This is a genomic window from Bacillus sp. BD59S (assembly GCF_007363175.1).
Lineage (GTDB): Bacteria > Bacillota > Bacilli > Bacillales > Bacillaceae_G > Bacillus_A > Bacillus_A pacificus.
Genome location: NZ_CP034686.1, coordinates 4,283,455 through 4,341,125 on the forward strand (window position 1 = coordinate 4,283,455; position 57,671 = coordinate 4,341,125).

The window sequence follows — 57,671 nt, forward strand, 5'->3', positions numbered from 1 at the left end:
TTACAGAAAGATTTAATTCTTGTGCGATGAATGTACGGAAACGAGCTGTATCTAATACACCCGATTGGCCGATTACACGCTCTTTCGGGAATCCTGCTTCTTTAAATACAGAATATGTCATTGCATCAACTGGATTTGTTAAAACAACAATAATTGCATTTGGTGAATGTTTTGCAATGTCGCGCGTAATACTTTTCATAATTTTAGAGTTTGTTGCTACTAAGTCATCACGGCTCATACCAGGCTTACGTGCAATACCTGCTGTAATAACGACAACGTCAGAATCAGCAGTATCTGCGTAATTAGATGTTCCAATAATGTTAGCATCAAAACCTTGTACTGGGCTCGCTTCTAACATATCTAACGCTTTCCCTTTTGTTGGATTTTCCAGTTGTGGAATGTCCACTAATACAACATCTGCAAGTTCTTTTTGTGCTAATAAGAATGCCGTTGTTGCTCCTGTAAATCCTGCACCGATGACTGAAACCTTCTTGCGTTTGATTGTCATAATTTACCCCCCGCTTTAATTATGCGTTTTTGATTATCGCTACATCCATGTTTTTAATAAGTTCATTAGCGAACTCAGAACATTTCACTTCTGTTGCACCTTCCATTAAGCGTGCAAAATCATAAGTTACTACTTTTGAAGCAATTGTTTTCTCAACAGAAGCAGTTACTAATTTCGCAGCTTCGTTCCATCCTAAGTGTTCTAATAATAATACACCTGAAAGAAGAACAGAAGATGGGTTTACTTTATCTAAACCTGCATATTTTGGAGCTGTACCGTGTGTAGCTTCAAAGATAGCATGTCCAGTCACATAGTTAATGTTTGCACCAGGTGCAATACCAATTCCACCTACTTGTGCAGCAAGTGCATCAGAGATATAGTCACCATTTAAGTTCATTGTTGCAACAACATCGAACTCACGTGGGCGAGTTAAAATTTGTTGTAAGAAGATGTCTGCAATAGAATCTTTTACGATGATTTTTCCAGCCACTTCAGCGTCTGCCATCGCTTTATTCGCTGCATCTTTACCATCTTTTTCAACGATACGATCGTATTCAGCCCAAGTAAATACTTTGTCGCCGAATTCTTGTTCCGCTACTTCGTAACCCCAGTTTTTGAAAGCACCTTCTGTAAATTTCATAATGTTTCCTTTATGAACTAATGTAACAGAAGAACGTTTTTCATTAATTGCATATTGAATTGCAGCACGAACAAGACGCTTTGTCCCTTCTTCTGAAATTGGCTTAATACCAATACCAGATGTTTCTGGGAAGCGGATTTTATTAACACCCATTGCTTCTTTTAAGAAAGCAAGAACTTTTTCTGCTTCTGGAGATCCTTGTGCATATTCAATTCCAGCATAAATGTCTTCTGTATTTTCACGGAAAATAACCATATCAGTATCTTCCGGACGTTTTACAGGTGAAGGAACACCTTCAAAATAACGAACTGGACGTAGACATACATATAAATCTAATTCTTGACGAAGTGCTACGTTTAGAGAACGAATACCACCGCCAACTGGAGTTGTAAGTGGACCTTTAATCGCGATTAAATATTCACGAATTAAGTTTAAAGTTTCTTCTGGTAACCACTCGCCTGTTTGGTTGAATGCTTTTTCCCCTGCAAGCACTTCTTTCCAAACGATTTTCTTCTCACCATCATAAGCTTTTTCAACTGCTGCTTCTAGTACACGAGATGCAGCTGCCCAAATATCAGGACCAATTCCATCTCCTTCAATAAATGGAATAATCGGATTGTTTGGTACATTCATAACACCATTAGTTACAGTAATTTTTTCACCTGTCGTCAATGTGATAACCCCCATGTTTGAAATTTCATATGTATGAAACTGAGGGAATAACCCCTCAGTTCAAACCGTTAGTCAAATTAAAATATTCTAATCATTACATCTTTCCGAAAAAATCAGACTTTTGAAAGCGTATTTTCACTATCAAAATAGTGTTATTCGCTTATCGTTGTGCAATTGGAACATACACTTGATGTGTTGGTCCATTATAATCAGCACGCGGACGGATTAAACGGTTATTTTCATATTGTTCTAGAATATGAGCTAACCAGCCTGACATACGGCTAATTGCAAAAATAGGTGTAAATAAGTCATGATCAATTCCTAAACAATGGTATACAGAAGCTGAATAGAAATCAACATTTGGTGGAAGACCTTTTTCTTTTGTTACAATGTCTTCAATTTTGATAGACATATTATACCATTTCTCTTCTCCTAAAAGCACGCATAATCTCTTAGACATTTCGCGTAAATGTTTTGCACGTGGATCACCATGCTCATATACACGGTGGCCAAAGCCCATAATTTTCACTTTATTTTGAAGAGCATTATGAATATATGATTCTACATTTTCTTCTTCGCCAATTTCAGTTAACATCTTCATTACATTTTCATTTGCCCCGCCGTGAAGAGGACCTTTTAACGCACCGATTGCTGCTGTAATACCAGAATATACATCTGAAAGTGTAGCTACACAAACGCGTGCAGTAAATGTAGAAGCGTTTAACTCATGATCTGCGTGAAGTACAAGCGCCTTATCAAAAGCTTCAATTTCAACTTCATTTGGCTCGCGATCATTTAACATGTACAAGAAGTTTGCAGCTAATGATAAATCATTTCTAGGCTCAACAACATCTAAGCCTTTACGGATTCTTGCGTAAGCAGCAACTAAAGTTCCAACTTGAGCCTGTAATTTAACCGCTTTCAAATAATTGGACTTTTCATCCATAATTTCAGCACTCTCATCGTATAATGATAGCATGGAAATTGCAGTTCGTAAAACAGACATCGGATGTGCGATTTTTAAATCTACTTGTTTCAAATATGCTAAAATCTCACCTGGAACTTTATAGTATTCCGATACAATCTCCTTAAATTCCGCTAGTTCTTGCTCGTTAGGAAGCTTGCGATGCCATAATAAGTACACTACTTCTTCAAATGTAGCATTCTCAGCTAAATCATCAATATTATACCCAACATAAGTTAATGTATCATCAATAATAGAGCTCACAGATGATGTTGTTGCTACTACCCCTTCTAAACCTCGAATAACAGTCATGACATTCTCTCCTTTTCCTGAAAATTCTCCCAACCTTGCTCCTTATATCTATTTGCTCCCCTTTTGAATTATGAACGCCCGTTCACTCTTTAGGCAAGCAAAATGCACGATCATGCAAATTTGTTGCGATGTTCCCCTCTTATTGTCCATTGTTTACATGGAAAGCATGAGCGTGAATGTCTCCCCGAATCCTCACGCTCAAAACAACAAGTTAGTGAGGAAAATGAATTCCGAAGAGTTTTATGATAAAAACAACATAAAGCAATATCATTATAAAATTGTTTTATGTTGTTTTTATTTTATCTGGTGTAAAGTCTCTGCTGTTATGTAACTTTTCAAAGTTTCTAATCCTATTATAAACAATTATCTGACTTTTGTGAACAGAAAGAATTCAAAAATTTTATATTACTATAAAATTCTTCATTTAAACATCTGTATAATACTCATAACTGCATAGGCAATTCCAGCCCCAATTAATGGACCTACAGCGACCCCATTAAATAAAGCAACTGCTATAATTGTCCCGAAAACGAGTGCAGTTGTAATATGAGGATCTGTCGTTAATAATTGTACGCCACCTTTTGCTAACAGAGCAACTGCTACCCCTGAAGCTAAAGCAATCCATGCATAATACGATTTCGCTGCTTCCCCAAGTTGTTTAAAACCTATTTCCCCCGTTGCAATCGGTACGAGTACTGCTATTGTAATAACCGTAACACCGAGGTTAATCCCTTTCGTTTGTAGATAAGGGAAGACTTTATCTCCTAGAAACGTAAATTTCAATAAAAATAACACACCAATAGCTACAGTAAGCGATTGGTTTTTCGCAATAAGTCCTATAATAAGTAGTATGAATAAAAATAACGTTGACTGACTAATCATGTTTGCACTTCCTTTCTGAAAATAATGAACTCATTTCCAAACAAAAATACCTTTAAACCTATCGTTATACATGCTATATCGATGCCTATCCAACATGAATCACTTCATTTTTTATGCATTTTAAAATGAAAAACTGAGACTTTCACCATCCAAATGTAAGCATGTATACATTTAAAAAAACGGGCGTCTCTCCTTTCTTTTCTAATTAGAAACAGGTAAAATAAAAAGAAGAGAAAATGAAGTTTTTACCATATAGTAGAAGCATCAACACCAAGCTTTCACAGTCACTCACATACTGAAAAAGCAGGAAAAATCCATCATTCCACTATAACATAAAGTGAAACTTTAATCAGTGGGGCACACTCGTTATAAGTTGAACGAATTAGGATAATCCAAATTGGAATGGGAGGTATACATCTTTGAATCGAAACTTACTATATATGATATTGCGATTCATATTTGTCATTGTAGCTACGGTAGCCGGGTTCTATGCATTACTATATATGTCAGGACTTATCTATCCTTTTATTATCGCTTTCGCATTTGCTTATTTGATTAATCCTGTCGTCAATTTCCTTAATCAAAAACTACAATTTCCTCGGGCACTCGCAGTACTCGTTAGCTTAATTCTCGTATTTGGAGCTATCGTCGGACTCGTTACATACCTTGTAACAGAAGCAATATCTGCTACAACATACTTACTACAACTTGTTACAGTAAAATTTCCGGATATCGTTGCATTCGCTCAGCAGTTTGCACTTAATCATATTATGCCTCTCTATGATGATTTAATTTCTAAATTTAATCATCTTGGGGAACCACAGCGCTATACGATTACACAAAACATTCAAAACTTAGGAACTGAAGCAACGACGCAAATGAAAGAACTTTTAACCGCTATTATAAGCGGGTTAACAAATTTTATTAGTGCACTACCAACTACTTTAACTGTACTTGTTTTCGTTTTATTAGCCACTTTCTTCATTAGTTACGATTGGCATCGTCTTGCTCAGAAAGTAAGAAAGTTTTTGCCCAACCGTGTTCATGGCTATGGAAAAACTATTTTTGTGGATTTAAGAAAAGCTTTATTCGGTTTTGTTAAAGCACAACTTACACTCGTATCTATGACAACTGTTATTGTATTAATCGGACTTTTAATATTACGCGTACCATACGCCATTACTATCGCGATTATTACAGGAGTTGTAGATTTACTCCCGTATTTAGGAACAGGAGCTGTCTTCGTTCCTTGGGTTATATACGTATTTTTCACTGGCGACACCGCTTTCGCCATCGGTCTTCTCATTTTATACATCGTCGTGATTGTCCAAAGACAAATTATGGAGCCAAAGGTACTTTCATCTAATATCGGCCTTGATCCATTAGCAACACTGATTGCTCTATTTGTCGGCTTTAAGCTCTTTGGCTTCTTAGGATTAATCATCGGTCCAGTCACCTTAGTACTACTTAATACATTGCACAAAGCTCGTGTATTCCATGATTTGTGGAAATATATTAAAGGCTCACCTTCAAAATAATAGTTTCTAATTCATACACAACAAAAACTTACATGTAATCAGTGGGAATTTCCCACTGATTATTCCTTGTACTTATTTTTCATACTCATTACACACAACAAGAGAATTACCCTAAAAACAGGATAATTCTCTTGTTTTTTGCATAAAAACCGCATATTTCGTGGTGTTTTTACATATTTATTCTATTTGTTTCATAATTATTACTTACATTTATTACTTTTTATGTAAATGAATAAATATACAAAATGGCCCAGAATGAGACTTAAACTGACCATTTTCCTACCCTTATTTAACTTTTTCATTCTTTTTATATACAAAAAAACAATCTTAAGTTCAGATTCCCACTTTAAACACACTCATTAAGAGCTAATAACTCCCCGAATCACATATCCAATCGAAAAAGTACACAACAAATACAATAAAGTGAAACTTTAATCTATAAGGATCCTATCCCCATCAATTATTAACCGTCACATTCGCCGCATGTCAAAACACATCTTTCATTAACTGAACTTTACTCCCCCTCTCATCCTGTTGCAGATAAAGTGAAACTTTAATCAGTGGGGTTTTCTTCATCCCCACTGATTATCAGCCCTCACCCATCGGACTTTAATGGGCAGCCCGACCCCAACCTAACTTCTTTGCTTTCACTGAATTTTGAGGCGGGGGTCTTACTACCCATTAAAGCGGGATAAAAAAATAGTGCTTAGATCGCTAAATCTAAGCACTATTTCTGCACAATAATAGTTGAGTTTTTTCTAAACTTCCATTCCATCCACTTCATAATAAACGGCTTCAATAAAGCCCTCGTCATAGGGACAACAAAGATGAAACCTATTATATCCGTTACATATCCAGGAAGCACTAAAAGAATACCCCCTACAAAGATAAAAATACCATCCAGTACTGCTGCCCCTGGCATTTCTCCTCTATTCAACTTAGATTGAATCTCTCCAAGCACTTTAAACCCTTGTCTTTTCGCCAAATATACACCTACAACACCTGTAAATACGATCATAGCGAACGTAGACCATAAACCTATTACATGACTCGACCCAATTAAGACTGTAATCTCAATAGCCGGTATTAAAATAAACAAGAACAGTAACCACTTCATAGTTCTACACCCCTCTCATATACCATCACTTTTAACGTCCTCAAAACGCTCATATACACTACATGAAATCCGAATATGCTTTCCTATCAAATTTCATAATAAACAGCTTTCAAAAGCAATTTCAGACACCTCAAGCTAGTTCTATCTCATTTTTTGTGTAAAAAAAAGAGAAGGACTCCGATCCTTCTCTCCGTATTACTTATAGCACTTCCGCATGTCCATTATAAACAATTCCGCGTGCTGCATCAACTGTTACTTCTTGGCCATTTTTTAAAGTTGTTGTTACGCCGTTTACACCAACGATAACAGGAATACCGATTGATACACCTACAACAGCCGCATGGCTTGTTAGACCGCCTTCTTCTACAACTAGAGCAGCAGCTTTTTCGATTGCAGGAATCATATCTTTATCAGTGCTTGTTGTAACAAGGATATCACCTTCGTTTACGTTCGCTACAGCTTCAGCAGCTGTTTTCGCTACAACTACTTTACCTTTTGCAGCTTTACGACCGATTCCTTGCCCTTTAGCAACTTCTTCACCAACAACGTGGATTTTCATTAAGTTTGTTGTACCAGTTTCAGCAACCGGAACACCAGCAGTGATTACTACAGTGTCTCCAAGTCCGATTAGACCTGCATCCATACCTGTTTGAATCGCTGTATCTAACATTTCGTCAGTAGAAGCTGCGCGCTTCTCAGCCATAAATGCTTGTACACCCCAAACAAGTGCAAGACGACGTCCTACTTGCTCGTCAGATGTTACAGCTACGATTGGAGATTTTGGACGGTATTTAGAGATCATTTTCGCAGTATATCCACTTTCTGTTGGAGCTACGATTGCAGCTACATCAAGAGCAAGTGCTGTATGCGCAACAGATTGGCTAATTGCATCTGTAATTGTTGGAGTGAACTCTTTAATACGTTTTTTGAACATATCTTCATATTGTAATGATTTTTCAACACGTACTGCAATGTTAGCCATCATTGTTACTGCTTCTACTGGGTATTGTCCAGCAGCTGTTTCACCTGAAAGCATGATTGCATCTGTACCATCGAAGATTGCGTTAGCTACGTCACTTGCTTCCGCACGAGTTGGACGTGGGTTACGTTGCATAGAATCTAACATTTGTGTTGCAGTAATAACTGGTTTACCTAACACGTTACATTTTTTAATTAGACGTTTTTGTACTAACGGTACTTCTTCTGGTGGAATTTCTACACCCATGTCACCACGAGCTACCATTAAACCGTCAGAAACTTCTAAGATTGAATCGATGTTGTCGATACCCTCTTGGTTTTCGATTTTTGGTACGATTTGGATGTACTGAGCGTTATGCTCTTCTAATAATTCACGGATTTCTAATACGTCAGCTGCTTTACGTACGAATGAAGCTGCGATGAAATCAACTTTTTGCTCGATACCGAAGATGATATCTTTTACGTCTTTTTCAGTGATACCAGGAAGCTTAATACTTACGTTTGGTACGTTAACACCTTTTTTATTTTTTACAGTTCCGCTGTTAAGAACTTTTGTACGGATGTTTCCGTCAGCTTTGTCGATTACTTCTAGCTCGATAAGACCGTCATCGATTAGAATGCGAGAACCTGGGTCTACATCGTCATAAAGACCAGCGTAAGATACAGAGAACTTCTCTGCAGTACCTAATACTTGCTCAGTAGAAAGAACTACTTCTGCACCTGTTACAAGCTCAGCTTGTCCGTCTACGAAGTCGTGAGTACGAATTTCTGGACCTTTTGTATCAAGTAAGATACCAACTGTTTTACCAGTTTTCTTTGAAGCTTCACGAATGTTTTTAATACGAGCGCCGTGCTCTTCATGGCTACCATGAGAGAAGTTTAAACGAGCAACGTTCATACCTGCTTCGATTAATTGCTCTAATTTTTCAATACTTTCACTAGCAGGACCTATAGTACATACAATTTTAGTTTTACGCATATTGCACCTCCGAAAATTATGAAACCGTTCCCAAATATCCGACATTAAGTCGATTAGATGGATAATTCTTTAGATAATTGATACATATCTTTATCGATTGTATGCTTTTGAGCTAACGCTTCGATAATATCATGATCAACAAGTTTGTTATCTTGAATACCTACACAACGTCCACCTTTACCAGCAATTAATAATTCAACTGCTCTTGCGCCAAGACGGCTTGCTAATACACGGTCTTGTGCACTTGGTGATCCACCACGTTGTACGTGACCTAATACAGTTACGCGAGTATCAAAGTTTGTTGCTTCTTCAATGTGCTTACCGATGTCAATTGCACTTCCAACACCTTCAGCTACAACGATAATACTGTGTTTTTTACCACGTTCACTACCGCGCTTCAGACGAGCGATAACATCTTCCATGTCATACTCTTCTTCTGGAATTAAGATTGTTTCCGCACCATCAGCTAAACCAGCCCATAATGCGATATCACCAGCGTGACGTCCCATTACTTCGATAACATATGTACGTTCATGAGATGTAGCTGTGTCACGAATTTTATCAATTGCATCAATAACAGTGTTTAAAGCTGTATCGAAACCAATTGTGAAGTCTGTTCCAGGGATATCATTGTCAATTGTACCTGGTACACCAACACATGGGAATCCTTGTTCAGTTAATTTTTTAGCGCCTTGGTAAGAACCATCTCCACCAATAACAACAAGTCCTTCGATACCGTGTTTCTTTAATTGCTCGATACCTTTTAGTCGTACTTCTGGGTCTTTAAACTCAGGACATCTTGCTGTATATAATTTCGTACCACCGCGGTGGATAATATCGCCAACAGAACCTAGTTCTAATTTTTCAATGTGACCAGAAATTAATCCAGCGTATCCATGGTAAATACCATATACTTCAATATCATGGAAAATCGCTTTACGAACAACTGCACGAATGGCAGCATTCATACCAGGTGAATCTCCACCACTTGTTAATACACCAATACGTTTCATTTGTACTCACCTCATAAAGATTATTTGCCTTATAATAAAATAACACGAAAAAATATAAAAATACAATGGAGAAGATGTGTCTTTTCATAATAAAAACGTGCATTCGCGAAGTGGAACGCACGCTTTTCTTATTTTATCCAAATGGAAGCGTTTGAAAACGAAACTTGCCCAATTTTCATATATTTTTCATAACGTTTTTCGATTAATTCATCTTTCGAAATTCCGTTTAATTGTTCAAAAGTTTTTCTGATTATTAAGTCTATATTTTCTGACTGTTTCAAAATATTACGGTGTGCTCCACCTTTTGTCTCTGGAATAATTTCGTCAATTACACCTAATTCTTTCAAATCTGCTGCTGTAATTCTCATCGCCTCTGCAGCTTCCTTTGCTTTTCCTGCATCTTTCCAAAGAATTGCGGCTGCACCCTCTGGCGTAATAACAGAATAAGTGGAATTTTCTAGCATATGAATGTAATCTCCTACTCCAAGACCTAGCGCACCACCACTACCACCTTCGCCGATAACGATACAAATAACAGGTACCGTTAAGCCTGCCATTTCAAATAAATTGCGGGCGATAGCTTCACTTTGACCCCGTTCTTCAGCAGCTTTACCAGGATAGGCTCCTTTCGTATCAATAAAACAAATAATTGGACGATTGAACTTTTCCGCCTGCTTCATTAAACGTAATGCTTTTCGATATCCTTCTGGGTGAGGCATCCCAAAATTACGGCGAATATTTTCTTTCGTATCTTTTCCGCGTTGATGCCCGATTACAGTTACAGGCATCCCTTTATACTTCGCAATGCCGCCGACAATCGCTGCATCATCGCCAAATAGACGATCTCCATGACATTCAAAAAAATCAGTAAATAAGTGCTCAATATAATCGAGCGTTGTCGGTCGTTCTGCATGACGAGCAATTTGAACACGGTCCCATACTTTCATATTTCCGTATATATCTTCCTCTAAATTTTCTAGCTTGTCTTCCAAAATACGAATCTCCTCACTGAAGTCCATCTGGCTGTTTTTCGTATAGTCTTTCAGTTCACGAATCTTATTTCTTAGCTCAACAACTGGTTTCTCAAATTCTAGCTCTGCCATACAGCCATTTCCCCTCCTTGATGAACTTCTAAAATCTTACGAAGCGATTCTCTCATATCATCACGATGTACCACCGCATCTAATTGACCATGTTCTAGTAAGAATTCTGCTGTTTGGAAATCTTCCGGTAGTTTCTCACGCACGGTTTGTTCAATTACACGTCTACCAGCAAATCCGATTAGCGCCCCTGGTTCTGCAAGATTATAATCACCAAGTGAAGCGAAACTCGCTGAAACCCCGCCCGTCGTTGGGTGAGTCATAACAGAAATAAATAATCCTCCTGCATTACTATGCTTTTTCAAAGCTACGCTTGTTTTTGCCATTTGCATTAAACTTAATATCCCTTCTTGCATACGGGCACCACCCGAAGCAGTAAAGATAATAAATGGAACTTGTAAGTCGTACGCCTTTTCAACCGCACGGGCAATTTTTTCTCCTACAACAGAGCCCATGCTCCCCATTCGAAAACGAGAATCCATTACTGCAACAACAACAAGCATGTCATCAATTGTTCCTTCACCAGTTACAACCGCTTCGTTCAATTCAGTCTTCTTACGATCGCTCTCTAGTTTCTCTTCATAATCTGGAAACTCGAGTGGATTTAATGAAACCATTTCTTTGTCATACTCACGGAATGACCCTTCGTCCAATATACTATCAAGACGTTCCCATGCATTCATAGGATGATGATACCCACAATTCACACATACTTTTAAATTTTTTAGAAGCTCTTTCGTATACATGATTTTTTTACATTTCGGACATTTTGTCATAACGCCGTCTGGTACATCTTTTCGTACTTGTTCTGAAGGTATTGCAGCGTACTTTTTCTTTTTCACGAATAAATCTCTTAGCACAATTTGACCCCCTTCGTTGAGAGCTAAGGTTAGCGTAAGAAGAAAATTGGGCTAACACCAAAGTTTGATGTTAGCCTTATCTTCTCAATCTGTCTAATAACCTCACTCTTTACGTTTAACTTTAACCGCTACGCGATAGAATGTTTGTCATAACGTGTCATGGTCATTTCGACAAATTTTATACATTACGAGTGAAACTGTATATTCTCTACTAATTCATCGTAAATTTTTAGTGCATCATTTTCTTGTTTTCCTTCCAAAATAGCGTAAAGCTTTCTATACATATCGATAGAATCTCCTGAAACTTTACAAGAAAGAGTTGATACGTAATCATTTACGATCATCCAAATGCGATATAGTAAATAATTATCGACTTGTTCAATAAGTGTTTTAAAGAACGTTTGGTGAAGCATTGGAATTGAGTTTTCATTTCCTTCAAGCACTTGATGTAATTTACTTAGCACTTTAGAAAACGTTTCTTTCGGTAAATTACATACAATTCGAATCATATCTTTCTCAAGCAATCGTTTTGTTTGTAATAAATCACGAATTGTTTTCTCATCTTGCAGCAAGAACGGAGCAATCAATTGTACAAGACCGTTATCGTAAAAGTTTCGAATAAACGTCCCTTCACCACGTCTCGTTTCAATTAATCCTACAAGTTCTAAAGCTCGCAACGCTTCTCTTACAGAGGAACGTCCTACGTTTAAACGTGAACTTAACTCACGCTCAGACGGCAAACGATCCCCTGCTACCAATCCATCCTCTTCCATAATGGAACGGATTTTTTTTACAATTTCGAGATATACTTTTGTATTTGATGATGTCAATGGAAATTCCTCGCTTATTCTTTACCAATCAGCGCTAATTGTTTTGTTTTCTCAGCAACTTCATTTGGATCTACTTGACGGCGAGCTACTCCTGTCTCCATTGCAGCTTTCGCAACGTAAGCTGCTACTTGAGGCGCTACACGCGCGTCAAACGGTGCTGGAATGATATAGTCTGCATTTAACTCATCTTCTGCTACAAGCTCAGCAATAGCCTGTACAGCTGCCATCTTCATTTCTTCATTAATTTGTGTCGCATGTACGTCAAGTGCACCGCGGAAAATACCAGGGAACGCTAGTACATTATTTACTTGGTTTGCGAAGTCAGAACGACCCGTTCCAACAACAGCTGCGCCCGCTGCTTTTGCCAATTCTGGCATAATTTCTGGAACTGGATTCGCCATTGCAAAAATAATCGCATCGTCATTCATTGTACGAACCATCTCTTCTGTTAATGCACCTTCTGCAGATACACCAATGAATACGTCCGCACCTTGTACAACATCAGCTAAAGAACCTTCGATACGATTCTTATTTGTATATTTTGCCACTTCATCCTTCACCGGATTCATACCTGTAGGACGACCTTCATAGATCGCGCCTTTACGGTCACACATAATAATGTCGCGTACGCCATAGCGATATAAAAGTTTAATAATTGCAATACCTGCTGCACCTGCGCCATTTGCGACAACTTTAATGTCAGACATTTTCTTTCCAACTAATTTTAGCGCGTTCACAAGACCTGCTACTGTTACGATAGCTGTTCCGTGTTGATCATCATGGAAGATAGGAATATTTGTTTCTTTTTTCAAACGTTCTTCAATAATGAAGCAGTTTGGTGCTGCGATATCCTCTAAGTTAACGCCGCCAAAAGTTGGCTCCATTAATTTTACAGTTTCAACAATTTTATCTACATCGTTTGTATTTAAGGCAATTGGGAATGCATCTACACCAGCAAAACTCTTGAATAATACAGCTTTACCTTCCATTACTGGAAGAGATGCTTCAGGTCCGATGTTACCAAGACCAAGTACAGCCGTTCCATCAGTCACAACTGCTACCATATTTCCCTTCATCGTATATTCATATACCTTACTTTTATCGTCATAAATTTCTTTACAAGGTTCTGCAACCCCTGGAGAATATGCAAGACTTAAATCTTTTGCATTTTCTACTTTTACTTTTGATACAGTTTCTAATTTTCCTTGATGCACTTTATGCATGTGAAGTGCTTCTTCACGAAGTGTTGACAAACTATCCACTCTCCTCAAATTATTCTTGCTGATATCAACTTCTCCAAGTGGTCTGACCACGAACACTACTACTATAATAATCGAAGTGTAGGGAAATTGTCCATTATATTTTCACAACCACATTTTCTTCCCCGACAATTTCACGAAGTGCTCCTAAACATTCTTCACTTGGATGAATCGATAAACTTCGAGATAATTGTACCATTTTATGTTCCTTTTCATAATAAATTAGTACTTTCGCAAAACCCGAATAGTCAAACAATATTTTAGTAACCTGATTTAAAAGCTTTTTCTCATATTGAGACGGCAATTTCACGTAAACAGACGCATCTTTTTTTCCCTCATACACATCCATTTCTTCTAACGGATATAGTCCATTTACAATCCATTGCAGCTTATGATTTCTAAGCTCAATCGTGCCGTCAACTAACACAATTGCTCCTTCTTGTAACTTATCTGAGAAATGTATATACGTTTCGGGGAAAAGAACTGCTTCCATTTCATCATTTTGATCACAAAATGTAATAAATGCCATCTTTTGCAACTTTTTCGTACGAATCACTCTCACGCTTGTTATGTACACGATAGCTCTTTGTACTTTTTTCTTATGTCGCATCGCCTGAGCAAGAGATGGAATTTCTAATTCTTTCGCTAACTTCACATACTGCGCTGTCGGATAGCTTGATAAATAAAAACCTAGTACTTCCTTCTCTTTATTTAACTGTTCAATAAAAGAGAGCTCTTCTCCTTGTACGTATTTTGATTTTGGAACAGCATCTCCTAAATCACGTGCAAGATTGGCATACTCTAAAGCTCCTTTAAGACTTTTCCATAAATTCGTTCTCGAAACACCAAAATCGTCAAAACATCCAGACCAGACGAACGCCTCTAAATTTCGCTCTGTTACAAACTTTGATGGCATGCGCAGACAAAATTCAAATAAATCTTCAAACATTTTTTTCTCTCGTTCTTCGATTAATGCTGTCACTGTAGCCATTCCGATGTTTCGAATGGAAAGTAAGCTGTAACGTATCGCATTTCCTTCTATTTGGAAATTATAACCACTTCTCTGAAGAGACGGCGGCAAAACATGAAAACCTTTTCGCTTCGTTTCTCGTATATACTGCACAATCTTATCTTCATTTCCAATTGCACTCGATAATAGTGCCGTCATAAATTCCAACGTATAATTCGCTTTTAAATAGGCAAGTTGATATCCAATCATACTGTAGGCTACAGCGTGACTTCGGTTAAAACCGTAATTTGCGAATCTTACAATTAAATCGTAAATTTTCTCTGCAGATGTCTCATCATAACCATTTTGTAAACACCCTTGCACAAAATGCCTACGTTCCTGATCTAAAATATCACGATTTTTTTTACTCACTGCACGGCGTAATAAATCTGCTTCTCCGAGCGAAAAGCCCGCCAACTTCGACGCAATTTGCATAATTTGTTCTTGGTATACAATTACACCATATGTTCTTTCTAAAATCGGTTTTAAGTCCGGATGTAAATATTCAATTTTTCTTTTTCCATGCTTTGATTCAATAAAGGTTGGAATTTGTTCCATCGGTCCTGGTCTATATAACGAGTTAACAGCGACAATATCTTCAAATTCATTCGGCTTTAACCCGCGAAGTACATTTCGCATACCACCTGATTCAAGCTGGAATACACCTGTTGTATCCCCTCTACCTAACAATTGGAATGTCTTTTCATCTTGAAGTGGTAAATTTCTTATATCGATTTCTTTCCCTGTTTTTTGCACAATAAACTTTATAATATTTTCAAGTAACGTTAAATTACGTAATCCTAAAAAGTCCATCTTGAGCAACCCAAGTTCTTCTAATGCATCAGCTGGGTATTGCGTAACATACACATCGTTATGCCCTTCTTGAATTGCAACACTTCCGGTTAATGGCTCTTGGCTCATAATAACGCCAGCTGCATGAATAGACGTATGACGCGGTAAGCCTTCTACACGTTTTGCAATTTCAAACACACGCTCATGCAAAAGGTTTCCTTGTATAAACTCACGGAGTGACTGAGATTCCTCATATGCATCTTTTAACGTTATACCAAGCTTTGATGGGATAAGTTTTGAGAATATGTCGATATCTCGCGGCGGAAGCCCCATTACACGCGCAATATCTCTAATTGCCGCTTTCGCTGCCAGCGTCCCGAACGTTACAATTTGAGCAACACGAAGCTGACCATATTTATCTTTCACATATCGAATCATCTCATCACGTCTTATATCGGGAAAATCGATATCAATATCTGGAAGTGTGACACGTTCGGGGTTTAAAAACCTTTCAAATAATAGATCGTATTCAATTGGATCAATATCTGTAATTTCTAATACGTAAGAAACGAGTGAGCCAGCCGCTGATCCACGACCTGGTCCTGTTAAAATATGATTTTCATGCGCGTACTTCATAAAATCCCAGACAATGAGGAAATAATCACTAAACCCCATGCTAGAAATCACGTTTAATTCATGATTCAAACGCTTTATATGTACTTCTTTCGGCGTACCATAACGTTTCTGCAATCCTTCTTCACAAACGCGGCGTAAATACATATCATTCGTTTCGTTAGATGGAACAGGGAATTTCGGTAATTGATTTACATGAAACGGTATTTCTACTCTGCAACGTTCTGCAATTTCTACTGTGTTATAAATCGCTTCTTCTACGTGAGAAAATAGTGCTTCCATTTCATCTGATGATTTTAAATAATATTGATCTGTTTTCAGCTTCGGCCTATCTGGATCCGTCATTTTCGTTCCACTTTCAACAGATAATAAGCATTCATGAACGAGTGCGTCACTTTGATTGATGTAGCGTACATCGTTTGTTGCAACGACCGGGACATTTATCCTACTCATAAATGCAGGTAATTTCTCTTGCAGAAGCAGTTCATCTTGAATCGCATGATGCTGTAAACTCATATAAAAATTGCCGAACATATTTTGATACATACGAGCTACTTCTTCAGCTTGACTCTCTTTGTCTTCTAATAATAATTGTTCAATTTCCCCATCTTTACCTGGTGAAATAGCAATTAATCCTTTCGCATAATGTGCAAGCCATTTCTTAGGAATACCTTCTTTTGACTTCGTCATAATGCTACTAGAAATTTTCAATAAATTTTGATAACCTATTTCATTTTCAGCAAGTAAGACAAGCGGATAAGACTTTTCTTCTTCTTCACTAAAAATAGAAGCTGTTAAACCGATAATAGGATGTATACCATGTTTCTTACATGCTTTATAAAACGGAATAACGCCATACATAACATTTTCATCCGTAATAGCTAGCGATGAATAACCGAGCTCTTTCGCCCTAACTACAAGCTCATCAATTTTACAAGCACTTTTTAATAAACTAAAAACGGTTTGACATTGTAAATGCACAAACTTCACTGTTGTACCCTCTCTTTACCTATTTGACTACTTTTATTATAGGTGAAGAGGAAAGAGGAAATCAAAACATACTTCTTATACTTTGTCCATATATATGAAGAAGAAAGGGGAATGACGATGGATGTAAGAGAACACACTTTTTTCTCTCTGCTTATTATTAGTTATTTTATTGCCTTTGGGGTTATACTTGGTGGTTCATTAATTGGTGGATTTGGTGCATTTCTTATCGGAAAACCAACTCTAACTTACATTAATCAATTCGCCCAAAATTTAAGAATTTGGGCACTCGTTGCAGCGATTGGCGGAACATTTGATACTTTTTATAGTTTTGAAAGAAGTTTCTTTGGCGGGGATATGAAAGATATCGTAAAACAAATTCTCCTTATTTTTTTCGCAACAGGTGGTATGCAAACCGGTCTTATTATTATTAAATGGCTAACGCAGGAACATGTATGAGAGTACCAAGTGCCAATACAGCAAAAAGATGGTATTTAGTTTTAGCTGGCGCTGCTGTTGGAGGCGTGTTGAGCTGGTTTATTTTTTTGTACATATACGGTGTTTTTCAAGAAGAACAAGCTAGTAAAATAGCAGAACAAAGAGAAATTATAGAAAAACAAGAAGCAAAGCTCCACGTCCTTCTCGAAGACCAAGAAAAATTGAATACTGAAAATAAACGGCTCTTAACCATTCAAGAGATTAAAATAAAACTTATAAATCGAGAAAAATACGATTTAGACAATCTTACACTCGAAAATATGACTACATCTATCCATAATGACCTCCAGCATCTTTTAACGAAAAACATACAAAGTATCGCAAAAAATAAAGACCTACTCAAAAAAGTAATCGAAAACAAGACGTACAAACATTACGATCGGCTATACCGTTTTAAAGTCGATACAATATCTTTTGATACCGTGCTTGAAATTAGCATTACGATAGAGAAAGAAAAATAAAGAAGGAGGGCTTAGCGCCACTCCTTCTTTTCGTTCTAACATATAATTTCTTATTTACAAATCTCACGTAAATCAGCAAATAGACGATCCGCTTCTTCCCAAGAAGATGCTTTTGCACCAGAAGCCATCGGATGTCCTCCACCGTTATATTGCATTGCTAATTTATTTATAACTGGTCCTTTTGAACGAAGGCGAACACGAATCACATCGTCTTCCTCTAAAAATAGAACCCATGCCTTTAATCCATCAATATTACCAAGTGCTCCAACAACGCCGGATGCCTCAGAAGGAAGTACATCAAACTTTTCTAATACTTCTTTTGTTAATTTAATGTAAGCTGCTCCTTCTTCTACCATCGTAAAGTTTTGTAAAATATAACCGTTTAAACGAGCGATTTTTTCTTTTGTTTTATACATTTCATTGTATAAATCTGTGAATTTCACATCCATATCAACAAGCTCACTTACGTAACGAAGTGTTTTCGCTGTTGTATTCGGGAATAAGAAACGACCTGTATCCCCAACAATACCTGCTAAAATAAGACGAGCTGCTTCTTTTGTTATTTGTAATCCTTTATCTTTTCCATAATTATAAAACTCATAAATCATTTCGCTTGTAGAACTCGCTGTCGTATCTACCCACGTAATGTCTCCGTATGGATCTTCATTTGGATGATGATCAATTTTGATTAACATCTGCCCTTTTGTATAGCGTTGATCGTCAACACGTTCTTGGTTTGCTGTATCACAAACGATAACAAGCGCATTTTCGTATACACTATCTTCAATATCATCCATTACTCGTAAATATGCTAATGACGGTTCATTGTACCCAACCGTATAAATATTTTTCTCTGGAAACGATTCTTGTAGAATTGTACTAAGACCGCCCTGTGAACCTAACGCATCTGGATCCGGACGCACATGACGATGAATAATAATTGTATCAAACTCTTTAATTGCTCCTAAAATTTGCTCATGCATATGTATAATCTCCTTTTTATTCAACTTCTTCACTTTAACGTGCAGTAAAAGCCCAATGGCTGGGGCTAATTATTAGCGCGTGGAAACATCCCCACACTAATGAAAGTCTCACTTTATCCTCCATTATAACGGAAAGTATTTCATACATGCGAACAATTGCTTTATAATAAAAGTTAGAAAGTTTAGATATTTCTTTTTTCTCCACTATTATTTTTCATAAAGCGATGGGAGTGTGCATGATGCCAGTATTAGTCTTCTGTATTATTGTCTCATTTATGTTGTACCTCTTCTACAAAACAAAATACTTTCGTACAAACCGCCCAATGGAGAAAGGTTGGCTCTCAGGAAAATCAGCAATGGCACTCGGTTCATTCGTCTTATTCTTCGGGATAAACCAATTCTTTTTGGAACTTTCAACTGCTCGTATTATCGTTGGTGTTTTATTTGTTCTATTTGGTAGTGCAAGTGTATGTAATGGATTTCGCCAATATAAACATTTCTTACCATTAGCAGTTGAAGAAGCCGAAGTCTATGAAACAACGTAAAAAAGCATCAACATTGTGATGCTTTTTTACGTCCTCTAACTTTTAAAATCATATATGCAACAAACGCAGAAGGAATATTGAATGGATTGCCTTGTACATGGAGATGTAATTGTTCTTCCCCAAAAGACATTTTTTCATATAGCTCTCGCTGAGATAATCCTGTTTTTTTCTTTTTTTCATGTAAACCTTGTAAATATAAATATTGAATCGGTATCATCACAAGGAAGTAAAATAGTGCAATACTACCAAAAAAGAGTACTGTTGATGACATAATGCATACCACCTTCCAGAAATCCATTTTCTTACAATTAAATTATAACATAGTCTAGAATCTAAATGAATTAATATTCTGTTTTTTTATCATACAATTGTCTTACCGCCTAATTCCTCTTCCGCATATTGAATATATCGGCGAATAAAAGCGCCAGGATTTTTTCTAATAGGTTCAATATCAAGTCTTAATGGAATTTTTCCAGCCATATAAAACAATCTTGAAGCAGTCCCAAGGCGAATGGTTGCTTCTGAAATATTTTCTCCATAGCCCATCATGAAATTACCCCATATCTTTTCTAACTGTCCCGAAGCAATTAAATGCAATCTAGGAACACCAATATCAAACTCTTTATACCCCAATCCGCATTCATCAAAATCGAGTAAATACCAATCCTCTTTATCTACAAGAACATTACCAAAATGCATATCACCATGAACGAATTGTTTTTCTCCTAGTTGAGTTGAATTTGTGAGTTCTAGCATTCTTTCTGCAATTCTCATGCACTTATTTTTATCCTCATAAGATAAAAACGAAGTATTTAATAAACATTGTAAAGGCTCGTGAATAATCTTTTGCTCGCTATATATAGGTCTTTCATAACCTTTCCAACCTTGTGGTACTTCCTTAAGTAAGTTATTTGCATTTTCATGAAACTTTCGCATTAATGATCCAAGTTTTTCATAATCTTTATCCTTCGGTTCTAAAATCTCGCTTCCGTTTATAAAACTAAAGACAACAAAATACTGGATACTCCTCTCATCTTTCCTAACAGATGTAATCCAATCCCCACTTTTATTTACAACTACTTCTGGTATTAACATTTGTTTTTGCAACGCTATTAACCAATGTATTTCAGCCTCTATTTGCTCAGCTGTATAACGTCCTTCTCTATACTGCCTAACTACAAGTTTATTTTTGTCCGATTCAAATATATATGTTTGATTTTCTCCCCCATGCAATAATGAAACTTCCGTAAAACTATTTAAATTATATTGCTTACATAACTGCTCTTTAATGTGAAAATCCATTCTTCTCCCCCTAGTTCGTATAGTGAAGTATAATAATAATTAATAGCTTATCTTATCGACTAATCACCAATTTTCTATCCGTACCGATACATATCCTGCTATTTTTTTACTTCTCTCCCAAAACTCTCACCGAACTTAAGTAATAGCTTCAAAATCCAATAAAACAAAATAAAGTTAAAGAAAAAGCCTAATGGATTAAACCAACATTCCCATCCACCATAATAAACAAACGTTTCAGCTGGTACACCAAAATAAAGAAAATCCGGCTTATTTTCTCCTGATATGGGAATAAAAGCACCTATACTAGTAAGAGTCAAACTTACAAAATACAACCTCTTTTTAAGACCATTCATTCTTCTATGCGTTAACACATGAATAATGATGAAACATACGACCACTAAAAAGAAAAGTATTCCACCCATTCGCTTCCTCCTTATCGCTATTCCACTTCCACATCTTCAAATTTTTTAGTATTTTTATTATAACTATGAAATGATACGCTATTTATTTTTTGTTTCTATCCTTTTAACAAAAAAAGATGGAACAAACCAAAACGATTTGTTCCATCTTTTTATTTATCGATCAATTGCACCATAAGTAATGCTTTCCCAACAACATTACCTTCATGATGTACTTCTACATCAACCTTACCAAATTTACGTCCTATTTCTAATACTTTCGGATGAACGGATACAACATTGTCAATTTGAACTGGTTTTACGAAATAAATTGTTAAGTTCTCAACAATTAAATCACTCTTCTTTTGCGCACGAATAACGCGATTCGTTGCTTCCGTCACAATCGTTGCGAATACACCGTAAGATAGCGTTCCGATTGAATTCGTCATTTGCGGTGTCACTGAAAATTGATATAGATGCTCATTTTTCGCTTCTTTCGGCGTCATGAATTGATTCGTTACAATATCATCGATTGTTTCGCCGACTTGCGGTTGACGCTGAATCATTTGCAATGCCTGCAGTACATCTTGACGGCTAATAATACCTTGCAACTTATTTCCTTCATCAACAACTGGAAGTAACTCAATACCTTCCCACACCATCATACGCGCCGCAGCTGCAACAGATATTTTTCCATTTACCGTAATTGGATGCTTTGTCATCACTTTATCAATTGGTGTTTCTTTCGCTACACCGATCATATCTTTTGAAGTTACAATACCTAATACCTTTTTATTTTCATCAACAATCGGATATCTTCCGTGCATCGTCTCTTCGTTATACGCATGCCATTGCTGCACTGTATCATCTGGCTTTAAATATAACGTTTCTTCAATTGGCGTTAAAATATCTTCAACGAGTACAATTTCTTTCTTAATCAGCTGATCGTAAATCGCACGGTTAATTAACGTTGCAACTGTAAATGTATCGTAACTACTTGAAATAATCGGCAGTTTTAATTCATCTGCTAATTTCTTCACATGATCTTCCGTATCAAATCCGCCCGTAATTAACACCGCAGCTCCGGTTTCTAACGCTAATTGATGTGCGTTCGTACGATTACCGACAATAAGTAAGTTTCCAGCTTCTGTATAGCGCATCATCGCTTCTAATTTCATTGCTCCGATTACGAATTTATTTAACGTTTTATGTAGTCCTTCTCTGCCTCCAAGTACTTGACCATCGACAATGTTAACGACTTCTGCATATGTCAGCTTTTCAATATTTTCTTTCTTCTTTTGTTCAATTCGAATTGTTCCGACACGTTCAATCGTACTAACATATCCTTTATTTTCTGCATCTTTAATTGCACGATAAGCTGTACCTTCACTTACACTCAAATCTTTTGCAATTTGCCTTACAGAAATTTTATGCCCTACTGGCAGGCTATTAATATGTTCTAAAATTTGGTTATGCTTGGTAGCCAAATGGTTTCACCATACTTTCTTTTCCCTAAATTCTTCATGTGTTGTATTTTCAGTATACTATATTTTCAAAACTGTTACACTCTCTCTTTGTATATCTGTACTATTTTTTTTATAACAAAATACGCCTTACATTACATCACTGCTTCCATTACAACAATGTAATGGTATTGTCATCTCGTTCAATAGTTTGTCCAGCCACTTCCATATACAATGAAGACAAGAAATGAAACAAAGGAGCGGATACATGATGAAAAAATTATTAGAAGTTGTAGGTGCTGTATTTTTAACTTTCGTAGACGGGAAAAAAGTTGCAATGAAATTGAATGAAACACCTGAACAGCCACTTCCAAAAAGAGAAGAATCATCAAAACAAATACAACCTTTAAAAGCTGTTCTACACACGTAAAAAACCCTTCACTTGTCTTTTCAAATGAAGGGTTTCTTTTTCTATAGTGTAATACTTTCTCCAGCTTCTAATACTTTCCCTGTACAATTTTGTAGCTTTTCTACAAATTGATATGGATCTTGTTCAATAACTGGGAACGTATTGTAATGCATCGGTACAACAGTTTTCGCCTGAACCCATTTTGCTGCTAAAACAGCATCTTCTGGTCCCATTGTGAAATTATCACCAATTGGTAAAAATGCTACATCAATGTTATTTAGTTCCCCAATTAATTTCATATCAGAGAATAGAGCAGTATCCCCTGCATGATACACAGTTTTTTCTTCTGCTGTAAATAAAATGCCCGCTGGCATACCTGTATATGTAATCGTCTTATTATCTTCATCAATATAACTAGAGCCGTGGAATGCTTGTGTAAACTTCACTTTTCCGAAGTCAAATTCATGTGAACCACCAATATGCATCGGATGTGTTTTTACACCTTGCCAACTTAAAAATGTCGCTAGTTCAAATGGCGCCACTACAACTGCATTATTTTTCTTCGCGAGCTCTACTGTATCTCCAACATGATCACCATGTCCGTGCGATAAAAGAATCGCATCTACTTTTACATCTTCAGCCTTTAAATCTGTTTTCGGATTTCCCGTTAAAAATGGATCAATTACAATCACTTTTCCATTCGTTTCAATCTTTACAACTGAATGCCCATGATAAGATACTTTCATTATTACATTCCTCCCCTATTCACATTCTCACATTTTATTCTACATGATTTTTCAATTCCCTGTCTTTTCTAACATCTATTTACTTGTCATAACGCTTTCTTCCGAGTTAAAGTTATATTTGTAATTAAATATCTCGGGGGTGCCAATCGATGAATGCTAGATTAGAAAATTTAATGCAATGGCTAAAAGAAAAAAACGTAGAAGCTGCGTTCTTAACTTCTACACCAAACGTCTTCTACATGACAAACTTCCACTGTGAACCACACGAAAGACTTCTTGGTATGTTTGTATTCCAAGAAAAAGAACCTATTTTAATTTGCCCTAAAATGGAAGAAGGCCAAGCACGTAACGCTGGCTGGGCACATGAAATTATCGGATTTACTGATACTGACAGACCATGGGATATGATTGCAAAAGCAATTAAAGACCGCGGCATCAATGCAAACGCAGTTGCAATTGAAAAAGAACATTTAAACGTAGAGCGCTACGAAGAATTAACAAAACTATTCCCAAATGCAGCTTTCAAATCAGCTGAGGAAAAAGTTCGTGAACTTCGTTTAATTAAAGACGAAAAAGAACTTTCTATTTTACGCGAAGCAGCTAAAATGGCAGACTATGCTGTTGAAGTTGGTGTAAATGCAATTAAAGAAGATCGTAGCGAACTAGAAGTATTAGCAATTATTGAACACGAATTAAAAACAAAAGGCATACATAAAATGTCATTTGATACGATGGTATTAGCTGGTGCAAACTCTGCTCTTCCACACGGTATTCCAGGTGCAAACAAAATGAAACGCGGCAATTTCGTACTATTTGATTTAGGCGTTATCATTGATGGCTATTGCTCTGACATTACACGTACAGTAGCATTCGGCGAGATTTCTGAAGAACAAACTCGTATTTACAACACTGTACTTGCTGGACAACTACAAGCAGTTGAAGCATGTAAACCAGGTGTTACACTTGGCGCAATTGACAACGCTGCTCGTTCTGTTATCGCAGATGCAGGTTACGGCGACTTCTTCCCGCACCGCCTTGGTCACGGACTTGGAATTAGCGTACATGAATATCCAGATGTAAAAGCTGGCAACGAATCTCCATTAAAAGAAGGTATGGTCTTCACAATCGAGCCAGGTATTTACGTACCAAACGTAGGTGGCGTTCGTATTGAAGATGATATTTACATCACAAAAGACGGATCAGAAATTTTAACGAAATTCCCGAAAGAATTACAATTTGTGAAATAATAAAAAGGCAGCTTAATTGCTGCCTTTTTATTTCTCTACTATTTCGAATTTCTCTACTATCATTTTCGCTGGATAACTCTCAAGCGTTTGAGAAGACCATACTTTTATTTTACACCCTGTTTTTAATTGATTATATGCGCTTTTATCCTTAAAACTTAAAACCGTATGTGATAGATGTTCTTCATTCATTTGTTGTTCTATATAATTTTGTAACTCTACTTTTGTTTCAAACGTTTTATCATCGGCCAAAAACACTGTGTCATTTCTTAATATGATATACCCCTCTTTAGGTACATCTTTTACCGCTACTTGCTCTACTGATTTTGTAGTACACGCTACTAATATGATTAGAACTACACCTAAAAACATGAACATAGAAAATTTCATATGCCTATCCATTCGCAACTCCTCACTCTACGCTATTTCGGCTTTAAAACCATCTTCTCCTCATACTTATCATCCCATTTAATCACAATCTCTATCGGTTCATCTTTAGATAAAGTGAAACTTTAATCAGTGGGGGTTTTGTTCATCCCCCACTGATTATTAGTTGAACCAATCGGACTTTTACGGACAGTTGATCCCCCACCTAACTTCTTTGCTTCCGCTGAATTTTGAGGTGGGGGTCTTACTGCCCGTTAAAGCGGGATAAAGGCGCGCAACTTACACAAGAAGACTTCATTTCAACCTTTGCTCCTTTATGATTTTCTGACGTTTGTGTCATTGTGCTAAAGGCTCCATTAATAGCAATCTCTAAATTCTTAAATTCTGTATTCCCATCTCCACCCTTATATTGAAACGTAAACACTCCATCTTCACTGTCATCCTTAATATGGCCTTTATATTGTCCCTTCCAACTTTTGCTCTCGCTAGAAAAAGTAACATACGAAATCGAGCAGCTTCCTAAAAAGAAAATACTAATAAAAAAGAATAATGCTCTCTTCATCATGCCCCTCCATTCAAATGCACTTATTTATTGTCTATTTCGTCCTCTTATTATACTATTAAAATACAGAATTTTCTAAAATAGGAGGTTTATATGTTACAACAACAGTTAGAAGAAATTCGTAATAATAATTACATACTGGATAACACAATTAACATTGATTCTTTAAGTTCCAATATGCTTGAACACATCGGTGTTACCGATAGCTATTTAAGGGACAAACTTATTTACTCTACTTTTTATCATCTCATCAAAAAGGAATACCTTTCACACACGCAATTACAGAAACTACTATTAGAAAGCACCGGTGAAAAATATTTATTGTATAAGATTTATTCAAATGACGAAGATGCAGTATTTACCCGAGCATTTACAACATTATTAATTGCGCTCATTATTGACGCTGATACAAATCATAATTTCTTATCACAGAATGATATTTTAAATGTAAAAGATCAATTAATTCTATATATGAACAACGAGCATGATTTCCGCGGATATGTGCAAGACCACGGCTGGGCACATAGTATCGCTCATGCTTCCGATACATTTGAGGCGCTTGTGAATAGTCCTAAACTGGAAACTTTACATTACGAAGAAATATTACAAACTTTATTAAACAAAGTTTGTGTTCATTCCATCTATTACAAATATGAAGAAGATGAACGTATCGTTTATCCGATTGTAGCAATGCTGCAAAATGACCTAAAGGAAGAAGTACTCATATTAGCCCTTCATGATTTAGTCGCTCAATTACAAGTAAAAAAATCCACGCTACATATTGAATCATACGAATTTCTATACGGAAATATAAAATCTTTCTTACGTAGCTTATTTTTCAGATTACGTACACTGTCTATATGTAAAGAAACTGAATATGAAATTGAAAAATTGCTACAAGAGCTTCCAAAATATTATTAAAAAAAGAAGGCCACTTAAAAAGTGCCTTCTTCTATTTCACTAATATTTAATTGAAATTTCACGATCCAAACTGAGAAAAGGTGGACAAGAAGCGCAAACGCCATACATGCTCCGCTTAAAAAAGTTAGTATAGGATGCGAATACACGTGCCCTAATCCATAAGATATCGCCACGAAAAACATTGTTATGTAAATATAAATTGCTCCATGTATTTGCCTCATATGAACCTCCTTTTCATATATTATAACATAAATTTTCTGATTATTCACATTAATAGGATGTAATTAATATTTCTCAACTGTTACACCTCTAACAGCAGCCTTAATATATGGTGCTCCTTGTAAACTTTGTAAATCCTCTGTTTTGCCTGTTACGACTACACCGTATATTGGTAGGTCCTTTGGTTTGGTGTTTTTTATCTCTTTATAATATTGTTCAAAATAATCACTTGGTATACCTTCACTATTTTTTGCTAAATACTTCATTTGGTATAGAAACTCTTTTGAGTTTATTGTTAAATCGTTTTTCACATCTTCTTTTACTTTTGCATAACTTCCTTCAAATCCAAAAACATTTTTAGCCATTTCCGCATTTAATATCGCGCCATTTTTAGGATCTTTTAACCCTACATAAGAATCACTTTTCTTTTCATTATATGTATCTACCCAAAACCAAACTGGCTGTACACTTTTCGGAAGCATTTCAGTAATTTGTTCAGCTGTATACGATTTATCAAAAGATAAGGCTACTTCTGCAACTTTATTTTGCAAATCGCCAATATTTTTCAGGTCATTCACATAATTTTTATAAGTAACGAAAGGTAAATAAAACCTCATTTCCCTTTGCATTGTCTGCACATTATAATCTGGTATCATAACAGCCTCTTCACCTCTTTTTTCCTCATCCAAACTAACAAGCTCACCATTGTAGTGCTTCATACTATAATCCCATATACCAGATTCGTATATATCATTTACCCATTTCACTGGTTGACCAGCTATATTTTTATAAGAGTTATATATTACTGTACTTCCTGTCATACCAAGACTTAAATACATGCTTCCGCTGAAACGTATATTAGGCCCTTGAACCATATGTAGTGCATTCATTTCTCTTTCCATTTTTCTAAACGTTTGCTGTGAGAAGTAAGATGCACCCAAAAACAAAGTTACTATAACAATAATGCACGCACAAATAGAAATAAGCCAATTTCTCCAAAACTGCTTCCTCTTCGCTCTCTTCATCAAAGCTTTCATCTGTTTATCATCCATATTCAAATCAAAGTCCTTCCGACTCATCATTTCTCCTCCTATACAATTTTTTAAATTGATTTCTTGCACGGTACAAACTTGTTTTCACTGTTTCTTCTTTCATACTTAATAAAATAGCAATTTCCTTATAAGATAGTTCATACTCATATTTCAACAGTAAAATATGACGATAATCCTCCGTCATCGTCTCCAATATTTCTTGTACCTCGCCTTGTAGTTCACTTGTTAAAAGCACTTCATCTAATGACTTTTGACCAATAAGAACGACAGATTCAATCGCAATGGGATTTAGTCTTTTTTCTTTCCGGTATAAATCTCGGTGTTGATTGATTGCGACTCTAAATAGCCACGGTGTTAAATGCTCTAACGGTATTTCCTCCATAAGCAATAAAGCTTTATACAACGTATCTTGTACAATATCTTCTGCTTCTTTTCTATTTGCTCCAATCTTAATTAAGTATCCAAACACAGCTTTTGACTTCTCTATTAATAACGATTCAAATGTATCATGGCTCATCTAGCTCTCCTTTCTATATACTCAACGTTTGAGAGCGTAAAATGTATACAGCTTTTCTTAAAAAAATTTTAATAATAAAAAGCACATCCATTTTGATGTGCTTCTCTCAAAAATACTATTCTATTATTTCATCGCATCCTTCACAACATCTTGAATCATAACGACTTCTGTTTTCATATCAACAGAAGGTGCTTCTTCATCAATACACTCATACCAAAACGCTAAGTGCTTTTTATCAATTTCATGATGAGAATTTTCGACAAGGGCCCCGCCTTCTCCTTGCACAGAATACCAATATAAGTACTCTTCTCCATCTCTTATTTCCCGGAAAATTGTCTCAACGTACATCTTTTCGTCATTTAATGTCAAAAGTACTTCTTTCATATTGTCATTAAGAAGCTGCATCCATTCATCTACACGATGACTTTTACCAGGCTTTACTTTAAATCTCGTTAATTCTACATTCATTTTTATTCCCCCGTTTTCTTACGTACAAATAAACTATATTCTACTGGATTATGAAAACTTAATTTGTTAGCTAATTTTCGCGAAGAAATATTGTCTACATAACAATCCCAGCACGGTGTAATATCATTTTGCATGCAATGTTCAATGAACCGTGTTGCAACAGATTGTGCTAATCCTTTCCCTTGATATGCTTCTTGCGTCACAATATCAATTTCAGCAAATCCATTCCCGTTAAATATTGAAACACATTCCGCTACAATCATTCCCTCTTGTACTATACAAAATCCAAAACCACCGTTTAAAAACGTTTCTTTTGATCCCCAGTATTCTTTGTAGTACTCCTCTGTAAACTCACTGCTTCGTTCTATATCTCTTCTATCAATACGCTTCACTTCATATGTATTTTTGTTACAATCTCGTTTTCTCTCTTCAAAGGTTACGCTTTGAAATTTCATTCGCGGAATGTTCCGAAGTACATGACTAAAACGCTCTTCTATCATCATTTCCCACTCGTCACTCGAAGTGAACAATGTAAATCTCTTCTCTGTTTTTTCAATAGACGTTTTTATATACGAAAATAAATCTTCGTTATAATTTTGATCATCAGTATCACCAAATAAATAATAAATACCATTAGCTGTACGAATTAGTCCTGCTGTTAACTTCTCGTTTACAAAAATCTCACCATCTATCACTTGATCACATACCGCATAAGCAAAAGTCGTTGTTCTTGTATTGCCTTCTAAAATCGGAAGAATTTTTCTATACTCGGCTACAGCTAATCGTTTCATAATTGCTCCACTTTAATCGTATCCGCCTCTATATTTTCAAAACAAAGATTTACCGTTCTCTTTAATGCTCTCGTTCTATGAATCGTGCATGCTGGAATTAAAATAGAATCATTTGGCTTTAATACCGCTGTTTCTCCATCTTCAAAATCGATAAGTAATTCTCCCTCTAGTACAATAAATAATTCATCCGAATTAGAATGATAGTGCCAATCATATTCACCAGTAAATACAGCGATTCGTAAGCAATGATTATTCACGTTTGAAACAACGAAGTTTCTATGTTGATCTTGAATGTCCTTTGTTAATTCTATTAAGTTCACAGTTTCCATCTTTCGTCTCATCCTTTCATTAGTCGTTCTTCTGAAAAACTAGCTTAGTCTCCACCACCTCCGCAATCTCCTCCACCATCACTTGAGCTGCTACAATCGTTGCTACTGTAGTCACCGAATCCACTTGATGAGCTTGCATAATAAGACGAATTTCTTTTCTTTTTTTGTACTTTTTTTCCACCATTCTTATTAGTTGATAGTAATGTTCCAAACACTAAAACATGTACTAAAATAGCTAACATTAAAAAAATAATAAGTACAAATACATGTAAAGATAAATTTGAAACTGGTAACTTAATTAAGTTAATAAAAATAATACCCATGACAATAAAATACATAACATTCGCCGCATCTATTAAACCACTTGCAATTTTAGACCTAGGCTTCTTTTTCGTAACTACTAACTCATGTTTACTCCTTATCACTCCTCTTTGTTTTTTATGCTTCCTTCGCTTACTTTTTCTGCCCAATCTAATCCCTCCCTTCAAAAGTTTATATAATTCTAAATTATCACAATCACTAAATATTTATAGTAATATACAACAATTTTTTACAATTTTTTTATAAAAAAAGACCCTCCTCATAAAGGAAGGTCTCAAATGTATTTCTATTATGATAAAGCAGGAGCTTTCTCAAGAAGCTCTTTCGCATCAGCGTATTGTAAGCCGTGCGCTTCTGCAACCGCTTCGAATGTTACATATCCATCTAATGTATTAATACCTTTTAATAATGCAGTGTTGCCTAAGCAAGCATCTTTATAGCCTTTGTTCGCAATTTGTACTGCATATGGTACTGTTACGTTTGTTAATGCAAGAGTTGATGTACGTGGAACCGCACCTGGCATATTAGCAACTGCATAATGAACAACGCCATGTTTTTCGTAAGTTGGGTTGTCGTGAGTTGTAATACGGTCAGTTGTTTCGAAAATACCACCTTGGTCAATCGCGATATCTACAACGACAGAACCTGGTTCCATTGATTGAATCATTTCTTCTGTTACAAGTTTTGGCGCTTTTGCCCCTGGAATTAATACTGCACCAATAACAAGATCAGATTCTTTTACAGCTTCTGCAATGTTGTATGGATTAGACATTAATGTTTTTACTTGGTTACCGAAAATATCATCTAATTGACGAAGACGTTCTGCACTTAAGTCAATGATTGTTACATCTGCACCTAAACCTACTGCAATCTTAGCTGCGTTTGTACCAGCTTGACCACCGCCGATAATTGTTACTTTGCCGCGTTTTACCCCTGGAACGCCTGCAAGTAAAATACCTTTACCACCTTTGTTTTTCTCAAGGAATTGTGCACCGATTTGTGCAGACATACGACCTGCTACTTCACTCATAGGTGCAAGTAATGGTAGTGAACGATTGTCTAATTGTACTGTTTCGTATGCAATTGATACAACTTTGTTATCAATTAATGCTTTCGTTAATTCTGGTTCTGGAGCTAAGTGTAAGTATGTGAATAAAATTAAACCTTCACGGAAATAGCCGTATTCACTTGCTACTGGCTCTTTTACCTTCATAACCATATCTTGATTCCATGCTTCTTCAGCAGTTTCTACAAGTTTCGCACCAGCTTGTACGTATTCTTCATCTGTAAAGCCAGATCCTAAACCTGCTCCTTTTTGAACAAAAACTTCGTGACCATTTTGTACTAAATGTACTGCTCCCGCTGGCGTCATTGCCACGCGGTTTTCATTGTTTTTAATTTCTGTTGGAATACCGATACGCATGATTAGTTCCCCCTTGAGTTATGAAATGACCCCTGAATCATTTTTTAAAGCGCTTTCTACGCTCTTATATTTTAACATAATATCTCAATATTTGACAAAAAATAATACAAGTTTTCCGATAGATTTAATCTTACATGAAAGGACAGTATTATCCGCACCTCTTTGCATAAAGGATAAACTGTCCAATTATTCGAAACTTCTCTTTATTTTTCTCTATCGATGTCTATGAATAACATCAACTGCACCAGTCACTTCAATAATTGTACCGGTAATCATATCGGAATCGTCCTCACATAAAAACGCAATCGTTCTTGCAATATCTTCACCTGTTCCAGATCTACCAACTGGTGTGTTATGTTCTTTCAACTGACGTGCTTCTTGAATCGTCGCTTCTTTCATTTCACCAATAATATCACCAGGACATACCATGTTTGCAGTAATACCATATTCAGCTTCTTCGTAAGCAACTGTTTTCGTTAATGAAACAAGTCCTACTTTCGCTGCGGCAAAAGCTGAACGATAAATCCATCCCGGTGCGCTATCCGCCCCTTGAAATCCGTAATTAATAATACGGCCAAAGTTCTGTTTTCTCATAACCGGAACGACAAGTTTCAACAAATGAAATACCGCTGTTAAATTACCCTGAATCATTTCATTCCATTCATCTTCTTCATAATCGACTAACTTTTTTCGTTCAAATACATATGGACCAGCATTATTAATTAAGAAATCAATTTTGCCAAAACGGCTTATCGCTTCTTCTACTATTTTATGTAAATCTTCCTTTTTCGTGACATCCGCTTGCACGAATTGTAGACGCTCTTCCATATTTTTATATGTTTCTTTCATCTTTTCCATAGCCGTGATATCGCTATGATACGTTACTGTTACTGAATATCCTTTAGCCAATAACTTTTCTGTTACTTGCTTTCCTAAACCTTTCGTACCGGCTGTAATGAGCGCATGTCTCACAAAACTGCCTCCTTTTAAATTGCTATAGTTCATATGTAACAAGTTCTCGCACCAATTACAACTAAAATGAATCAAAACAGAGTTTTCGAAATTCTGTAACGTTTCCGATAAGCACATTACCAAAATTTGTTTTATAATAAAGTTGTAAACGGTAATAAAAATGATTGGGAGGAATTTACTATGAATAATACATATACAAATATTTTAATCGCGGTGGATGGTTCTAAAGAAGCAGAAAAAGCCTTTAAAAAAGCAATTCAAGTCGCAAAACGCAACAATGCAACATTAACTATTGCTCATATCGTTGATGTAAAAGCATACTCAGCAGTAGAAGCTTATAGCCGTGCAATTGCTGAACGTGCAAATCTATTTGCAGAAGACTTATTAGAAGACTACAAAAAAACTGCGCTTGAAGCTGGCCTTGAAAAAATTGAAACTGTATTAGAATTTGGTAATCCTAAATCAAAAATTTCAAAAGAAATCGCTCCAAATCATAAAGTAGATTTAATTATGTGTGGTGCAACTGGTTTAAATGCTGTTGAACGTTTCCTAATTGGTAGCGTCTCTGAACATATTATTCGCTATGCGAAATGCGATGTCCTTGTTGTTCGTGGTGATGAGGAGCAAGGTGAGCTTTAATTTATAAATAAACCACCAAGTCCAGATGGGCTTGGTGGTTTTCATTTCACATATTTTACTAGAAATACTAGACAAGCTATAACAACAACGGTAATTGCCAACACATAAGGCGGAAGAAATTTTAAGGACCACAATGCCATCATAATCGTAGCTACTGTTAAATAAGATTGTCTTGCATCTTCTGTCATTTTTTTACGGAGAAAGAAAACATACAAATAGCCAATTGGCGGCGTAATAAAGCAAAGAACATATATGATTTTAGATTTCAAATACCATTTTTGTTCCCCGAGTTTCTTTATATCTTCTTCTATTCTCTTATGCTCTTGTTCTCTCGCTTCTTCTACAAGCGGATATTCCTCTTCTCCTCGCTTTTCTTTCATATAAGGAAGAAAGTGCATGAAAAAATAGTATGCAAATACGAACGCTCCAAAGCCAATATTTAATCTTTCTAATGGAACATGCTCACTAAAAAAAGCGGCAGCAATCACTAAAGAAAAACAATACGTCGTTATCCAAAATGAACGTTTTCTCTTTTTCCGTTCCATTTCTTTTTTATCTTGTTGTACATGTTTTCTTTTCGAAAGCCATATCGAAATACAGCAATCTACTACAAATAGAATACAGATAAATATCCCAACGTGTACTGTCTCTACATCCTCAAATGAAAAGATATTTGGGAATGCAACGTGTAATACAATTAAGGTGTACAAAATTAAACCTATAAAATAAATACGTCTCATTTTCCATTCCTTTCTTTTTTTCCTAACATTACGTTAACATACATTTTTTAGAAATAGACGGACAAAATATATATGTTTAAAAAAGGAGGATGCTATATGGATGATTCTGAACGCATTATTTTAGACGTGAGCGGCAAAGAAATTGAAATGCTAGATACGATTCGCACTCATTTTAAAGAGAAACACGGCGTGGAACTAAGTAACGGTGCATTACTGCGAGATTTAATGGATATTGAGTATATTCGAATTACGGAAGATCGACATAAGTATGATTAATCGATACATTGTAGGCCTAGAGCAAATTGCCCTAGGCTTACTTACATCCACACGAAAAATGCTATAATTAGGAAAAATGTGAAGGGTGTCAAAATATGAAATCTGAAAATATCTCAAAACATTTTCATACACTACATGTACAAAGGAGCGAGTTCCTTCCTCATCTCCATTCACTATCTCAAGAACAACTATGGTATCGCCCACAGAATGGAAAATGGTCTATTGGGGAGCATTTTTATCACTTATATTTAATTACAAAAATGCTCAAAGTAGCGATTAAATTCTCATTCACCCTTATCCCTTATGCAAAGCTAAGAAAAAATGCCCCATTTGCAACTGACATACATGACATTTATGCCGAATATAAAGAAAAGCATGGCAAAGGAATGAAAGCACCTTGGATTTTAATCCCTTCAAAAAAAGTCTATCAATCTATGAATGTAACTCAATTAGAAGAATTACTTACACGTGAAACAAATGAAATAAAAAAGCTCGTTCAAAATATAGAAGAAAATATTGCAGGACATATCGTATTTTTAGATCCAATTGCTCACTACCCTAATTTGATTCAATCTATTCAACTATTAGCGATACATGAAAAACATCATTTTATGATTATGAAAAATAATTATGAAATGATAAATACTCCTGTAAAAATCTAAATACAAAAAGGTAAGGTGCTTTCTATAAAAAGCACCTTACCTTCTATCTCATACATCATTTAATTCCTACAATCTCTCCAACTAACCCCTTCGCCTTCTCCAAAGCTTTTTCAATTTGCTCAAACCCAGTCCCGCCAGCACTGTTACGACGTTTTACAGCTGCATATGGTGAAAGAACTTCATACAAATCTTCTTCGAATAACGAACTCATTTCTTTATATGTTTCAAGCGGGACATCTAATAAATAAATTCCTTTTTGTGTGCAATGTAGCACTAACTTCCCAACAATTTCATGAGCTTGACGGAATGGTAGTCCTTTGTTTGCTAAGTAGTCAGCAATTTCTGTTGCGTTAGAGAAATCTTGTGTTACAGCTTGCCCCATTTTTTCTTTATTTACAGTCATCGTCTCTAACATGCCCGCCATAATATGAAGGCAGCCTTCTACTGTTTTTACTGTATCAAACATTCCTTCTTTATCTTCTTGCAAATCTTTATTGTAAGCTAGTGGTAATCCTTTCATTACTGTAAGTAAACTAAATAAATTACCGTACACTCTGCCTGTTTTACCACGAATAAGTTCTGCCATATCCGGGTTTTTCTTTTGCGGCATAATGCTGCTTCCCGTTGCATATTGATCGCTCATTTCAATAAATTGAAACTCTTGGCTACTCCATAAAATAAGTTCTTCGCAAAAGCGTGATAAGTGCATCATAAGCATAGAGGAGTTACTTAGGAACTCCAGTATGAAATCACGATCGCTTACTGCATCTAAACTATTTTCATAGATTCCATGAAATCCAAGAAGCTCCGCACTATATTCTCGGTCAATCGGGAATGTTGTCCCAGCTAACGCTCCTGCTCCTAATGGCGAAATGTTAATACGCTTTAACGAATCTTCATAACGATTCACATCACGCTCTAACATCCAAAAATAAGCGAGAATATGATGAGCAAATGAAATTGGCTGGGCACGCTGCAAATGTGTATAGCCAGGCATAATTGTCTCAATGTTATTTTCTGCTTGATGAACAAGAACCGTCTGCAATTGTTTTGTAGCTTTCATAATATGTTTTACTTTTTCTTTTAAATATAAGTGCATATCTGTCGCTACTTGATCGTTACGACTTCGGCCAGTATGAAGTTTTCCGCCTACTTCACCGATTTTTTCAATTAACATCTTTTCGATATTCAAATGAATGTCTTCCGCTTCAACGGAAAAATGCAGTTTATTTTGTTTCGCTTCTTCTAATACATATTGAAGACCTATCTTTATTTTCTCTGCTTCTTCTTTCGTAACGATGCCCTGCTTTGCTAGCATCGTGACGTGCGCAATACTTCCTTTTATATCTTGATTTACTAATTGTTGATCGAAGGAGATGGATGCTCCGAACTCTTCAACCCATGCTTCCGCTTCTTCTGTAAAACGTCCGCCCCAAAGTTTGCTCACGCTTCCACCTTCTTTTGATTCACTTGGCTGTATACTTTCGTCGGTAAACCGAATAATGAAATGAATCCAACTGCTGCATCATGATTAAATTCATCCTGAGCAGTATATGTTGCTAATTTTTCATCGTATAAAGAGTACTCAGATTTACGCCCTTCTACAATTGCATGACCTTTAAATAATTTCACACGCACCATGCCTGTTACATTTTTTTGCGTTTCTTGTAAGAAAGCATGAAGCGCTTGTTTTAAAGGCGAGAACCATAAACCGTTATAAATAAGTTCTGTTATTTTTTGCTCAATCATCGGTTTAAAGTGTGCTACTTCTTTTACGAGTGTTAAATCTTCCAGTTCCTTGTGCGCCGTAATTAATGTCATCGCTGCTGGGCATTCATATACTTCACGCGATTTAATACCGACAAGGCGATTTTCTACGTGATCGATACGTCCAACGCCATGTTTTCCAGCAAGTGCATTTAACGTTTTAATTAGTTCTGAGAGTGGGTATGCAGTACCATTTAAAGTCGTCGGTACGCCTGCTTCAAAACCGATTTCTACAAACTCTGGTTTATTCGGTGTATCTTCTAATGCTAATGTCATCTCATATGCATCTTCTGGCGGCGCTGCCCATGGATCTTCTAAAATACCACATTCGTTGCTGCGTCCCCATAAGTTTTGATCGATTGAAAACGGGCTATCTAAATGAATCGGAATTGGTACATTGTTTTCTTTTGCATAGGCAATTTCTTCTTCACGTGACCATTTCCATTCACGTACAGGCGCAATCACTTCTAAGTAAGGATTTAATGCTTGAATAGAAACTTCAAAACGAACTTGATCATTCCCTTTCCCTGTACATCCGTGTGCCACTGCAGTCGCGCCTTCTTGTTCCGCAATTTCTACTAATTTCTTCGCGATAAGTGGACGAGATAATGCAGAAACAAGAGGATATTTCCCTTCATATAGCGTGTGTGCTTGCATCGCCATCAATGCATATTCATTTGCAAATTCTTCTTGAACATCAATCATATATGATTTAATTGCACCTACTGAAAGTGCCTTTTCTTTCACAAATGCTAAGTCTTTACCTTCCCCTAAGTCTAAACAAAGCGCGATAATATCATAATTCTTCTCTTGTAACCATTTAATTGCAACGGAAGTATCAAGACCTCCGGAATATGCTAATACAACTTTTTTCTTCTCCATTTTACATCCCCCTAAAGAATAAATATTCATTTTCTTTTATAATAATTCACACTTTAACACCTTTTACAAAATGTATCAAGAGTCATTTTCAAATTTTTTCAAACAATTTCGTCGAACTTCTTTCTGTTTTTTTGTACAATATAAGCAGGAAAACGGGGGTGAACTTATGGAAAAGTATTTCTTATACGATGAACATCTCGGAATTGAAATTCCGCATTTACAAGAAGACTGGGAAGATATCCCCGAAAAAATGCAACATGCGATTTTATTAAAGTGGGAACAAGTTCGCGGAAAGATTCCTGATCGTATAAAAGAACTCGAACATTATATTAATGCAAAACAGCATCATTTAAATAACGAAGAAGACTTCGAAATTTCTTGCGAACTGAATTCAGAAATTGCCGATCTCGCTTCCATCATTAATGACCTTTGGCTTTGGTATCGACTCACTCAAAATGTATCTGAGGGGAAAGCACACCAATAAAAAAAGCATGCCCCTCAATTACTTTGGGTCATGCTTTTTTGTCGTAACACGATTTACAATATACCTCTTGTGCTGTCTTCGCCAAACACACATCAAATGGGCCAACTAATATACTTCTTTCTTTCGGTAACTTGACAAAAGCAACTAGCTCTTCTTCATATTGAATCTTTTTCTGACATGAAACGCATATTAATTCTTTTCTTTTAAACATGTCTTTTAGCATATTTTCACTCTCCTCTTCATCTATCTATATTAATATACTCTCATAATAGTTAAAACTTGTAAAAACATGACACATTATAAAGTAAATGATTCATATACTATGTACAAAAGGAGGCCTTACACTTATGCGCGCGCTTTCGTTATTATCGCTTTAACTTTTTTAAGTGTGATTAGCTGGGATGCGTTTTTTAAAGATAGAAGTGATGATAAGAATACAACTGAATAAAAACTCTTCTTTTCTTACTTATTGGACAAACTAAAAAACTGTCCAATTCTCCAAAATAACTTAGGCTTTTCTACAAAAATATTTAAACATAACAATTTTTGTAGATTTCCTCCGTTTATTGTCGGTTTCCATCCGCATACATTTTTTGAAAGTATGATATAATAATATAAATCTTGAAGGAAGGGATTTTGATATCATGATCGCTCGAAGGAGCATGTGGCATCGTATTGACGAATCATACACGTAGCGTATTTTCCAGCTCAGATACTTTAGTCTAGCGAAAAAAATACGAGAGTGGGGAAATTATGATTGCCCGAAGGATAATTTGGCAAAAAAAAGACTCTTCTTACACATAGCGTTTTGTTTAGGACTTAATTGTTACTAGCTAAACAAAACAAAGAAGAGCAGGATTGCTAAATGAAGAATCCTACTCCACGTTTTGTTTAGTCGTTTTAAGACTTAAACTAAAACGAAGGTAGGGAGAATTGATGGACGAGAGGATTATTCGTTATTTCTTCAGCGACATATAGCGTAGTTAGTTTTTTCGTAAACTAACTGAAAGCTACATGTGAGCTCGTAGTTAGTTTACAACACAAAAAGGACTACTAACTACGGAAAGAAGGAATAACGATGAGGAACATCCAAAGTCGACAAATTATTAAAGAAATTTTTATGGTTTTAATCGGTTCATTTATTTTAGCAGCAGCGCTATATCACATTCACTTCCAAAACCACTTAACAGAAGGTGGCTTTGTAGGTATTGCACTATTCATCCAAAATTTTTATGATATTTCACCATCTATTTCAACTGTAATTATGGATATCCCAATTATTTTACTGTGTGCTTCATTGTTAGGTAGAAAAATGGTTGGCTATTCATTCTTAGGTTCAATTTCATTCGGAGTATTTTATTCTCTTATGGAAAATTATTCTCCATTTACGGTCGATTTATCAAACAATTTATTTATAGCTGCAGTAGTTGGCGGTGCGTTAGCTGGTATTGGACTCGGTTTTATATTGCGATTTGGCGGTGCAACCGGTGGAGACGATATTTTAACAATTGTATTAAGTAAAAAAACACGTTTTACAATTGGGCAAATTTTCTTCGTCTTTGACGCGATTGTTCTTGCGCTTTCATTATATTATTTAAATTGGACAGAAATTGCTTTTACTATTCTTTCGATTGCCGTACAGGCAAAAACATTGGATTTAATTTATTATCCAAAAACAGAAAAAGCAGAAGAAAAGCAGACAGTATCTATTCCAATGTCCAAAAAGCATGCAACAAATTAAAAAAGCGAAAGGCTTCGGCCTCTCGCTTTTTTTATGCTCTTTTTTCCTTTTCCACTATGTGGCGCACTTGATAAAATCTATTTGCAAATTCAGTAACGTTTCTTGTTAAACGATAATTCACTGTAGACCCGATTGCCATTCCAATTACCGGAATACCTTGGAATAATTTACGACGAAGAGCATAAATCGAAAATGTTTTCAAAATTTGTTTTAGCACAACTTCAGTAGAAGCTGGTTGTAACACCGCTTCGTCTCCTTCGTAGAAGAACGAATCTTCTTGCTCTAACTCTTGCAGTAAATTGTACCATGCGTATTGCTGAAGTCTTCCTGGTAGTAATGACGCATGAAAGACCTTTAACGCAAGCATCATTTCATACGGCTTGTTCACATCATGCCCAAATGACGTTGCAATAAGTTGGACAGCCTTCACATTTAACGCAATCATAACCGGGAAATCGGCCGTTAATAATAATAAACCCCCAGCCCCCGTCGCTCCGCCTTGTACGAATGAATATAGGCGATGGCGTGCTGTTTGCTGCTCTGCTATGTATGTTAATTGATCAATAGATAATGCTTTTAAATCCTCTAGTTGCTCAATCGATTCATCAAATAATCTCGATGTCCCTAAAATACGATTACGCGCATCTAACTGTGATTGTGAACTTTGAATCAATGCATGCAAATGAAAGAGCCACCCATCTGCTTTCGTAAAGAAATCTTTTCGTTTTTTCTCAGGTAGTTTCGCAATTGTAGTATGTACCCATTTATCAAACAGTTTTTGAAAATCAGTCGCTTCTTGCTCAACTAATTGCGATTCCCATTCTTTTATATTGTCTAAAATGGCTTGTTCTCGCTTCGATCGCATCGTAACAACCACCTCGTTCGATTTTTTTCTATTGTAACATATTTCTGCTTATTCTTTGCAAATATGCTTGTCTATCTTTATTCACATACCATTTTTGAGTAGCATAAAATATTAACAAAAAGGATGAGATAAATCACATGAATCTATCCGATATAAAAAAAGAATATCATGCAGTATTCAGTTTAGGACAAAACTGCTGGCCTGCTTGGGCGTTATATCAATTCAAATTATCACCATTTTTTGGTGTTATCGATTTTATGCTAAGCCCTTCATTAGAAAAAGTGAATGTATTATTACAAAATCGATTTGACCGTTTTTTACAGTTCGAAAATTTATCCTTCATCTCATTTTGGGATGATGATGCGAAATTAAGACTAAGGGACAACCTCTATGAAATCGACTCCTGTCATGACTTTAAAACAGATGTAAACACACCAACTTCTTGGCCTTCTTATTCAGAAATCAAGCTAAATTATGAGCATCGAATTAATCGTTTTCTAAATACAATTGAAACGGCAGAATCCATATTATTTATTCGAACTGGAGGGACATACGAAGAAGCACGTTCCTTGGAACACATTTTATCTCAAATAGTCAAACATAATTTTTCTGTCCTATTACTCATTCCTGCAGATGTACCAACTGTTGTAGAAGAAGATTGGGGATTACAAAATATTTGCGTTATAAACTGCCCTATTATGGATGTATTTCAGTACAATGAAGAATTTTGGAATGACTTATTTAATGGCATCGTAATTCGACCACATTCTTAAATACACGACACTTTTATTACGAAATACATTATAATCATCCTTATACAAAATAAAGTGAAACTTTAATCAGTGGGGGTTTTGTTCATCCCCCACTGATTATTAGTTGAACCAATCGGACTTTTACGGACAGTTGATCCCCCACCTAACTTCTTTGCTTCCGCTGAATTTTGAGGTGGGGGTCTTACTGCCCGTTAAAGCGGGATAAATAAGGAGTGATCCTATATGTATCCACGTGCAAAAGCTTTCGGTCTTGCTATACATCACGAGAGGCTTCTCGTACAAGAATATCATACAGGCGATGAAACATATTACCGGCCTCTTGGCGGTTCAATTGAACTTGGTGAAAAATCAGCACATACCGTTATTCGTGAATATAAAGAAGAACTTCATACAGAAGTGGAAATCACCGCTTATTTAGGTTGCTTAGAAAACATCTTTCATCTTGATGGAGAAATTGCTCATGAAATCATTCAACTATATTCTTTACGCTTATTAGACACAGCACTATATGAAATGGAAAAAGTGAATATACAAGATGAGCAAACCGTATCGTATGCGAAATGGATTCCCCTGACAGCATTCATTCAGAGGAAGAAAGTACTCTATCCAGATGGGATTTTGAACTATCTCCAATAGAAAAAAGACGAAATCCTATAGGATCTCGTCTTTCTTTTCATATAGTATATTAACCAATATCTCCAAGACGTAGTACGTCACGAGCGATCATAACTTCTTCGTCAGTTGGAATTACAATAATTTTTACTGGAGAGTGTGGGAAGTTGATGAATGCTTCCTCACCGAATACGTTATTGCGTTTTGCATCGAAGTATACGCCCATGTACTCAAGGCCTTCTAATACGCGCTCACGAATAATCGCACTGTTTTCACCTACACCAGCTGTGAAGATGATTGCGTCTACACCTTTCATACGAGCAGTGTAAGAACCGATGTATTTGTGGATACGGCTTACGAATACATCAAGTGCTACTTTCGCACGGTGGTCGCCTTCTTCTTCTTTCGCAATGATGTCACGTAGGTCACTAGAGAAACCAGTAAGACCTAACATACCACTCTTCTTGTTTAATACGTTAACCACTTCTTCTACTGTTTGACCTGTTTTTTCCATGATGTATGGAATTAACGCAGGGTCAAGGTTACCAGAACGTGTACCCATTGTTACACCAGCAAGTGGAGTGAAGCCCATAGAAGTATCGATAGATTTACCGCCTTCTACTGCTGCGATACTTGCACCGTTACCTAAGTGACAAGAAAGTAAGCTTAAGCTTTCAAGTGGACGACCTAATAGTTCAGCCGCACGCTCAGTTACATATTTATGAGAAGTTCCGTGGAAACCGTATTTACGGATACCGAATTTTTCATAGTACTCATATGGTAAGCTGTATAGGAATGCAGATTCCGGCATTGTTTGGTGGAATGCTGTATCGAATACTGCTACTGCTGGTACGTTTGGTAATACTTCTTGGAATGCTTTAATACCAACAACGTTTGCTGGGTTGTGAAGTGGTGCTAAATCGCTTAATTCTTCGATATCAGCTAATACTTCATCAGTAATTAGAACAGAGTCAGCAAATTTTTCGCCGCCGTGAACAACACGGTGACCGATACCGCCAATCTCATCTAGAGATTTAACGATTCCGTTTTCAGTTAATTTTTTAAGAAGCATATTAACTGCTACTGCGTGATCTGGAATGTTTGTAATTTCTTTTTGTTTTTCGCCATCTACAGTAATAGTGAAGATACTATCTTCTAAACCGATACGTTCTACTAAACCTTTTGTTAATACTGTTTCACTTGGCATTTCAAATAATTGGAATTTTAAGGAAGAGCTTCCTGCGTTAATCGCGATGATTTTTGACATCTAGTCTTTCGCCCCTTTTTCTCTTGGTAGTTGTGTGGATGTTTCCACAAACCGCTCGATTTTATCTGATCAAATTTACTAAATATGAAAACGTTTCATCATTAGCAAATTTTATACTCACGATTTTAATTTAAACATCGTACGACATATATTTCAAGTGAAAAAATTGTAACACCAAGAAAAAAAATATATTACAGATTTCAAAAAAATTCAGTTAAATCTTGTATATATTTAAAAATATGACATATCATATAAAACTGTACTACATGAATTACTAACCCTGTTACATATACCTAGCCTTATTTATGCGTTGCAAACCAAGTATTTAATTGGTCCATAATGTCCTCCATCGCCTTCATGTTGGAGAATTTAGGTAACTCCACTAATAACGCCTGTTTTGGCATCGTTACACTAGGCCCTTTCTTTTGGAGAACAAATATACTTTTTGCATTTTTCTCGTTTTTAAACATGGAAACAGGTAGCTGTAATAACCCCTGAATAAAGCATGTTTCTTTAATAAATGCATGCAATTTCGGTGCTTGATCACTTTCAAAAATGAAGTTCGGTACTAGGAAGAATAAGTATCCGCCTTCTTTCGTATGCTTCACACTTTGTTCAATAAATAGGTGGTGGGCATATGACATTCCTTCATCTGCTTTTAACTTATATTCACTTGCACCGATTTCATTTGGATAGTAACCAACCGGTAAGTCTGAAACGACTGCATCAACTGGATCGATATAAAGCGGTGCTAGGCCATCTTGATGGAAGAATTCGATTGCATGCTTTTGTAAATTCGCATTTACTAAAGCAAGTTTAATTAGCACTTCGTCCACTTCTACACCAAACCCACTCATTGTTAGTCCTTCTTTGGCGCTGTTAAACACTGTAGTCATTAAGTTTCCTGTTCCAATTGCAGGGTCTAACACAGTAATTTCATTTTGACCTTGCATAAATTGATGGAATAAGTAGCTCATGAACATACCAACTGCATCAGGCGTCATTTCGTGATTCGCTTGTACGCCTTCTTTCATTCCTTTTAAGATGGCTAACTGAAATGCTTTACGAATTTCTTCACCTTTATATGTTTCTTCATTAAACGTACTATATTCACGATTCAGCCTTTCAATTGCTGATTCTGATAATTCCTCTTGTAAAATCGCTCCTTCAAACAAGTTATCACCTGTTTCTACAAGCGCCTCTAAATATGTTACATCTAATTCTTTACGTAAAACTACCGCAGAAGAATCAAAAATAGAAAATAATGTTTCTACTGTCTGACTCACGTACATTCCTCCTTCTCTCTTTTACACATAACTTATATCATACCATAATCTGATTTTTTCCCAAAAGAAAAAGCGACCTCTTTTTAAGAGCTCCCTTTTTAGTAATGTATGATGTAACGTCTTCTCTCGTATATCGATTCCATATAGCAATATATAAGAGAAGACGACCTCTTACAAAGAGGTCATCTTCCTTCACATTATTTTGCAGCTTTTGCTGCTTCTAATGCTGCTTCATAGTTTGGATGGCTTGTACCTTCGCTTACGTATTCTACGTAAACTACTTTGTCATTGCTATCTACTACGAATACTGCACGAGCAAGTAAACGAAGTTCTTTCATTACTAAGCCGTAAGCTTCACCGAATGAAAGGTCGCGATGGTCAGAAAGTGTTACAACATTTTCTAAACCGTTTGCTGCACACCAGCGTTTTTGAGCGAATGGTAAGTCAACACTAATTGTTAATACTTTCGCGTTTTCAATACCTGCTGCATCTTGGTTAAAACGACGTGTTTGTGCATCACACACACCTGTGTCGATTGAAGGTACAACACTAATTAATTTCACTTCGCCTTTGTATGTTTCTAAACTTACTGGAGATAAGTCATTTGCTAACACTTGGAAGTTTGGCGCTTGATCGCCAACTTTAACTTCTGTTCCAACTAAAGTCATTGGGTTACCTTTAAAAGTTACGTTTGCCACTTGAAAATCCTCCCTTATTTAAACAAAATATGTACAATGTAAATGATAGTTTGTCCCTATCGATAATGCAAATAAAATCGCTTTATTTACAAAAAAATTAAAGAAGCTAATCCATTGATTAGCTTCTTTATTCGTTAAATTTGAAATTCCGGATCGTCTTCTTTTCGTTTATCCATCATTTCTTTCACTTTATCAACAGCTTGTGGCGCTAATTCAATTATTTTATCGATGACATGTGTTTGCTTATCTAAATGTAACACTTTTACGCCTTCTCCATTTATAACGAGAAAAGCAACAGGATTAATAGAAACTCCTCCACCGCTTCCCCCGCCAAATGGATGACGGCCTGAATGTTCTACTTTACCAAATTCACTTCCACCAGCAGCAAATCCAAAGCTAACTTTTGAAACGGTAAGAATTACACTTCCATCTGCCGCTTTAATTGGATCGCCCACAATTGTATTTACATCAGTCATTTGTTTTAAATGCTGCATTGCGGTTGTCATTAAACCTTGAATTGGATGGTCCACTTTATATCCCCCCTATGCTTGCACAGATTTTTCATTCACACCAGATCTTTGTCTTCTCATAAACGTGAGTAATTTTATTCCTGTTTTTATAGCACGGAATATACGAAAGGATGCTGTTAATTCACATCTTGACGCAAACCCTTTCCCTTGAAAAACAGGAGTAATTTCAAATTCTGGTACGTCGACAATATGCATATATTGTCCTACAACTCCAGCAGCCATTCCTTTTGTTCCCCACGCATATCCGGTAACAATTCCAGTACTAGCCGCATCACCTGCACCGATTTGCGTGTGCCATCTCCAACCATTGATTTTCACTCGTTTGAGAAAATCTTTAACGATAGTATGAACTTCTTGAAGCTTTTTTATCAGTTCCCCAATGCTATCAAGTTGTGCCATAATTTTATTATCAAGTCCGCCATCCTCTTCAGCTTTTTCGATTTTTTGCCCTGTTTTCTTCTGTTGCTTCTCAATTCTTTCCAACACATCAAATGTATAGCGAATCATCCATATTTTCACTTGAAACAAACATTGCTTTTCCATTTCTGAATATAAAAATGTCACTTTAAGCTTTATTTTCGACAATAGTATAAGCAAAATAAAAAGGAGAAGAATTATTATTCCAATTACGAACCACTTCATACGTATCATCCTTTCACTCCGTATCCATTATCGACAACTTTATTCATCATTAAACAGAGTTTTATAAGATTGAATATAAAAATTTTTCTAAAAATAAAAAGGTATTTTGACAATTTATATCGAAATATATTATTTGAACATATCATCAGGGAACGGACTCTAATGATATGTAGCACGAAGCATAGAAAATTTAACTGCAGTGGAGGGATACATAATGGCAGATCGTCGCAATTTATTTTTCTTTTATGGTGATGACAAAGCAAAGCTCGTTGAAAAAATGAAACCAATCTATCGTATTTTAGAAGAGAATGGATTTACCATATTAGATCATCCAAAAAATGCAAACGCTATCGTCAGTGTTGGAGATGATGCAACTTTCTTACAAGCCGTTCGTAAAACTGGTTTTAGGGATGATTGTTTATACGCAGGGATTTCTACGAAAGATGAAATTTCATTCTACTGCGATTTCCATATTGATCACGTCGATACAGCCCTTCAAGAAATTACAAAAAATGAAATTGAAGTGCGAAAATATCCAACAATTCAGGTAGACGTAGATGACAGTACATCTTTCCATTGTTTAAATGAGTTCTCATTACGCTCTAGCATTATTAAAACATTCGTTGTAGATGTTCACGTTGATAATTTATATTTCGAAACATTTAGAGGTGACGGTTTAGTTGTCTCTACTCCAACAGGAAGTACAGCTTACAATAAATCGTTACGTGGTGCAGTTGTTGACCCGCTTATCCCTTGCTTCCAAGTAAGTGAATTAGCATCTTTAAATAACAACACATACCGTACACTTGGTTCACCGTTCATTTTAAATCACGAACGTACATTAACTTTAAAACTAAGACCTGATGGTAACGATTATCCTGTTATCGGTATGGATAATGAAGCGCTTAGCATTAAACAAGTGGAAAAAGCTGTTGTACGCTTAAGCGATAAACAAATTAAAACAGTTAAATTAAAAAACAACTCTTTCTGGGAAAAAGTACAGAGAACGTTTTTATAGTATAAAAATAACCGTAGAATTATAAGGTCCCATAATTCTACGGTTATTTATTTACCACCGATTGGCGCGGACAACAATTTTTCGCTATCCGGCCGTTATTCTTGTCAGTTTTTGTCGGCAAGTCGATATATTTGAATAATCGCTGATATATTTCGAGTTACGGTCGATATATTTCGAAAATCGCTGATATATTTTTACTCATCTTTTCTATAGACGACTTTGCCATCTATTACGGTCATCTCTACTTGTACTTCTTTTATTTCTTCTGCCTCTATTTCAAAAATATTGCGGTCTAATATCGTAAAGTCCGCTTCATATCCTTTTGTAATTTGCCCTTGCTTCGCTTCTTTTCCGATTGCATAGGCACTTCCTGTTGTAAATAAAGAGACAGCCTCATATGCCGTTAACCTTTCCTCTGGCATATAGCACACACCGTCAATAAAACTTCTACGTGTAACAGCGCTATATATACCTAGAAACGGATTTACTTGCTCAATTGGAGCATCAGATCCACCGTTACAATGTAATCCTGCTTCCAGTAACATCTTCCAAGCGTACGCATAACGAAGACGATGCTCGCCTAATTTTTCAATGACTGATGGAAAATCCGATGAAACAAAGACTGGCTGTATATCAATAATGGCTTGTAAGCTTTTCATTCTTTCAATTAACTCTTCACGAGCTAGCTGACAATGAATAATGCGGTCACGTAATCCTTCTGCTGGCGGATACAATTCAAGCGCATCAATCACATACTCAAGCGACAAATCACCAATTGTATGAATGGCAACTGGCATATGTAAGTCTCGTGCTTTTTTCACTAACTCTGCAAGCTCTTCACGGGAGAAAATGGCAACTCCATTTGTTTCCTTCGCATCTTCATACGGTTCACTTAATAAAGCTGTTCTTCCGCCAAAAGAACCGTCAGAAAAAATTTTCATCGCACCAAATTCAATATAATGCTCATTTTCATATTCCTTTCGTTCCTGTGCTACTTCATGGTGAACGAGTAAATGTGCTTTAAATGGCATTTCCTTTATGACATGAGCAAACGCATTGTGCGTTTTTCTAAAACCACCGTAATAATTTAAATCTTCCGTATGCCCACCAACGAGGCCATATTGCCAGCAATCTTTAATCGCTGTTTGCAAAGCGCTTTGTAAATAAGCTTCATCAATTTCAGGCTGCACATGTTTAATTAACTCTTGTCCTTGTTCATATAAAAGCCCTGTTAACATATTTGATGAATCACGGCCAATTTTCCCGCCTTTTGGATCTTCTGTCGCTTCTGTTATATTTGCTTCTTGCAGTATGTATGAATTCACCCATGTAACGTGACGGCAAACTCTCTTTAATAAAATGGGATGTTCTTTCGAAATTTCATCTAAATCTTTCAAATGAACATCTTTCGTATCTGTAAAGTTATTCTCATTCCAACCTTCTCCAATAATCCAAGAACCTTTTGGTGCTTCTTCTACGCGCTTCCGAACGAGAGTCAGCACTTCGCTATACGATGTACAATTTGATAAATCTAGACGAAGTAATCTCTCCCCGTGACCAATAAGATGCATATGGCTATCAACGAGGCCTGGAATCATTGTTTTGCCTTTTAAATCATGCAATGTAACCGCAGCATATCGGTTTTCTAACTCTTCTTTACTTCCAACATCAACGATTATACCGTTTTCAACGTAAACAGCGTCCAATTTTTCATTTTCTTCTCTCATTGTATAAATGGTGCCGCCATACCATATTTCTCCCATATATCCCATCTCCTTTGTTTTCATTGTATAAAAAAAAGCACCATTTCAAAACATGGTGCTTTTCTAAACATTACTTTTGTTCAGTAGTAGACGTTGTAATTTGCCATTCAATATTAAATTTATCTTTTACTTGTCCGTATGCTGGGCTCCAGAACGTTTCTTGAAGTGGCATAATAACTTCGCCACCTTCTTGTAACTTGTTGAATACTTCTTTCGCTTTTTCTGCATTACTAATTTGAATTGCGATTGTTACTTGAGATCCAATTGCATGTCCTTTACCTGGGAATGTATCAGAAATCATAAGATCCGTATTACCAACTTTTAAAGTAGCGTGTAAAACGCGCTCTTTTGCTTCAGCTGGAATCGGGTATTCTGGATTTTCAGGCATATCACCAAACGTTTGCATGACTTCTACTTTTGCATCTAACGCCTCTTTATAAAACTGTACAGCTTCTTGCCCACTACCATCTAAAACTAAGTACGGATTAATACCTAAAATCATACGGACACCTCATTTTTTTAATTTATAAAATCGAACTTACGTTCGTTTTTTATAATATCATATGCTTAATACTTCATTCAACTATTTATTTCACTATTTTCAAAATTATTTTGATGGAATCTCCATCTCTTGTTTCCTAAGCTCAATACGGCGAATTTTTCCAGAAATCGTTTTTGGTAGTTCATCTACAAATTCAATTTTGCGAGGGTATTTATATGGTGCAGTAAGCTCTTTGACGTGTTGTTGGAGTGTTGGAATTAATGTTTCTTCGTTCTTTTCTATATTCTCTCTTAATACGATAAATGCCTTCACGACACTCCCGCGAATTTCATCAGGACTTGCGACAACCGCACATTCTCTTACGTAAGGATGTTTTACAAGTGCATCCTCTACTTCAAACGGCCCGATTGTATAACCAGAGCTAATAATGATATCATCACCGCGCCCTTCAAACCAGAAATAGCCGTCTTCATCTTTTTTCGCTTTATCACCTGTAATATAATAATCACCGCGGAATTGCATCGCTGTACGCTCATCGTCTTTGTAATATTGTTTAAAGAGGGCGGGCGTTTCAATGTGAACTGCAATATCACCAACCTCGCCTACTTTAACTGGAACACCTTCCTCATTTACGATATCAACGTGGTTACCTGGCGTTGGTTTTCCCATTGATCCTGGTCTAATATCCATCCCTTTCATTACACCAACAAGCAATGTATTTTCCGTTTGCCCATAGCCGTCTCTTACTGTAATATGAAAGTGCTTTTGGAACGTTTTAATGACTTCTCTATTTAACGGCTCACCTGCGGATACAGCGCTATGTAACGCCTCTAAATTGTACTGTCTTAAATCTTCTACCTTTGCCATTAATCTATACTCAGTCGGTGTACAACAGAGCACATTCACCTTATTATCGTCTAATAAATTTAAATACGTTTTTGGTTCAAACTTACCGTGATATACAAATCCTGTTGCCCCTGATCCTAGCGTTGCTAAAAACGGGCTCCAAATCCACTTTTGCCAGCCTGGACTAGCCGTTGCCCACACCACATCATTCTCTTCAATTCCGAGCCAATTTGGAGCGCTCGTACGTAAATGAGCGTATGCCCACGCATGTGTATGAACAACACCTTTTGGATTTCCTGTCGTTCCTGACGTGTAAGATAAAAAGACCATATCTTCTTTATCTGTCTTCGCCATTTCTAACATGTCACTCTCTGTTTCTAACGCTGTTTTTAAATTCATCCATCCATCTACTGACTGCTCGCTCAGAACGAATTTTTGAAGAGATTCCATCGCTTCTATATCATCAAACTGTCCAATGTACGGCTCATAACTTACGATTGCTTTTACTTCCCCGTGTCCAATGCGGTATTCAATATCCTTTTTGCGCAACATTTCCGAACTCGGAATTACGACAAATCCTGCTTTAATCGCAGCAATATACGTCATGTACGCCTCAATTAAACGCGGCATCATAATGAGGAGCTTGTCCCCTTTTTGCAGACCACTCTTTATAAAAGCGTTTCCAATTTTATTTGCGCCTTTCATTAACTCAGCGTATGTAACTTCTCTTCGATTCCCTTTATCATCTTGCCAAATTAAAGCAAGCTTCTCTTTATCACCTGTATATTTCTCTATTTCAGAAACTAAATTATAAGACGGTGGTGCCAACAATTCCTCTCTCTTCATAAACATCCTCCTTTTTCTTTATGCCTCCCTTATATAATAAAGAATTTTCTGTCAATTTTGAACCCTCATCTTTTGACAAATTTTTTAGTTCTGTCGAATTGATAAATGAAATTATATGGATTATTTTTTAAATATATCAACGAAAAATTGAATATATTGACGTTTCGACAAAGGGTATCGCCTTACCGACAAATAGCGACACAACACAAAAAAGAAAGAGCGGGAGAACCCGCTCTTTCTAAGCCATCATATGGGATTATTTTTGGTAACCGCCTAATTGTTGCTCAGCTAGTGAAACTAGACGTTTAGTGATTTCGCCACCAACAGAACCGTTAGCGCGAGCTGTTGCATCAGCTCCAAGTTGAACACCAAACTCTTGAGCGATTTCGTATTTCATTTGGTCTAATGCTGATTCAGCACCAGGAACCGCTAATTTATTTGTGCTACGTGCCATGTTATATCACCTCCTTGTGAGTATAGAGTGTGATAAATAACATGACTTCATACACGTTTCAGATATGGTAATTTATGGTTTTAGAAAAGTTCTTCGAATTTTTCTTCTTCCGCCACTACTTCTACCGTTTGTAATACCATTGTTTCTTTGTTCGCTACAGCTTCATCGATTAATGGTGTGAAATCGTATTTCGCTTCAAAACGATTCGCTTTTTCACGCTTCGGCTTCGTCGCTGGGCTTGCTGGTGTAAATACTGTACAGCAATCTTCGTACGGACGAATTGAAATTTCATATGTGCCGATTTCTTCAGCGATTTTAATAATCTCTAATTTATCCATCGTAATAAGTGGACGAATAACTGGATAGTTTGTTACTTCGTTAATCGTATGCATACTATCTAATGTCTGACTTGCTACTTGTCCAAGACTTTCACCAGTCGTGATTGCTAGCGCGTTACGCTCCTCTGCGATACGCTCTGTAATACGCATCATCATACGGCGCATAACTGTCATTGAATAGCTAGATGGGATTTCTTTATTAATCGTTTTTTGCACTTCTGTAAATGGAACAAGGTGAAGTGTTACACGTTTACAGTATTTCGTTAACTCTTGTGCTAAATCGATTACTTTTTGTTTCGCGCGCTCACTTGTGAAAGGTGGGCTATGGAAGTGAACTGCTTCCACAGATACGCCGCGTTTCATCGTTAAGTATGCTGCTACTGGGCTATCAATACCGCCAGAAAGAAGTACCATTACTTTTCCGCCAACACCAACTGGTAAACCGCCAGCTCCCATACGCTCATCGCACATAATGTAGCTATAACCACTGCGAATTTCTACACGTACATTTACATCTGGATTATGAACATCTACAGTAATATCTTCTGTATTTTCTAGAATGTGTCCACCAATCTCAGGTAATAATTCCATCGTTCTCATTGGGAAATGCTTATAAGAACGGTGTACAGTAATTTTAAATGTTTTCACATCGCCTTTTACTTGTAAGAAAGCTGCTAATGCACCTTTTTTAATATCTTCTAATTCCGATGGTACTTTCATCGCTAAGTTAAACTTATGAATACCAAATACATCTTTCAATCTTTCAGATACCGCTTCATGATCTTCGCCATTTAATTGGATGTACATACGGTCATGTGTTGCATCAATTTTAATATTTGGGAATTTTTTCAGTTTGAACTTCACGTTATCTTTTAATGTGCTTACAAATTTAGAACGGTTCTTACCTTTAGTCGTCATCTCTCCATAACGAACTAAAATATATTCATATGTCATCATATTCCTTTACCTCATCACTTCATATAATTTTGGCATCGTCTCTTTCACAATACCTTCAAATTGCTTAACTTCTTCCATCGTATTTTCTGGTGCCAAACTAATACGAATAGCACTTGCAGCAGCGGCATGTGGTACTCCCATTGACACTAACACTCTGCTCACTTCATTTGCTTTTGAAGAACAAGCAGATTTCGTTGATACATATACACCGTGTTCTTCTAAAGCATGAACGACCACTTCTGGTTTTAAACCTACAAATGATACATTTAAAATGTGCGGTGCTGCATATGCAAGCGACGTATTAATCGCTACATCTTCCATCTCTTTAAAGAAACGAACAAGCTCTGCTTGTAAACTTTGCAAATGAGCTACCTTTTCTTTCACTTGTTCCATTGTCATGCGAAGTGCTTTCACCATCGCTACAATGCCAGGTAAGTTCTCTGTGCCAGAGCGATACTTCAGCTCTTGTTGACCACCTGATAAAATTGGATCTAACCTTACGCCATCACGTACATAAAGAAGACCCGTTCCTTTTACACTGTGGAATTTATGTCCAGATATTGAGCAAAGATCAATATGAGAAGCGTATAAATTAAGCGGTACTTTTCCTATCCCTTGTACATGGTCCACATGGAATCTTATTTTCGGATAATTCGATAATAACGTTCCAATTTCAGCAACAGGCTGAATTGCTCCAGTCTCGTTGTTCACGTGAATAATTGACACAAGAATCGTATCTTCACGAAGTGCCCGTTTTACATCCTCTACCGATACAACACCATGCTCATTAACCGGTAAATATGTTACATCAAAACCGAGATCTTCTAATTGTTTATATGCTTCAAACACAGACGCGTGTTCAATATTTGTTGTAATGATATGTTTACCGCGCGAACGATTCCTCATCGCTATCCCTTTAATCGCAAGGTTATTCCCTTCCGTTCCACCTGATGTGAAAATAATCTCAGAAGGTTTAACGTGAAGAAGCTGCGCTGCAATTGTTCTTGATTGTGTTAATAGACGCTCTGCCTCTCCTCCAAGCGAATGAATAGAAGAAGGATTCCCAAAATATTTCCCTGCAACCTTTACGTACGATTGAAGAGCTTCTGGATATGGCTTTGTCGTCGCACTATTATCAAAATAGATCATCGTTCTTCCCCTTTCAGCGCTGTCACATCATATAATCATATCACAAATACGTGTCATTACGCCAAGACTACTAAAAGGTTCCGTTATATTTTAAAACGAATAACCTTACTGTATTCCGCTATTCATTATAGCAACATCGCCTGAAAAATTACACAAAAAAACAAACCCTTATGAAAGGGTTTGTTCATTGTCTACATATTCAGCTATTTTTTGAACAACGCCAGGCTCAAGTTGCTCTAGTACAGACGCCGCTTGTTCTAAAGCTGCATCGTATTGATATTCACGGAATAATTTCTCCGCATAATTTAAGCTCTCTGCAAGGTTCTCATCATGACTGCGGTAACGATTACCGTATTGAATTAATTTTTCAACTAAATACGCTTGTCCAATTAACTCTTCTGTCATTTCAGCAACACCATTAACAGTTGTGTAAGCTTCTTCTAAACTGCTATTTACAGCATTCATATTTAACGGCTTCACTTCTAATTGCTCATATACAGCTTGCATTGCCATTTGTCCTCTTTTTAAATCTTCCATAATACTCTCTGGAAGACCTGGCAAATTCGACTTTTGCATAAAGCGTTTCGTTTCGAAAATAGTATTTCGCATTTCTTGTAACTTCTCACGTGCTTCAAATTCTTCTTTACGCATCGTTTGCAGCATTTCTTTATATTCTGCATGAAGTACTTTTAATGTTTCACATTGCTCATAAACCTCTTCTAGTTCCTCACGAATAATAGAGAAGGCAATATCTTGTTCCGCAACTCGTAATTGCAGCATTTCAAAACGTTTCATTAAAATGTGCATTTGCTTTTCAATTACTTTTTGAGACTCAATGTCCTTATCTTGTAACTGATAACTTTGTTTCACAAGTTGTGTTTCTGCTTTTGTTTCAATCGTTTCAGTTCGAATTTCTTCTAAGTCTTCATAAACAGAAAGTGTTTTTTGCTCCACATAATGTCTCGCATGCACTTCTTGTTCCAGTTGATCATAGAAGCCATCTAAACGCGTTTTTAAGTTTTCTACTTTTTCAGCCGCTTCCGTTATGTGAAGCTCTTGTATATCCATTAAACATGTTTGTAGTTGTTTCGTCATATCGCGAACTTCTTTAGGGACTTCCAAATAATCTAATACATAACCTTGTCTTACCATATCATTATGTCCGTGTAATAAATCTTCCAGCTGAACTGGTAACGTCGCTTGACACTCTACCAATAAATCTGGAATTTGGTGAATAATGATTTCTAAATCTGCTAAACCTTCTTCCAAACTAATAACAATTTCTCTCGCTTTTAAATAGTCGCCATTGTTTGTTGCTTCTTCAAAGGTTTTAAATTTCTCAGATTCAGCGTCTAGCATCTCTTCGATTTTCTGCTCTGCTGCTCCATACATATGTCTATGAGCAAGAACACTCTTCTTCATACTACGATATGTATCACGTAACCCTTCAATTTCTGAGCTATTTTTTTCATGGCTTTCTAACAATTGCTGTAATTCATTTAAAATGTCTGTAATACGATTATCAGCGTCATCTAAACCACTTATGGATTCATTCATCGCATGCTTTGCTTTTCGGAAGGAGAATTGCGAGGCGAATTTTCGCGCTTGCGCTAAATCTTTGTCAGCTTTCGGAATGGTTGTTGATACAATTTCATCCCATTCTTCACGCCATTTACCAAACAGTTCTTCTGTTTGACCCGTCATATTTAAATCTTTCACCCGTTTTAGTTCATCTGCCACAGGTTTATCTTTTATCTCTTGTTTCCACTGCTCAAGTGCTTCGATATCTTTATATGAACGATTTCTTATCACAAGCTCTATCATGAGCAGCACTAGAATAGAGCTTACTACAATGATAACGATCGTCAGGATAGAATCCATGCAAAAAAGCCTCCTAGTTATATCTCTTTTTTTGTCCGTTCCGTTTATGAAATGGAAGGCATTATGTATAAAAAGGGAATTCCCCTATATTTAACAACTAACAATGTACTAATCATACCATGTAATGGTTTGTTTTTGACCTAGTTTTTTTTAAAATTTCATGTTTCTTTCAATGCAATTGTAATCTTTCTCAATATTCCGTTTGGATTACCTCTCATCATCAAATGAATGAACTAAATGGCCTTCTTCCATATGAGATGCGAAATAAATTTTGCGCACAAGTGGCGGTTCAATAGAAATCGCCTGCACATTTCCTTGCCTTACCGCTTGCTCTACTGCTATTTCTGGAAGTAACGTAATGCCAAGTCCAGCACTGACCATCGCAAGCATCGGTTCTGCATAAGAAGTTTCAAATGCAATGATCGGTTTCGTCCCTATCCCTTGAAACATATTCGTAATCATTTTTCTTACATCGCAGATTTCTGGGTATACGATTAACTTTTCATTTTGCAAATCTTCCATTCGGATTACTGTTTTCTCTTTATAAAGATGATCATTTGAAACGACACAAACAATTTTTTCTTCTCGGATTTCTTTTATACACGTAGCACTTTCTACTGCTGAATCGATGAACATCGCTTCAATCTTCCGTTCTTTAAAGAGTCCCATCAGTACTTTCGTATGCTCAATTTTCCATTCTACTTCGAACCCGTCACCTAATATATCTTTACACTTTGATATGTAATGTGCTGCTAAACTTGGCAATATGCCTATAGAAATGTTCCGCTTCTCTTGAAATTTCTTCATCTCAGCTTTCACTTCATGTATGTGTTCCAAAATCGGTAACATTCTTTTTATAAATAGCTCTCCAGCACTTGTTAATTCCACTCCTTGCGCGGAACGCTTCAGTAAAGTAACTTCTAAATCGGCTTCTAATCTTTGAATTTGTTTACTAAGCGCCGGCTGCGA

At 36.4% G+C, this 57,671-nt stretch carries 61 protein-coding genes and 1 pseudogene (2 of these 62 only partly in view); 15 read left to right on the forward strand and 47 right to left on the reverse strand.

The window, feature by feature from the left end:
* From mdh to EKQ63_RS24465, 4 genes are all read right to left on the reverse strand, one after another.
* A protein-coding gene (mdh, locus tag EKQ63_RS24445; RefSeq protein ID WP_143881589.1) for a malate dehydrogenase crosses the window boundary here: on the reverse strand, positions 1 to 508 show its 5' portion. 431 nt of this gene lie to the left of the window's left edge; only the first 508 of its 939 coding nucleotides appear in the window; its start codon is at positions 506 to 508; its stop codon lies off the left edge, out of view.
* Between the two features lie 19 nt (positions 509 to 527).
* On the reverse strand, positions 528 to 1,820 hold the full coding sequence (icd, locus tag EKQ63_RS24450; protein ID WP_000206898.1) for an NADP-dependent isocitrate dehydrogenase: 1,293 nt from the start codon (positions 1,818 to 1,820) through the stop codon (positions 528 to 530).
* A gap of 160 nt (positions 1,821 to 1,980) precedes the next feature.
* Positions 1,981 to 3,129, reverse strand: coding sequence for a citrate synthase (gene citZ, locus EKQ63_RS24455; RefSeq protein WP_000503657.1), 1,149 nt, complete (start codon positions 3,127 to 3,129; stop codon positions 1,981 to 1,983).
* Between the two features lie 387 nt (positions 3,130 to 3,516).
* Positions 3,517 to 3,978 (reverse strand): DUF441 domain-containing protein, encoded by a 462-nt coding sequence (locus EKQ63_RS24465; protein ID WP_000625507.1) that lies wholly within the window; start codon positions 3,976 to 3,978, stop codon positions 3,517 to 3,519.
* Between the two features lie 419 nt (positions 3,979 to 4,397).
* Between EKQ63_RS24465 and ytvI the strand changes: the two genes are divergently transcribed.
* Positions 4,398 to 5,516: a sporulation integral membrane protein YtvI gene (gene ytvI / locus EKQ63_RS24470; protein WP_087954127.1), complete on the forward strand. Its 1,119-nt coding sequence runs from the start codon at positions 4,398 to 4,400 to the stop codon at positions 5,514 to 5,516.
* 727 nt (positions 5,517 to 6,243) lie between these two features.
* On the opposite strand, the gene EKQ63_RS24475 is transcribed toward ytvI, so the two are convergent.
* The 8 genes from EKQ63_RS24475 to dnaE all read right to left on the reverse strand — a co-directional run bounded on the left by EKQ63_RS24475 (position 6,244) and on the right by dnaE (position 17,076).
* The gene (locus EKQ63_RS24475; protein ID WP_087954126.1) at positions 6,244 to 6,633 is read right to left on the reverse strand and encodes an FxsA family protein; all 390 of its coding nucleotides are present in this window, start codon (positions 6,631 to 6,633) and stop codon (positions 6,244 to 6,246) included.
* 199 nt (positions 6,634 to 6,832) lie between these two features.
* Positions 6,833 to 8,590 carry a pyruvate kinase gene (pyk, locus tag EKQ63_RS24480; RefSeq protein WP_087954125.1) on the reverse strand — a complete coding sequence of 586 codons (1,758 nt, stop codon included), beginning with the start codon at positions 8,588 to 8,590 and terminating at the stop codon, positions 6,833 to 6,835.
* Positions 8,591 to 8,643: 53 nt separating this feature from the next.
* Positions 8,644 to 9,603: a 6-phosphofructokinase gene (gene pfkA / locus EKQ63_RS24485; RefSeq protein ID WP_000821163.1), complete on the reverse strand. Its 960-nt coding sequence runs from the start codon at positions 9,601 to 9,603 to the stop codon at positions 8,644 to 8,646.
* Positions 9,604 to 9,731: 128 nt separating this feature from the next.
* On the reverse strand, positions 9,732 to 10,706 hold the full coding sequence (accA, locus tag EKQ63_RS24490) for an acetyl-CoA carboxylase carboxyl transferase subunit alpha (RefSeq protein ID WP_087954124.1): 975 nt from the start codon (positions 10,704 to 10,706) through the stop codon (positions 9,732 to 9,734).
* Positions 10,694 to 11,563: an acetyl-CoA carboxylase, carboxyltransferase subunit beta gene (gene accD, locus EKQ63_RS24495; RefSeq protein ID WP_060632501.1), complete on the reverse strand. Its 870-nt coding sequence runs from the start codon at positions 11,561 to 11,563 to the stop codon at positions 10,694 to 10,696. Before accD ends, accA begins: the two co-directional genes overlap by 13 nt.
* A gap of 185 nt (positions 11,564 to 11,748) precedes the next feature.
* Positions 11,749 to 12,393, reverse strand: coding sequence for a FadR/GntR family transcriptional regulator (locus EKQ63_RS24500; protein ID WP_087954123.1), 645 nt, complete (start codon positions 12,391 to 12,393; stop codon positions 11,749 to 11,751).
* A 14-nt stretch (positions 12,394 to 12,407) separates the two neighbouring features.
* Complete coding sequence (locus EKQ63_RS24505) at positions 12,408 to 13,616, reverse strand: NADP-dependent malic enzyme (RefSeq protein WP_011199012.1); 1,209 nt, start codon at positions 13,614 to 13,616, stop codon at positions 12,408 to 12,410.
* Positions 13,617 to 13,749: 133 nt separating this feature from the next.
* Positions 13,750 to 17,076 (reverse strand): DNA polymerase III subunit alpha, encoded by a 3,327-nt coding sequence (gene dnaE, locus EKQ63_RS24510; RefSeq protein ID WP_087996667.1) that lies wholly within the window; start codon positions 17,074 to 17,076, stop codon positions 13,750 to 13,752.
* 42 nt (positions 17,077 to 17,118) lie between these two features.
* Between dnaE and EKQ63_RS24515 the strand changes: the two genes are divergently transcribed.
* Both EKQ63_RS24515 and ytrI read left to right on the forward strand, forming a co-directional pair.
* Positions 17,119 to 17,532: a YtrH family sporulation protein gene (locus EKQ63_RS24515; protein ID WP_001998397.1), complete on the forward strand. Its 414-nt coding sequence runs from the start codon at positions 17,119 to 17,121 to the stop codon at positions 17,530 to 17,532.
* Positions 17,529 to 18,032 (forward strand): sporulation membrane protein YtrI, encoded by a 504-nt coding sequence (gene ytrI / locus EKQ63_RS24520; RefSeq protein ID WP_001265736.1) that lies wholly within the window; start codon positions 17,529 to 17,531, stop codon positions 18,030 to 18,032. Before EKQ63_RS24515 ends, ytrI begins: the two co-directional genes overlap by 4 nt.
* A 50-nt stretch (positions 18,033 to 18,082) precedes the next feature.
* On the opposite strand, the gene EKQ63_RS24525 is transcribed toward ytrI, so the two are convergent.
* Positions 18,083 to 19,015 (reverse strand): DHH family phosphoesterase, encoded by a 933-nt coding sequence (locus EKQ63_RS24525; RefSeq protein ID WP_087954121.1) that lies wholly within the window; start codon positions 19,013 to 19,015, stop codon positions 18,083 to 18,085.
* Positions 19,016 to 19,254: 239 nt separating this feature from the next.
* Between EKQ63_RS24525 and EKQ63_RS24530 the strand changes: the two genes are divergently transcribed.
* Positions 19,255 to 19,560: a YtpI family protein gene (locus EKQ63_RS24530; protein WP_087954120.1), complete on the forward strand. Its 306-nt coding sequence runs from the start codon at positions 19,255 to 19,257 to the stop codon at positions 19,558 to 19,560.
* A gap of 7 nt (positions 19,561 to 19,567) precedes the next feature.
* On the opposite strand, the gene EKQ63_RS24535 is transcribed toward EKQ63_RS24530, so the two are convergent.
* From EKQ63_RS24535 to EKQ63_RS24550, 4 genes are all read right to left on the reverse strand, one after another.
* Positions 19,568 to 19,831: a DUF3949 domain-containing protein gene (locus tag EKQ63_RS24535; protein WP_000099739.1), complete on the reverse strand. Its 264-nt coding sequence runs from the start codon at positions 19,829 to 19,831 to the stop codon at positions 19,568 to 19,570.
* A gap of 89 nt (positions 19,832 to 19,920) precedes the next feature.
* Positions 19,921 to 20,862, reverse strand: coding sequence for a phosphotransferase enzyme family protein (locus EKQ63_RS24540; protein WP_143881590.1), 942 nt, complete (start codon positions 20,860 to 20,862; stop codon positions 19,921 to 19,923).
* 98 nt (positions 20,863 to 20,960) lie between these two features.
* Positions 20,961 to 21,284 carry a hypothetical protein gene (locus EKQ63_RS24545; protein WP_087954117.1) on the reverse strand — a complete coding sequence of 108 codons (324 nt, stop codon included), beginning with the start codon at positions 21,282 to 21,284 and terminating at the stop codon, positions 20,961 to 20,963.
* Between the two features lie 149 nt (positions 21,285 to 21,433).
* Positions 21,434 to 22,747 (reverse strand): CBS domain-containing protein, encoded by a 1,314-nt coding sequence (locus tag EKQ63_RS24550; RefSeq protein WP_087954116.1) that lies wholly within the window; start codon positions 22,745 to 22,747, stop codon positions 21,434 to 21,436.
* A gap of 244 nt (positions 22,748 to 22,991) precedes the next feature.
* Between EKQ63_RS24550 and EKQ63_RS30040 the strand changes: the two genes are divergently transcribed.
* The gene (locus EKQ63_RS30040) at positions 22,992 to 23,153 is read left to right on the forward strand and encodes a hypothetical protein (RefSeq protein WP_190240625.1); all 162 of its coding nucleotides are present in this window, start codon (positions 22,992 to 22,994) and stop codon (positions 23,151 to 23,153) included.
* 41 nt (positions 23,154 to 23,194) lie between these two features.
* On the opposite strand, the gene EKQ63_RS24555 is transcribed toward EKQ63_RS30040, so the two are convergent.
* A complete protein-coding gene (locus EKQ63_RS24555; protein ID WP_087954114.1) occupies positions 23,195 to 23,878 on the reverse strand; it encodes a metal-dependent hydrolase in 684 nt (227 codons plus the stop codon).
* 149 nt (positions 23,879 to 24,027) lie between these two features.
* Between EKQ63_RS24555 and pepQ the strand changes: the two genes are divergently transcribed.
* Positions 24,028 to 25,125, forward strand: a complete 1,098-nt coding sequence (gene pepQ, locus EKQ63_RS24560) for a Xaa-Pro dipeptidase (protein ID WP_087954113.1) — start codon at positions 24,028 to 24,030, stop codon at positions 25,123 to 25,125.
* A 27-nt stretch (positions 25,126 to 25,152) separates the two neighbouring features.
* Here the strand turns inward: pepQ and EKQ63_RS24565 are convergent, their stop codons facing one another.
* Positions 25,153 to 25,524 (reverse strand): DUF3221 domain-containing protein, encoded by a 372-nt coding sequence (locus tag EKQ63_RS24565; RefSeq protein ID WP_143881591.1) that lies wholly within the window; start codon positions 25,522 to 25,524, stop codon positions 25,153 to 25,155.
* Between the two features lie 244 nt (positions 25,525 to 25,768).
* Positions 25,769 to 26,071: pseudogene (locus EKQ63_RS24570) on the reverse strand (hypothetical protein); the annotation flags it as partial.
* 93 nt (positions 26,072 to 26,164) lie between these two features.
* On the opposite strand from EKQ63_RS24570, the gene EKQ63_RS24575 reads away from it, so the two are divergent.
* Positions 26,165 to 26,992, forward strand: coding sequence for a DUF2785 domain-containing protein (locus EKQ63_RS24575; protein ID WP_087954110.1), 828 nt, complete (start codon positions 26,165 to 26,167; stop codon positions 26,990 to 26,992).
* A 14-nt stretch (positions 26,993 to 27,006) separates the two neighbouring features.
* Here EKQ63_RS24575 and EKQ63_RS24580 read toward each other — a convergent pair whose 3' ends face one another.
* The 9 genes from EKQ63_RS24580 to EKQ63_RS24620 all read right to left on the reverse strand — a co-directional run bounded on the left by EKQ63_RS24580 (position 27,007) and on the right by EKQ63_RS24620 (position 33,117).
* On the reverse strand, positions 27,007 to 27,213 hold the full coding sequence (locus tag EKQ63_RS24580) for a hypothetical protein (protein ID WP_001248905.1): 207 nt from the start codon (positions 27,211 to 27,213) through the stop codon (positions 27,007 to 27,009).
* Positions 27,214 to 27,276: 63 nt separating this feature from the next.
* A complete protein-coding gene (locus EKQ63_RS24585; protein WP_001970882.1) occupies positions 27,277 to 28,290 on the reverse strand; it encodes an anti sigma factor C-terminal domain-containing protein in 1,014 nt (337 codons plus the stop codon).
* The gene (locus tag EKQ63_RS24590; RefSeq protein WP_087954108.1) at positions 28,271 to 28,780 is read right to left on the reverse strand and encodes an RNA polymerase sigma factor; all 510 of its coding nucleotides are present in this window, start codon (positions 28,778 to 28,780) and stop codon (positions 28,271 to 28,273) included. Before EKQ63_RS24590 ends, EKQ63_RS24585 begins: the two co-directional genes overlap by 20 nt.
* A gap of 123 nt (positions 28,781 to 28,903) precedes the next feature.
* On the reverse strand, positions 28,904 to 29,248 hold the full coding sequence (locus EKQ63_RS24595; RefSeq protein WP_143881592.1) for a DUF6176 family protein: 345 nt from the start codon (positions 29,246 to 29,248) through the stop codon (positions 28,904 to 28,906).
* Positions 29,249 to 29,250: 2 nt separating this feature from the next.
* A complete protein-coding gene (locus EKQ63_RS24600; protein WP_143881593.1) occupies positions 29,251 to 30,039 on the reverse strand; it encodes a GNAT family N-acetyltransferase in 789 nt (262 codons plus the stop codon).
* On the reverse strand, positions 30,036 to 30,368 hold the full coding sequence (locus tag EKQ63_RS24605) for a cupin domain-containing protein (RefSeq protein ID WP_061656386.1): 333 nt from the start codon (positions 30,366 to 30,368) through the stop codon (positions 30,036 to 30,038). Before EKQ63_RS24605 ends, EKQ63_RS24600 begins: the two co-directional genes overlap by 4 nt.
* A gap of 44 nt (positions 30,369 to 30,412) precedes the next feature.
* A complete protein-coding gene (locus tag EKQ63_RS24610; RefSeq protein WP_087996653.1) occupies positions 30,413 to 30,838 on the reverse strand; it encodes a hypothetical protein in 426 nt (141 codons plus the stop codon).
* 140 nt (positions 30,839 to 30,978) lie between these two features.
* The gene (ald, locus tag EKQ63_RS24615) at positions 30,979 to 32,112 is read right to left on the reverse strand and encodes an alanine dehydrogenase (protein ID WP_001219405.1); all 1,134 of its coding nucleotides are present in this window, start codon (positions 32,110 to 32,112) and stop codon (positions 30,979 to 30,981) included.
* 213 nt (positions 32,113 to 32,325) lie between these two features.
* Positions 32,326 to 33,117, reverse strand: coding sequence for an SDR family oxidoreductase (locus EKQ63_RS24620; RefSeq protein WP_087954921.1), 792 nt, complete (start codon positions 33,115 to 33,117; stop codon positions 32,326 to 32,328).
* A 147-nt stretch (positions 33,118 to 33,264) separates the two neighbouring features.
* Here EKQ63_RS24620 and EKQ63_RS24625 point away from each other — a divergent pair, with 147 nt between their 5' ends.
* Positions 33,265 to 33,723 carry a universal stress protein gene (locus EKQ63_RS24625; protein ID WP_001066673.1) on the forward strand — a complete coding sequence of 153 codons (459 nt, stop codon included), beginning with the start codon at positions 33,265 to 33,267 and terminating at the stop codon, positions 33,721 to 33,723.
* A gap of 41 nt (positions 33,724 to 33,764) precedes the next feature.
* On the opposite strand, the gene EKQ63_RS24630 is transcribed toward EKQ63_RS24625, so the two are convergent.
* The gene (locus EKQ63_RS24630) at positions 33,765 to 34,463 is read right to left on the reverse strand and encodes a hypothetical protein (RefSeq protein WP_143881594.1); all 699 of its coding nucleotides are present in this window, start codon (positions 34,461 to 34,463) and stop codon (positions 33,765 to 33,767) included.
* A 96-nt stretch (positions 34,464 to 34,559) separates the two neighbouring features.
* On the opposite strand from EKQ63_RS24630, the gene EKQ63_RS24635 reads away from it, so the two are divergent.
* Both EKQ63_RS24635 and EKQ63_RS24640 read left to right on the forward strand, forming a co-directional pair.
* A complete protein-coding gene (locus EKQ63_RS24635; RefSeq protein WP_140168702.1) occupies positions 34,560 to 34,739 on the forward strand; it encodes a ProA domain protein in 180 nt (59 codons plus the stop codon).
* Positions 34,740 to 34,834: 95 nt separating this feature from the next.
* Positions 34,835 to 35,401: a DinB family protein gene (locus EKQ63_RS24640; protein WP_076873244.1), complete on the forward strand. Its 567-nt coding sequence runs from the start codon at positions 34,835 to 34,837 to the stop codon at positions 35,399 to 35,401.
* A 55-nt stretch (positions 35,402 to 35,456) separates the two neighbouring features.
* Here the strand turns inward: EKQ63_RS24640 and argH are convergent, their stop codons facing one another.
* Together argH and EKQ63_RS24650 are read right to left on the reverse strand one after the other, a co-directional pair.
* Positions 35,457 to 36,848, reverse strand: a complete 1,392-nt coding sequence (gene argH, locus EKQ63_RS24645; RefSeq protein ID WP_087954102.1) for an argininosuccinate lyase — start codon at positions 36,846 to 36,848, stop codon at positions 35,457 to 35,459.
* Positions 36,845 to 38,050: an argininosuccinate synthase gene (locus EKQ63_RS24650; protein WP_001970907.1), complete on the reverse strand. Its 1,206-nt coding sequence runs from the start codon at positions 38,048 to 38,050 to the stop codon at positions 36,845 to 36,847. The genes argH and EKQ63_RS24650 overlap by 4 nt, the downstream gene beginning before the upstream one ends.
* 166 nt (positions 38,051 to 38,216) lie before the next feature.
* Between EKQ63_RS24650 and EKQ63_RS24655 the strand changes: the two genes are divergently transcribed.
* Complete coding sequence (locus tag EKQ63_RS24655) at positions 38,217 to 38,534, forward strand: radical SAM protein (RefSeq protein WP_143881785.1); 318 nt, start codon at positions 38,217 to 38,219, stop codon at positions 38,532 to 38,534.
* Between the two features lie 28 nt (positions 38,535 to 38,562).
* On the opposite strand, the gene EKQ63_RS24660 is transcribed toward EKQ63_RS24655, so the two are convergent.
* Positions 38,563 to 38,757, reverse strand: coding sequence for a hypothetical protein (locus EKQ63_RS24660; protein ID WP_060486558.1), 195 nt, complete (start codon positions 38,755 to 38,757; stop codon positions 38,563 to 38,565).
* Positions 38,758 to 39,612: 855 nt separating this feature from the next.
* Here EKQ63_RS24660 and EKQ63_RS24665 point away from each other — a divergent pair.
* Positions 39,613 to 40,275: a YitT family protein gene (locus EKQ63_RS24665; RefSeq protein ID WP_143881595.1), complete on the forward strand. Its 663-nt coding sequence runs from the start codon at positions 39,613 to 39,615 to the stop codon at positions 40,273 to 40,275.
* A gap of 31 nt (positions 40,276 to 40,306) precedes the next feature.
* Here the strand turns inward: EKQ63_RS24665 and EKQ63_RS24670 are convergent, their stop codons facing one another.
* Positions 40,307 to 41,140 (reverse strand): EcsC family protein, encoded by an 834-nt coding sequence (locus EKQ63_RS24670; protein ID WP_087954100.1) that lies wholly within the window; start codon positions 41,138 to 41,140, stop codon positions 40,307 to 40,309.
* A gap of 137 nt (positions 41,141 to 41,277) precedes the next feature.
* On the opposite strand from EKQ63_RS24670, the gene EKQ63_RS24675 reads away from it, so the two are divergent.
* Both EKQ63_RS24675 and EKQ63_RS24680 read left to right on the forward strand, forming a co-directional pair.
* Complete coding sequence (locus EKQ63_RS24675; protein WP_087954099.1) at positions 41,278 to 41,913, forward strand: DUF1796 family putative cysteine peptidase; 636 nt, start codon at positions 41,278 to 41,280, stop codon at positions 41,911 to 41,913.
* Positions 41,914 to 42,135: 222 nt separating this feature from the next.
* Positions 42,136 to 42,549, forward strand: a complete 414-nt coding sequence (locus EKQ63_RS24680; protein WP_087996650.1) for an NUDIX hydrolase — start codon at positions 42,136 to 42,138, stop codon at positions 42,547 to 42,549.
* A gap of 49 nt (positions 42,550 to 42,598) precedes the next feature.
* Here EKQ63_RS24680 and ackA read toward each other — a convergent pair whose 3' ends face one another.
* From ackA to EKQ63_RS24705, 5 genes are all read right to left on the reverse strand, one after another.
* Positions 42,599 to 43,792: an acetate kinase gene (ackA, locus tag EKQ63_RS24685; protein ID WP_000034580.1), complete on the reverse strand. Its 1,194-nt coding sequence runs from the start codon at positions 43,790 to 43,792 to the stop codon at positions 42,599 to 42,601.
* A gap of 299 nt (positions 43,793 to 44,091) precedes the next feature.
* Positions 44,092 to 45,078 carry a class I SAM-dependent methyltransferase gene (locus tag EKQ63_RS24690; RefSeq protein ID WP_143881596.1) on the reverse strand — a complete coding sequence of 329 codons (987 nt, stop codon included), beginning with the start codon at positions 45,076 to 45,078 and terminating at the stop codon, positions 44,092 to 44,094.
* 197 nt (positions 45,079 to 45,275) lie between these two features.
* Positions 45,276 to 45,776: a thiol peroxidase gene (gene tpx / locus EKQ63_RS24695; protein WP_000024530.1), complete on the reverse strand. Its 501-nt coding sequence runs from the start codon at positions 45,774 to 45,776 to the stop codon at positions 45,276 to 45,278.
* A gap of 134 nt (positions 45,777 to 45,910) precedes the next feature.
* Positions 45,911 to 46,306, reverse strand: coding sequence for a GerW family sporulation protein (ytfJ, locus tag EKQ63_RS24700; RefSeq protein WP_000350005.1), 396 nt, complete (start codon positions 46,304 to 46,306; stop codon positions 45,911 to 45,913).
* A gap of 12 nt (positions 46,307 to 46,318) precedes the next feature.
* Positions 46,319 to 46,957 (reverse strand): DUF2953 domain-containing protein, encoded by a 639-nt coding sequence (locus tag EKQ63_RS24705; RefSeq protein WP_087954096.1) that lies wholly within the window; start codon positions 46,955 to 46,957, stop codon positions 46,319 to 46,321.
* Between the two features lie 205 nt (positions 46,958 to 47,162).
* On the opposite strand from EKQ63_RS24705, the gene EKQ63_RS24710 reads away from it, so the two are divergent.
* On the forward strand, positions 47,163 to 47,966 hold the full coding sequence (locus EKQ63_RS24710) for an NAD kinase (RefSeq protein WP_087954095.1): 804 nt from the start codon (positions 47,163 to 47,165) through the stop codon (positions 47,964 to 47,966).
* Between the two features lie 194 nt (positions 47,967 to 48,160).
* Here EKQ63_RS24710 and EKQ63_RS24715 read toward each other — a convergent pair whose 3' ends face one another.
* The 8 genes from EKQ63_RS24715 to EKQ63_RS24750 form a co-directional block, all read right to left on the reverse strand.
* Positions 48,161 to 49,729, reverse strand: coding sequence for an amidohydrolase (locus tag EKQ63_RS24715; protein WP_143881597.1), 1,569 nt, complete (start codon positions 49,727 to 49,729; stop codon positions 48,161 to 48,163).
* A 70-nt stretch (positions 49,730 to 49,799) separates the two neighbouring features.
* Complete coding sequence (locus EKQ63_RS24720; protein ID WP_087954093.1) at positions 49,800 to 50,231, reverse strand: VOC family protein; 432 nt, start codon at positions 50,229 to 50,231, stop codon at positions 49,800 to 49,802.
* A gap of 105 nt (positions 50,232 to 50,336) precedes the next feature.
* Entirely contained in the window at positions 50,337 to 51,923 is a 1,587-nt protein-coding gene (gene mbcS / locus EKQ63_RS24725; RefSeq protein WP_087996644.1) for an acyl-CoA synthetase MbcS, read from the reverse strand.
* 256 nt (positions 51,924 to 52,179) lie between these two features.
* Complete coding sequence (locus EKQ63_RS24730) at positions 52,180 to 52,377, reverse strand: alpha/beta-type small acid-soluble spore protein (protein WP_000124489.1); 198 nt, start codon at positions 52,375 to 52,377, stop codon at positions 52,180 to 52,182.
* A gap of 80 nt (positions 52,378 to 52,457) precedes the next feature.
* Positions 52,458 to 53,672: a tRNA uracil 4-sulfurtransferase ThiI gene (gene thiI / locus EKQ63_RS24735; RefSeq protein WP_000989288.1), complete on the reverse strand. Its 1,215-nt coding sequence runs from the start codon at positions 53,670 to 53,672 to the stop codon at positions 52,458 to 52,460.
* Positions 53,673 to 53,678: 6 nt separating this feature from the next.
* Positions 53,679 to 54,821: a cysteine desulfurase family protein gene (locus tag EKQ63_RS24740; protein ID WP_143881598.1), complete on the reverse strand. Its 1,143-nt coding sequence runs from the start codon at positions 54,819 to 54,821 to the stop codon at positions 53,679 to 53,681.
* 168 nt (positions 54,822 to 54,989) lie between these two features.
* Positions 54,990 to 56,702, reverse strand: coding sequence for a septation ring formation regulator EzrA (gene ezrA / locus EKQ63_RS24745; protein WP_001970967.1), 1,713 nt, complete (start codon positions 56,700 to 56,702; stop codon positions 54,990 to 54,992).
* A gap of 207 nt (positions 56,703 to 56,909) precedes the next feature.
* A protein-coding gene (locus tag EKQ63_RS24750; protein ID WP_087954091.1) for a LysR family transcriptional regulator crosses the window boundary here: on the reverse strand, positions 56,910 to 57,671 show its 3' portion. It continues 81 nt past the right edge of the window; 762 of the gene's 843 nt are visible here — the last part of the coding sequence; its start codon lies beyond the right edge, outside the window; its stop codon occupies positions 56,910 to 56,912.

Bases quoted from the DNA above. Each gene is read 5' to 3' on its own strand.
- EKQ63_RS24465 (WP_000625507.1), bottom strand. From the start codon at position 3,978: ATGATTAGTCAGTCAACGTTATTTTTATTCATACTACTTATTATAGGA.
- EKQ63_RS24475 (WP_087954126.1), bottom strand. From the start codon at position 6,633: ATGAAGTGGTTACTGTTCTTGTTTATTTTAATACCGGCTATTGAGATT.
- pyk (WP_087954125.1), bottom strand. From the start codon at position 8,590: ATGCGTAAAACTAAAATTGTATGTACTATAGGTCCTGCTAGTGAAAGT.
- pfkA (WP_000821163.1), bottom strand. From the start codon at position 9,603: ATGAAACGTATTGGTGTATTAACAAGTGGTGGAGATTCACCTGGTATG.
- accA (WP_087954124.1), bottom strand. From the start codon at position 10,706: ATGGCAGAGCTAGAATTTGAGAAACCAGTTGTTGAGCTAAGAAATAAG.
- EKQ63_RS24505 (WP_011199012.1), bottom strand. From the start codon at position 13,616: ATGCATAAAGTGCATCAAGGAAAATTAGAAACTGTATCAAAAGTAAAA.
- ytrI (WP_001265736.1), top strand. From the start codon at position 17,529: ATGAGAGTACCAAGTGCCAATACAGCAAAAAGATGGTATTTAGTTTTA.
- EKQ63_RS24525 (WP_087954121.1), bottom strand. From the start codon at position 19,015: ATGCATGAGCAAATTTTAGGAGCAATTAAAGAGTTTGATACAATTATT.
- EKQ63_RS24530 (WP_087954120.1), top strand. From the start codon at position 19,255: ATGCCAGTATTAGTCTTCTGTATTATTGTCTCATTTATGTTGTACCTC.
- EKQ63_RS24535 (WP_000099739.1), bottom strand. From the start codon at position 19,831: ATGTCATCAACAGTACTCTTTTTTGGTAGTATTGCACTATTTTACTTC.
- EKQ63_RS24540 (WP_143881590.1), bottom strand. From the start codon at position 20,862: ATGGATTTTCACATTAAAGAGCAGTTATGTAAGCAATATAATTTAAAT.
- EKQ63_RS24545 (WP_087954117.1), bottom strand. From the start codon at position 21,284: ATGGGTGGAATACTTTTCTTTTTAGTGGTCGTATGTTTCATCATTATT.
- EKQ63_RS30040 (WP_190240625.1), top strand. From the start codon at position 22,992: ATGATGAAAAAATTATTAGAAGTTGTAGGTGCTGTATTTTTAACTTTC.
- EKQ63_RS24555 (WP_087954114.1), bottom strand. From the start codon at position 23,878: ATGAAAGTATCTTATCATGGGCATTCAGTTGTAAAGATTGAAACGAAT.
- pepQ (WP_087954113.1), top strand. From the start codon at position 24,028: ATGAATGCTAGATTAGAAAATTTAATGCAATGGCTAAAAGAAAAAAAC.
- EKQ63_RS24565 (WP_143881591.1), bottom strand. From the start codon at position 25,524: ATGGATAGGCATATGAAATTTTCTATGTTCATGTTTTTAGGTGTAGTT.
- EKQ63_RS24575 (WP_087954110.1), top strand. From the start codon at position 26,165: ATGTTACAACAACAGTTAGAAGAAATTCGTAATAATAATTACATACTG.
- EKQ63_RS24580 (WP_001248905.1), bottom strand. From the start codon at position 27,213: ATGAGGCAAATACATGGAGCAATTTATATTTACATAACAATGTTTTTC.
- EKQ63_RS24585 (WP_001970882.1), bottom strand. From the start codon at position 28,290: ATGAGTCGGAAGGACTTTGATTTGAATATGGATGATAAACAGATGAAA.
- EKQ63_RS24590 (WP_087954108.1), bottom strand. From the start codon at position 28,780: ATGAGCCATGATACATTTGAATCGTTATTAATAGAGAAGTCAAAAGCT.
- EKQ63_RS24595 (WP_143881592.1), bottom strand. From the start codon at position 29,248: ATGAATGTAGAATTAACGAGATTTAAAGTAAAGCCTGGTAAAAGTCAT.
- EKQ63_RS24600 (WP_143881593.1), bottom strand. From the start codon at position 30,039: ATGAAACGATTAGCTGTAGCCGAGTATAGAAAAATTCTTCCGATTTTA.
- EKQ63_RS24605 (WP_061656386.1), bottom strand. From the start codon at position 30,368: ATGGAAACTGTGAACTTAATAGAATTAACAAAGGACATTCAAGATCAA.
- ald (WP_001219405.1), bottom strand. From the start codon at position 32,112: ATGCGTATCGGTATTCCAACAGAAATTAAAAACAATGAAAACCGCGTG.
- EKQ63_RS24620 (WP_087954921.1), bottom strand. From the start codon at position 33,117: ATGAACTATAGCAATTTAAAAGGAGGCAGTTTTGTGAGACATGCGCTC.
- EKQ63_RS24625 (WP_001066673.1), top strand. From the start codon at position 33,265: ATGAATAATACATATACAAATATTTTAATCGCGGTGGATGGTTCTAAA.
- EKQ63_RS24630 (WP_143881594.1), bottom strand. From the start codon at position 34,463: ATGAGACGTATTTATTTTATAGGTTTAATTTTGTACACCTTAATTGTA.
- EKQ63_RS24635 (WP_140168702.1), top strand. From the start codon at position 34,560: ATGGATGATTCTGAACGCATTATTTTAGACGTGAGCGGCAAAGAAATT.
- EKQ63_RS24640 (WP_076873244.1), top strand. From the start codon at position 34,835: ATGAAATCTGAAAATATCTCAAAACATTTTCATACACTACATGTACAA.
- EKQ63_RS24650 (WP_001970907.1), bottom strand. From the start codon at position 38,050: ATGGAGAAGAAAAAAGTTGTATTAGCATATTCCGGAGGTCTTGATACT.
- EKQ63_RS24655 (WP_143881785.1), top strand. From the start codon at position 38,217: ATGGAAAAGTATTTCTTATACGATGAACATCTCGGAATTGAAATTCCG.
- EKQ63_RS24660 (WP_060486558.1), bottom strand. From the start codon at position 38,757: ATGCTAAAAGACATGTTTAAAAGAAAAGAATTAATATGCGTTTCATGT.
- EKQ63_RS24665 (WP_143881595.1), top strand. From the start codon at position 39,613: ATGAGGAACATCCAAAGTCGACAAATTATTAAAGAAATTTTTATGGTT.
- EKQ63_RS24670 (WP_087954100.1), bottom strand. From the start codon at position 41,140: ATGCGATCGAAGCGAGAACAAGCCATTTTAGACAATATAAAAGAATGG.
- EKQ63_RS24675 (WP_087954099.1), top strand. From the start codon at position 41,278: ATGAATCTATCCGATATAAAAAAAGAATATCATGCAGTATTCAGTTTA.
- EKQ63_RS24680 (WP_087996650.1), top strand. From the start codon at position 42,136: ATGTATCCACGTGCAAAAGCTTTCGGTCTTGCTATACATCACGAGAGG.
- ackA (WP_000034580.1), bottom strand. From the start codon at position 43,792: ATGTCAAAAATCATCGCGATTAACGCAGGAAGCTCTTCCTTAAAATTC.
- EKQ63_RS24705 (WP_087954096.1), bottom strand. From the start codon at position 46,957: ATGATACGTATGAAGTGGTTCGTAATTGGAATAATAATTCTTCTCCTT.
- EKQ63_RS24710 (WP_087954095.1), top strand. From the start codon at position 47,163: ATGGCAGATCGTCGCAATTTATTTTTCTTTTATGGTGATGACAAAGCA.
- EKQ63_RS24715 (WP_143881597.1), bottom strand. From the start codon at position 49,729: ATGGGAGAAATATGGTATGGCGGCACCATTTATACAATGAGAGAAGAA.
- EKQ63_RS24720 (WP_087954093.1), bottom strand. From the start codon at position 50,231: ATGATTTTAGGTATTAATCCGTACTTAGTTTTAGATGGTAGTGGGCAA.
- mbcS (WP_087996644.1), bottom strand. From the start codon at position 51,923: ATGAAGAGAGAGGAATTGTTGGCACCACCGTCTTATAATTTAGTTTCT.
- EKQ63_RS24730 (WP_000124489.1), bottom strand. From the start codon at position 52,377: ATGGCACGTAGCACAAATAAATTAGCGGTTCCTGGTGCTGAATCAGCA.
- thiI (WP_000989288.1), bottom strand. From the start codon at position 53,672: ATGATGACATATGAATATATTTTAGTTCGTTATGGAGAGATGACGACT.
- EKQ63_RS24740 (WP_143881598.1), bottom strand. From the start codon at position 54,821: ATGATCTATTTTGATAATAGTGCGACGACAAAGCCATATCCAGAAGCT.
- ezrA (WP_001970967.1), bottom strand. From the start codon at position 56,702: ATGGATTCTATCCTGACGATCGTTATCATTGTAGTAAGCTCTATTCTA.